We start from the raw sequence: 56223 nt of genomic DNA, 5'->3' as shown, positions 1-56223 counted from the left end.
CTTCGCTGGTTCGCAACACAAGTGATTTGTCTCAATTGAGGTGTGGCCCAAGAAGCTCACCTGTCAACTGGACGCGCAGCTTGAACCCGAGCCACAAGCCCGGCAGAGAGCACCCGATCAAATTTTTGCCGAAATTTCGAAAGGTGAATAAATGAATATGCCCAGCGCGGAATTCTCCACGTCGGATACGACTCCTCATCCCGAAGCTGACTCTATCGGCGCCACCGTGCTCATGAAGGCACTGGCCGACGAAGACGTCGAGTTCATCTGGGGCTATCCCGGCGGCTCGGTACTCTACATTTACGACGAGCTGTACAAGCAGGACAAGTTCCAGCACGTTCTGGTACGCCACGAGCAGGCCGCGGTCCACGCAGCCGACGCTTACGCGCGTTCCACCGGTAAGGTGGGTGTGTGCCTCGTGACGTCCGGTCCGGGCGTCACCAATGCGGTGACCGGCATCGCCACCGCCTACATGGATTCGATCCCGATGGTCGTGATCAGCGGCCAGGTGCCCACTGCCGCGATCGGCCAGGATGCGTTCCAGGAGTGCGACACGGTCGGTATCACGCGTCCCTGCGTGAAGCACAACTTTCTCGTGAAAGACGTGCGCGATCTCGCTGCCACCGTCAAGAAAGCTTTCTTTATTGCCCGTACCGGCCGTCCCGGCCCGGTGCTGATCGACATTCCGAAAGACGTGTCGAAGACGCCGTGCCAGTACGAACCGTTGAAGAGCGTGTCGCTGCGCTCGTACAACCCGGTCACGAAGGGCCACTCCGGGCAGATCCGCAAGGCCGTGTCGTTGTTGCTGGGCGCGAAGCGTCCGTACATCTACACCGGCGGCGGCATCATCCTCGCGGACGCAGCGCGTGAATTGAACCAGTTCGCCGACCTGCTCGGCTATCCGGTCACCAACACGCTGATGGGTCTGGGCGGTTACCGCGCGAGCGACAAGAAATTCCTCGGCATGCTCGGCATGCACGGCACGTACGAAGCCAACATGGCCATGCAGCACTGCGACGTGCTGATCGCCATCGGTGCGCGCTTCGACGACCGCGTGATCGGCGACCCGGCGCATTTCGCTTCGCGCCCGCGCAAAATCATCCATATCGACATCGATCCTTCTTCCATCTCCAAGCGCGTCAAGGTCGACATTCCGATCGTCGGCGACGTGAAGGAAGTGCTGAAGGAGCTGATCGAGCAGTTGCAAACGGCCGAGCATGGCCCCGACACCGCGGCGCTCGCCGACTGGTGGAAGGACATCGAAGCCTGGCGCGCCAAAGACTGCCTGAAGTTCGACCGCAAGAGCGACATCATCAAGCCGCAATACGTGGTGGAAAAAGCGTGGGAACTGACCGACGGCAATGCCTTCGTATGTTCCGACGTCGGCCAGCACCAGATGTGGGCGGCGCAGTTCTATCGCTTCAACAAGCCACGCCGCTGGATCAATTCCGGCGGTCTCGGCACGATGGGCTTCGGCCTGCCGGCGGCGATGGGCGTGAAGATGGCGCACCCGGACGACGACGTGCTCTGCATCACGGGCGAAGGCTCGATCCAGATGTGTATTCAGGAGCTCTCCACCTGCAAGCAGTACGAGACGCCGGTGAAGATCATCTCGCTGAACAACCGCTATCTGGGCATGGTGCGCCAGTGGCAGCAAATCGAATACAGCAAGCGCTATTCGCATTCGTACATGGATGCGCTGCCCGATTTCGTGAAGCTGGCCGAAGCGTACGGCCACGTCGGTATTCGTGTCGAACACACGGCCGACGTCGAACCGGCGCTGAAGGAAGCGCTGCGCCTGAAAGATCGCACGGTGTTTCTCGATTTCCAGACCGATCCGACCGAAAACGTCTGGCCGATGGTCCAGGCCGGCAAGGGCATCACCGAGATGCTCATGGGTTCGGAAGATCTATAACGACGGCTTGAGTGCCGGCTTCGCCACGCGCGCCGTCAAAAACGGCGAACGCGGGCGAAGCGGCACGAAGCCGCTCGCAGACATCGACAAAACATCTGGAAGAAGCGAATCATGAGACACATCATTTCAGTCCTGCTGGAAAACGAACCGGGCGCGTTATCACGCGTGGTGGGCTTGTTCTCGGCACGCGGCTACAACATTGAAACCTTGACGGTGGCTCCGACCGAAGACCGTTCGCTGTCGCGCATGACCATCGTCTCCATTGGCTCGGACGACGTGATCGAACAGATCACGAAGCATCTGAACCGCCTGATCGAGGTGGTGAAAGTGGTCGACCTTACCGAGGGCGCCCACATCGAGCGCGAGCTGATGTTGATCAAGGTGAGGGCGGTCGGCAAGGAACGTGAGGAAATGAAGCGGATGTCGGATATTTTCCGCGGCCGCATCATCGACGTCACCGAAAAGACCTACACGATCGAACTGACGGGCGCGAGCGAGAAGCTCGACGCTTTCATCGAAGGGATCGACTCCACGGCGATTCTCGAAACCGTCCGTACGGGTGGCTCGGGCATCGGTCGCGGCGAGCGCATTCTGAAGGTGTGACGCTCAACGCCAACCCGTCTCGATCAAGGCCGGGCGGAGCCTTAAAAATCCCGCCAGGCAGCACAACATTCGCAGTATTTGAATTTCACAGTTATCACCGAATTTAGTTAAGGAACCGACATGAAAGTTTTCTACGACAAGGACGCTGACCTCTCCCTCATCAAGGGTAAGCAAGTCACCATCATCGGCTATGGCTCGCAAGGCCATGCGCACGCGCTGAACCTGAAGGAAAGCGGCGTGAACATCACGGTCGGTCTGCGTAAGGGCGGCGCATCGTGGAGCAAGGCTGAAAACGCCGGCCTGCAAGTCAAGGAAGTGGCTGAAGCCGTGAAGGGCGCGGACGTCGTCATGATGCTGCTGCCGGACGAGCAGATCGCCGAAGTCTATGCAAAAGAAGTGCACGCCAACGCCAAGCAAGGCGCCGCGCTGGCCTTCGCGCACGGCTTCAACGTGCATTACGGTCAAGTGATTCCGCGTGCCGACCTCGACGTAATCATGATCGCACCGAAGGCCCCGGGCCACACGGTTCGCGGCACGTACTCGCAAGGTGGCGGCGTGCCGCACCTGATCGCGGTTGCGCAAGACAAGTCGGGCGCGGCACGTGACATCGCACTGTCGTACGCTGCGGCGAACGGCGGCGGCCGTGCCGGCATCATCGAAACCAACTTCCGCGAAGAAACGGAAACCGACCTGTTCGGCGAACAAGCCGTGCTGTGCGGCGGTACGGTCGACCTGATCAAGGCCGGCTTCGAAACGCTGGTGGAAGCGGGCTACGCGCCGGAAATGGCGTACTTCGAATGCCTGCACGAACTGAAGCTGATCGTCGACCTGATCTATGAAGGCGGCATCGCCAACATGAACTACTCGATCTCGAACAACGCCGAATACGGCGAGTACGTGACGGGTCCGCGCATCGTGACGGCTGAAACGAAGAAGGCGATGAAGGCTGTGCTGACCGACATTCAGACGGGCGAGTACGCGAAGAGCTTCATCATCGAAAACAAGGCCGGCGCACCGACGCTGCAGTCGCGCCGCCGTCTGACGGCGGAACACCAGATCGAAACGGTCGGTGCGAAGCTGCGTTCGATGATGCCGTGGATCGCCGCCAACAAGCTGGTCGACCAGTCGAAGAACTAAGCTAGTCAACGTTTTTGCCCGGCGCGGCGCCAAACCGCAAACGTAACGAAAGAGCCGGGCAGATCAAAAAGCCGTCCAAGGGTGCTGAACCCTGGGCGGCTTTTGCTATCCTACGGTTTTACAAAAACACAGAAGCCATTCATGAATTACCCTCATCCGATCATCGCGCGAGAAGGCTGGCCGTTCATCGCCATCGCGGCCGTCGTTGCACTACTGGTTCACTTCTTCGCGGGGTTCGGCATTTCATGGCTGTTCTGGCTGCTGCTGATCTTCGTCGTCCAGTTCTTCCGCGATCCCGCTCGTCCCATTCCCACTCAGGCGAATGCGGTGCTGTGTCCGGCGGACGGCCGTATCGTCGCAGTCGAAACCGCGCATGATCCGTATGCCAATCGTGAAGCGCTGAAGATCAGCGTGTTCATGAACGTGTTCAACGTCCACTCGCAACGCTCGCCGGTGGATGGCGCGATTTCCAAGGTCGAATATTTCCCGGGCGCGTATCTGAACGCCGCGGTGGACAAAGCGTCGACCGAAAACGAACGCAATGCGGTGGTGATCGAAATGGCCGGCGGTCAGACGGTTACGTCGGTACAGATCGCCGGTCTGATCGCGCGGCGCATTCTTTGCTACGTTCGGGCCGGTGAGCCGCTCACGCGTGGTCAGCGTTATGGATTCATCCGGTTCGGTTCGCGAGTCGACGTGTATCTGCCGGTGGGCAGCCGTCCGCGTGTGTCGATCGGCGAGAAGGTTTCGGCGTCGTCCACGATCCTCGCTGAACTGTAAAGCGGCACCAAGGAGGTTTTCCGAATGGCCGCATTCAAACCGCGTCGCCCCCGCAACAGCGGACCGCTGCCGCGTCCGTTTCGCCGTAACAAGCCGATGGTGGCCGAGGCGGCGGTCGACAGCCGGCGCGCGCAACGTCAGCAGTTCCTGAGAAAGCGCGGCATTTATCTGCTGCCCAACGCGTTCACCACCGCGGCGCTGTTCTGCGGTTTCTTCGCCGTCGTGCAGGCCATGAACGTGCGCTTCGAAGTCGCGGCCATCGCGATCTTCGTTGCGATGGTGCTCGACGGCATGGACGGCCGCGTTGCCCGCATGACGCATACGCAAAGCGCGTTCGGCGAGCAGTTCGACAGTCTGTCGGACATGGTGTCGTTCGGCGTTGCGCCGGCGCTCGTCATGTACGAATGGATTCTGAAAGACCTCGGCCGCTGGGGCTGGCTCGCGGCGTTCGTCTACTGTTCGGGCGCGGCGCTGCGTCTGGCGCGCTTCAATACGAATATCGGCGTGGTCGACAAGCGTTTCTTCCAAGGCATGCCAAGCCCGGCCGCCGCGGCGCTGATCGCCGGTTTCGTGTGGCTCGCCACCGACAACCGCGTGCCGCTCAAGCTGGTCTGGCTGCCGTGGGTCGCCTTCGTGCTGACCATCTACGCCGGCGTGACGATGGTCTCGAACGCGCCGTTCTATAGCGGCAAGGCGCTGGACGTGCGGCATCGCGTGCCGTTCGGCGTGATTCTGCTGGTGGTGCTGACATTCGTGCTGGTGTCGTCCGATCCACCGCTGATGCTGTTCGGCCTGTTCGTGCTGTATGGCCTGTCGGGCTATGTGTTCTGGGGATACCAGGCGGTTCGTGGCCGGGCCAATCCGGCGCGTTCGGTGGTGCGGGACAGATGAAATTCAAGCGCAAGCGGGCGTTTTTCAACCCGCGTGCGATATGACGGAACGGCGGCCGGAAGGCCGCCGTTTTTCGTTGTGCGCAAGCCCTTCAGCGCGGCCGCGCAGGCAGGTTCGGCGCCAATTGCACGGCAGGGGGAATGCCGTTATAGTCGATTGCTGAATACGGTCATCGCGCTTTTTCGCGCCACGTGCGTCGTCAGGCCGGCGCGTCATCAAGCGTGCTAGCGCGTGGCTCGCACATGGCTCGCGCCGATCGTCGCAGGCATGCTCAAGTAAGTCGCCGCGTGAGTCGTATTCGTCCGCCGCTCCGTTTGCCGCATCTGTGGCCGAACGTCGCCAGCGGTGGCGCAGACACCTCCGGACACCCCCATTCCAAGATCCGATCCCCACAATTGAACGCCTCCTCAGGAGACCCGACATGTCCGACAAACTGATCATATTCGACACCACGTTGCGCGACGGCGAACAATCGCCCGGTGCGTCGATGACGAAAGAGGAAAAAATCCGCATCGCGAAGCAACTCGAGCGCATGAAAGTGGACGTGATCGAAGCCGGCTTCGCGGCCAGCTCGAACGGTGACTTCGACGCGATTCAAACCATCGCCGGCATGATCAAGGACAGCACGGTCTGCTCGCTGGCCCGCGCGAACGACAAAGACATCCAGCGCGCCGCCGACGCGCTCAAGCCGGCCGATCATTTCCGCATCCACACGTTCATCGCCACGTCGCCGCTGCACATGGAGAAGAAGCTGCGCATGACGCCGGACCAGGTGTTCGAGCAGGCGAAACTGGCGGTGCGTTTCGCCCGCAAATTCACCGACGACGTCGAATTCTCGCCGGAAGACGGCAGCCGCTCGGACATGGACTTTCTCTGTCGTGTGCTCGAGGCGGTGATTGCCGAAGGCGCGACCACCATCAATATCGCGGATACGGTTGGCTATGGCGTGCCGGAGTTGTACGGTCAGTTGGTGAAAACGCTGCGCGAGCGCATTCCGAACTCGCATAAGGCGGTGTTCTCGGTGCATTGCCATAACGACCTCGGCATGGCGGTGGCGAACTCGCTGGCCGGCGTGCAGATTGGCGGCGCGCGTCAGGTGGAATGCACGATCAACGGTCTTGGCGAGCGCGCGGGCAACACGTCGCTCGAAGAAATCGTCATGGCGGTGAAGACCCGCAAGGATTATTTCGGCCTCGACGTGGGCCTCGACACGACGCAGATCGTGCCGGCGTCGAAGCTGGTGTCGCAAATCACCGGTTTCGTCGTGCAGCCGAACAAGGCGGTGGTCGGCGCGAACGCGTTCGCCCATGCGTCCGGGATTCACCAGGACGGCGTGCTGAAAGCGCGTGATACCTACGAAATCATGCGGGCCGAAGACGTGGGCTGGAGCGCGAACAAGATCGTGCTCGGCAAACTGTCGGGCCGCAATGCGTTCAAGCAGCGCCTGCAGGAACTGGGCATTGCGCTGGACAGCGAGGCGGAGCTGAACACCGCGTTCGCGCGCTTCAAGGAACTGGCCGATCGCAAGGCGGAAATTTTCGACGAAGACATTATCTCGATCGTCACTGAAGAATCGGCGGCCGCGCAGGAAAAGGAGCACTACAAGTTCCTGTCGCTGTCGCAGCATTCGGAAACCGGCGAGCAGCCGCACGCGAAGATCGTGTTCTCGGTGGAAGGCAAGGAAATCACCGGCGAAGCGCGCGGCAACGGCCCCGTCGACGCCACGCTCAATGCGATCGAAACCGAAGTGGGCAGCGGTTCGGAACTGCTGCTGTATTCGGTGAACGCGATCACCACGGGGACGCAGGCGCAGGGCGAAGTGACCGTGCGCCTGTCGAAGAGTGGGCGCATCGTCAACGGCGTCGGCACCGATCCTGATATCGTCGCGGCTTCCGCGAAGGCTTATATCTCGGCACTGAACAAGCTTCATTCGAATGTGGACAAGTTGAATCCGCAACGTTCGGAAGGCGTGTGACGAACGCGGCGCGCTGACCTGGCGCGCCTTGCAGCGGTTAAAAAAGCCCCGTGCCATTGAATGAATGGCGCGGGGCTTTTTCGTTTACTTTTTCGTTTACCAATCCGTGCGCTATTCCGCCGTCGCACGCCGCATCGACCAGCCGCGCGCGGCACGCGCCTGCGCCTGAACCTGATGCCGCACCTCGACCGCGATCCCCCGGCGCGGCGCATCGGCCACGAAGGTATCGAGCAGTTCACGCACGTCATGATCGACGAAATCGGCACGCGTGGCGTCGACGATCAACGTCGCGCCGTCGGGAATCTGCTGCAGGTAATGCTTGAGCGGCACCTTGCCGAGAAACGACACGTCCTTGCGAAACGACAGCAGATAGTGATCGCCATGCTGCGCCAGCACGAGCGGGCCGCGCAGGTTCGCGACCAGCGCGAGCAGCACGCTGCACAGAATGCCGAGCACGATGCCGATCAGCAGATCGGTCGCGAGCACGCCAACCAGCGTGACGATAAACGGTGCGAACGGTGCAAAACCCTGGCGGGCAATGGCAACGAATAACGACGGTTTGGCAAGCTTCACGCCCGTGAAAATCAGGATCGCCGCGAGACAGGCGAGCGGAATCAGATTGATGACGCTGGTGAGCGCAAACACGCTGACCAGCAGCAACACGCCGTGAATGATCGCCGACAGCCGGCTCTGCGCACCCGCATGCACGTTCGCCGAACTACGCACGATGACCGACGTGATCGGCAACCCGCCAATCGCGCCCGCGATCAGATTACCCACGCCTTGCGCCTTCAGTTCGCGATCCGGCGGCGCGGCGCGCCGGTGGGGATCGATCTGCTCGACGGCTTCGAGGCTCAGCAGCGTTTCAAGACTCGCGACGATCGCCAGCGTGATGGCCACGCGCCAGATGTCGGGATTGACGAGTTGCGCGAAGTGCGGCCCGAAGTCGGCCCATTGAAGCGCCACCCGCAGCGCCGCGAACGATTCCAGCGACGGCAGCGCGACCCGGTGTTCGGCCGGCGGCGCGAACGAGGGCACGAGCACGCCGAGCAGCAAAGTCGCGCCGATCCCCAGCAACACGACGGCGAGCGGCGCGGGTAGCAGACGCACGAGCTTGAAGCGTCGCATGGCGCGGGTTTCCCAGCCGACCAGAATCGCCAGCGACAACAGCGTGATGACACAGGCCGCGAGCGAAATCGAACCAAACGGCGTAGCGATCGCACCGGCGGCTTGCGCACCCGCCGCCGCCGAAGCCCCGCCTAGCCCCAGCGCAAGCGGGAACTGCTTGACGATCAGCAGCACGCCGATCGCGGCCAGCATGCCTTTGATCACCGGCGACGGCACATAGGCGGCAAATCGCCCGGCTTTCAGCATGCCGAAGCCGAACTGGATCGCGCCGGACAGCAGCACGGCCAGCAGGAAGGCGGAAAAGCTGCCGAGTTGCGCGATCCCGTCGACGACGATCACGACGAGGCCTGCCGCCGGACCGCTTACGCTCAGGCGCGAACCGCTCAGCACGGCAACCACCAGACCGCCGACGATGCCCGAGACGAGCCCCGCGAACGGTTCGACGCCCGATGCGTTCGCGATGCCCAGACAGAGCGGCAGCGCCACCAGAAAAACGACCGTGCCCGCAAGCAGGTCGCGCTGAAACGTGGAGAAGAAAGCGCGTGGATTCATGGTGTCCGTGCAGTGAGATGTAGGGCGCTGGCGCGCGGCTTGGGTGGGTGGCGAAGACCGGGCCGTTGTTGACTACCGGCTCGGCTGCGAAAGCTGCGGAGCGTGCCCGCCCGCATACAAGTGCATGCGGGCGATGCGGCGTCCGTCAGCGCGGCTTACCGCGCCGCTATGCTCTTCAGCGTTCTTTACCGCTAAGCCGCGCTATGCGCAGCGGTCGCGCACGTCATCGCGTCGTCGGCTTCGTAGCCGGACGTGAGCACTTTGATGCGGCCGTCTTCGAGCGCGAAGATCCAGCCGTGAACGAGCGGCGCCGAAGCGGCTTCCTGCACGACGGGATGCGCGCGTAAGCGGCGCACCTGGTCTAGCACGTTGAGTTCGGCGAGCCGGTCGATACGCTCACGCTCGGTCGCGCGGCCGTCGAGTTCGTCGCGATGCGCGCCCGCCAGCGCGCACAGCGGTGCGATCCGGCGGTTCACATGCGGCAGGCTCGGCTGCGGCGGCAGCAGCGCGGCGCGCACGCCGCCGCAGCCGTAGTGACCGCAGACGATTACGTGCCCGACCTTCAGCACCTTCACCGCGTATTCGAGGACGCTCGCGGAGTTGTCGTCGTCCGGCTGAAACAGGTTGGCGATGTTGCGATGGACGAACAGGTCGCCCGGCTCGCAATGCGTGATGGTTTCGGCGGGCACGCGGCTGTCCGAGCAGCCGATCCACAGCACGTGCGGGTTTTGCCCGCGCACCAGATCACGAAAAAATGCGGGGTTGCGCACGGCGGTTTCGTGCGCCCAGGCAACGTTGGCGACCAGCAGGCGTTTGGGGCGGTTCATCGATAGCGGCTCCGTAAGGGGGCGCATTGATCCGGCCGAGTCCCACGGTGGCTATGCTCGCCTGTCGGCTAGCCCGCCCGCCGGGATCTCACGTCAGCGGATATCGAATCAATGCTTACGAATGCCTTTCTATCAAAAAATAAATCGGCCGGGCGAGAAATAAAATTCGCCTGCATGCGAAATAAATAAAAAAAAGCCGCTTGGGGAGGCGGCTTTCGTAGATCCATTCGGGCCGGTTCGAGCGAATGTTTAGAACAGGCCGCGGCGATCGGGATCATGCAACGGATCAGGCGTTTTCTGCGTGGTCCGCAGAAGGCCCTGATCGTCGAAGTAAAAGCTGTACATCATGTACCAGACGTTGTCTTCCTGATAGCGATAGGTCCAGACTTCGCGCTTCATCAGCGGGAAGTACGCGGTTTCCTCGGGTCGGCCGAAGTTAACCAGCACGTCGCTCTTGGTCCATTTGCCGATTTCCGCCCGGTAGAACTCGTTGGGTTGCAGCACCTGGCGGACGTTGACGATCTTGCCGGACGCGTCGATGTCGGCAGCGGTGGTGGTTTCGCCCATTGGCTGGGTCGGCCACATCAGCCGTTTGCCGCCGTTCGGCAAGTCGTAGCTTTCGCGCGGCGGGCCGAGCCGCGTGACGATGGTCGATTCGTCGGCGCCCGGCTGGAATTGCTGCCAGGGTTGCGCGCAACCGGCGAGCGCCAGCGCGCTCAGGCAGACAAGCGCCGCGCGGCGCAGGCGCGAAGCTGCTTGAACGCTGGCGGGCGATGTGCCGGCGGTCGGCGCTCCGGTCGAAGCCGCCGTGACGGCGTGGCGGTTGAACATGAATTCCTCCGATGGCATTTGAGTCGCGGTTTTTATCATCGAGACCCGGTATTCTGACATGCGCCGCAGCGAAACAGCGGCGCTTCGTGCAAGGCCGGCCGGTCAGTACAGTAACGCTTGCGGCGGCTTGCTTATTCCGTCTCGAACGACCTATGATCCGCGCTTCGACGAATCAAGCGGGGCGATCACGATGGCGAAGTGGCAACGGGCGGCGGCAGCGGCGCTGGTAGCGCTCACGATGGCGGCGGGTCATGCCGGCGCGCAAACGGGCGGCAAACCGAACGGCGCCCCGATCCTGCTGGCGCTGATCGAAGGCATGTCCGGTCCGTTCGCAAACGCGGGCGCCGCGGTGGAGCGCAATCTGCGCTTCGGCGTCGAGCAGGTGAACGCGCAGGGCGGCGTGAAGCTTGCGGACGGTGCGCATCCGCTGGAACTGGTCGTGCTGGACAGCAAGGGCAGTGCCGAAGAGGCGCTCACGCAACTGCGCGCGGCCGCCGACCGCCATATCGGCTACATCATGCAAGGCAACAGTTCGGCGGTCGCCGCCGCGCTGATCGGCGCGATCGACAAGCAGAACAGCCGCGAACCGGCCAACCGCGAGCTGTTCCTCAACTATTCCGCCGACGACCCCGCGCTGACCAACGCCAGTTGCAGCTTCTGGCACTTTCGCTTCGACGCGCACGCGGGCATGCGCATGGATGCGCTGGCCGACGTGATCCAGCGCGACAGGACGGTAAAGAAGGTCTACCTGCTGAACCAGGACTACAGCTTCGGCCACGACGTCAGCAGCCTCGCGCGTTCCACGCTGGCGGCGAAACGCCCGGATATCGCGGTGGTCGGCGACGAGTTCCACCCGATCGGCCGCGTGAAGGATTTCGCGCCGTATATCGCGAAGATCCGCGCGAGCGGAGCCGATGCGGTGATTACGGGCAATTGGGGCAACGATCTGACGCTACTGGTCAAGGCGGCACGCGAGCAGGGCCTGGACACGAAGTTCTACACCTTCTACGGCAACAGCCTCGGCGCGCCGGCCGCGCTCGGCGACGCCGGCGTCAAGCACGTGATCGCCGTGGCCGACTGGCATCCGAATGCCGGCGGTGCCGCCTCCGACGCCTGGTACGCCGCGTTCCGGGCCCGTTTCCCGGCCGCCCAGGACGACTACCCGGTGCTGCGCATGCCGCTGATGATCGAAACCCTGGCCGCGGCGATGAACCGCGCCGGCAGCGCCGACCCGCTGGCCGTCGCTCGTGCGCTCGAGGGCATCAGGTTCGACAGCGGCTTCCACGCCTCGTGGATGCGCGCCGACGACCATGAACTGATCCAGCCGCTCTATGTGATGGAGATGGACAAGGCCGGCACGCCGGGCGTGCATTTCGATAACGAAGGCTCAGGCTACGGTTTCCGTACGGTGCTGGCGCTGCCGCCCGAGCGCACCGTGCCGACGACCACCTGCAAGATGAAGCGGCCATGAGGCGTGTCTCGCGCGAGCTTGCCGCGACGAGCCGCCCTCGAATCGCCCCGGCGCAGCAGGGTTCGCGGCCGCAATGCGCTGTGCTACAATACGCGTCCCGTTGTGAGGCATGGGCTATCAATGTTCAGGCTTCAGCTACGGGAGTAATCCACGGCACGGCCTTTCTTCCGTGACCGCCTGTCTAGTTCTCAAGGAAATCGACATGTCCGCAGTTGAAACAAGCACCAAGTCCGAAGTCGTTGCGCAATTCGCACGCGCAGCTAACGACACCGGCTCCCCTGAAGTTCAGGTCGCGCTGCTCACGACCCGCATTAACGAACTGACGCTCCACTTCAAGGCTCACACGAAAGATCACCACAGCCGCCGCGGTCTGCTGCGCATGGTGAGCCGTCGTCGTAAGCTGCTCGACTACCTGAAGGGTAAGGACGCGGACCGTTACCGCGCACTGATCGAGAAGCTGGGTCTGCGTAAGTAATCGGGCGCGCGGTTAGGCGCTCTTGGCAAGATGCCTGTGTCAGTTCCGCTGATGCAGGCATTTTGTTTTTGCACGGTGCGCTTCATGTGACGCGCGCTGCCTGTGGTCCGCAGTGGCGTGCCGGTTCATGCGGCGGCAACAGGAAGTCGTAGTAAAGCAGTAGCAAAAAGCGGTAGAACAAGCAGCACAAGAGAAAGACGGCCGGGCTTCAGGGCAGAGCTTTGTGTCATTCCAGCGGTTCGCGCACGTACTCGACGTAGGGCGTGGTTCTCTGGAATGGCATAACACTACTCTTCCCCTGTGGCGCCGGTCCTGGCGTTGCCGCGCCGCTTCTGGTCCGCGCGGCATTACGAAGAGGAAAAGCAATGACTATGTTCAATAAGATCGTCAAAGAATTTAAGTGGGGACAACATAACGTTCGCCTCGAAACGGGCGAAATCGCTCGTCAGGCGAGCGGTGCGGTGATCGTCGACGTCGAAGACACCGTCATCCTGGCCACCGTGGTCGGCGCCAAGACCGCCAAGCCGGGTCAGGATTTCTTCCCGCTGACCGTCGACTACCTCGAAAAGACCTACGCCGCCGGCAAGATCCCGGGTGGCTTCTTCCGCCGCGAAGGCCGTCCGTCGGAAGGCGAAACGCTGATTTCGCGCCTGATCGATCGACCGCTCCGTCCGCTGTTCCCGGAAGGCTTCTACAACGAAGTCCAGGTCGTGATTCACGTCCTGTCGCTGAACCCCGAAATTCCCGCCGACATTCCCGCGCTGATCGGCGCGTCGGCGGCGCTCGCCATTTCCGGTCTGCCGTTCAACGGCCCGGTCGGCGCAGCACGCGTGGCCTACATCAACAACGAATACGTGTTGAACCCGACGCGTCCGCAAATGAAGGAATCGGCGCTCGACCTGATCGTCGCCGGTACGGAACGCGCGGTGCTGATGGTGGAATCGGAAGCGCAGCAACTGAGCGAAGAAGTGATGCTCGGCGGTGTGGTGTTCGGTCATGACCAGATGCAGATCGCGATCGACGCGATCCATGAGCTGGTCCGCGAAGGCGGCAAGCCGGAATGGGACTGGAAGCCGGCAGCGAAGAACGAACCGCTGATCGCACGCGTGGCGGAACTGGCGCAAGCCGAACTGCTCGCCGCTTATCAGATCCGCGACAAGCAGGCACGCTCCACCAAGCTGAAGGAAGTCTACGCAGCGACGTCGGCGAAGCTGGAAGAAGACGCAGCGGCAAGCGGCACGGCAGCGGCCGACAAGGCGACCGTCGGCAACGTGCTGTTCGACATCGAAGCGAAGATTGTCCGTACGCAGATCCTGAACGGCGAGCCGCGTATCGACGGCCGCGACACGCGTACCGTGCGCCCGATCGAAATCCGTACCGGCGTGCTGCCGCGTACGCACGGGTCGGCACTGTTCACGCGCGGCGAAACGCAAGCGCTGGTGGTGGCAACGCTCGGCACCAAGGGCGACGAGCAGAACATCGACGCGCTCGAAGGCGAGTACCGCGAACGCTTCATGCTCCACTACAACATGCCGCCGTTCGCGACCGGCGAAACGGGTCGCGTCGGTTCGCCGAAGCGCCGTGAAATCGGTCACGGCCGTCTGGCCAAGCGCGCACTGGCAGCCTGCCTGCCGAGCGCCGACGAATTCGGCTATTCGATTCGCGTGGTGTCGGAAATCACCGAATCGAACGGTTCGTCGTCGATGGCTTCGGTGTGCGGCGGCTGCCTCGCACTGATGGACGCCGGCGTGCCGATGAAGGCGCACGTCGCCGGCATCGCGATGGGCCTGATCCTGGAAGGCAACAAGTTTGCCGTGCTGACCGACATCCTCGGCGACGAAGATCACCTCGGCGACATGGACTTCAAGGTGGCGGGTACGGAGCAGGGCGTGACCGCGCTGCAGATGGACATCAAGATCCAGGGCATCACGAAGGAAATCATGCAGGTCGCTCTCGCGCAAGCGAAGGAAGGCCGTATGCATATCCTCGGCAAGATGACCTCGGCGGTGTCGGGCGCGAACACGGTGCTGTCGGACTACGCCCCGCGCATGATCACCATCAAGATCAACCCGGAAAAGATCCGCGACGTGATCGGCAAGGGTGGTTCGGTGATCCGCGCGCTGACCGAAGAAACCGGCACGACGATCGATATTTCGGACGACGGCGTTGTCACCATCGCCAGCACGAGCAGCGAAGGGATGGCCGAAGCGAAGAAGCGTATCGAGAACATCACGCTTGAAGTCGAAGTGGGCCAGGTGTACGAAGGCACCGTGCTCAAGCTGCTCGATTTCGGCGCGATCGTGAACATCCTGCCGGGCAAGGACGGTCTGCTGCACATCTCCGAAATCGCTAACGAGCGTATCAAGGACATCAACGACTATCTGAAAGATGGCCAGCAAGTGAAGGTCAAGGTCATCCAGACGGACGAAAAGGGTCGCGTGCGTTTGTCGGCCAAGGCGTTGCTGAACGACGCGCCGCAAGGCGAGCCGACGCCGGAGTAATCCGGTAGCGGGGCAACGGCCGGCAGCGCGAATGCGCGCCGGCCGTTTTTCATGAAGGGTGCAGGGTGGATTGCGTTGCGAACGTATGCGAACGAGTACAAACGGGTACTCTGTTTGCTCGGAGCGCTTCGTCGCGAGTCAGGCGGTTCGCGTTCTGAGCGGTGTGCAATGAGTGTGCAACAGGTGTGCGGCGTGAGTGTGCAACGCAATCCAATCTTGGAGTTGACGCAGATGAAAGCGATCGAAATCACCGAATTCGGTGCGCCGGATGTCCTTAAGCTCGCCGAGCGGCCTGTGCCGCAGCCTAAAGCGGGCGAGGTGCTGATCAAGGTGGCGGCTTCCGGGGTCAACCGTCCGGATGTGTTTCAACGCAAGGGCGGCTATGCGCCGCCGCCGGGCGCGTCGGATCTGCCGGGGCTTGAGGTCGCGGGCGAGATCGTCGGCGGCACGATCGACGAGAAGAACAATCCGTTCGGTCTGAAGATCGGCGATCGCGTCTGCGCGCTGCTGGCCGGCGGCGGCTACGCCGAATATGCGGCCGCGCCGCTGCTGCAGTGCTTGCCGGTGCCGCAGGGGTTGTCGGATATCGAGGCGGCTTCGTTGCCGGAGACCTTCTTCACGGTATGGACCAATGTGTTCGACCGTGCGCAACTCGGCAAGGGCGAAGGCGCGCCGAATGAGACGCTGCTGGTGCAGGGCGGTTCGAGCGGGATCGGCGTGACGGCGATCCAGATTGCGCATGCGCTCGGTTTTCGCGTGTTCGCGACCGCCGGCTCGGACGAAAAGTGCCGTGCGTGCGAGGCGCTGGGTGCCGAGCGGGCGATCAACTACAAAACCGAGGATTTCGTCGAAGTCATCAAGTCGCTCACCAACGACCGCGGCGTCGACGTGGTGCTCGACATGGTGGCGGGCAGTTACGTGCCGCGTGAGCTGGCTGCGCTGGCCGAAGGCGGCCGGATCGTGCTGATCGCATTGCTGGGCGGCGCGAAAGCGGAGTTGAATCTGAACGAGGTACTGCGCCGTCGGCTGACCGTGACGGGTTCGACGCTGCGTCCGCGGCCGATCGAATTCAAGGCGAAGATCGCCGCGCAGTTGAAAGAGCACGTCTGGCCGCATCTTGAAGACGGGCGCATCAAGCCGGTGGTGCATCGCGTGTTTCCGGCGGGGCAGGCGGCCGAAGCGCACACGCTGATGGAGAGCAGTACTCACGTCGGCAAGATCGTGCTGAGCTGGGGTCAGGACGCTTGAGGCGAGCGGCTCGATACGGCCTTGACGCAGGCTGTTTGACCCGATCCACCCCACGCAGTAAAATTGCGCGTTTTGCGCACGCCGCATGAATCCGAAAGGCGGGCTGTAAGCGCAAACGAAGTCCGCCGCCAAGATAAGACGAGACGATGTCGAAACAACGAGCCAAGCTGGTAGTCGGTAACTGGAAAATGCACGGTCGCCTCGCTGAAAATGCGGCGCTGTTGCAGGCTGTGGCGCAAGGCGCGAGCGTATTGCCTGGTGAAGTGCGAGTCGGTGTCTGTGTGCCGACCCCGTATCTCGCACAGGCTCAGTCGTTACTGGCCGATAGCCGGATCGTGTGGGGCGTGCAGGACGTGTCCGCGTTCGCGCATGGCGCCTATACCGGCGAAGTGGCCGCGCCCATGGTGGTGGATTTCGGTGCCTCGCTCGCGATCGTCGGGCATTCGGAGCGCCGTGCCTATCATCGCGAAAGCGCCGAGCTGGTCGCGGTAAAAACGCAGCGCGTGCTGGAAGCGGGATTGACGCCGATCGTCTGTGTTGGCGAAACCCTCGAAGAGCGCGAGGCCGGTGCGACCGAGCAGGTAGTCGGCACGCAACTGGACGAAGTGCTGGCGAAGCTGTCGGTGCAAGACGCGGCGCGTATCGTTGTCGCGTATGAGCCGGTCTGGGCGATCGGCACCGGCAAGAGCGCGACGTCGGAGCAGGCGCAGGCAGTTCACGCGTTCCTGCGTTCGCGTCTGGCGGCTAAGGGCGCGGAAGTGGCGGATGTGCCGCTGTTGTACGGCGGCAGTGTGAAGCCGGAAAACGCGGAAGAATTGTTCCGTCAACCGGATATCGACGGCGGCCTGATTGGCGGCGCGTCGTTGAAAGACCGGGATTTTCTGGCGATCTGCAAGGCGGCTGCGGCTGTAGTGGGCGTCGCTGGCTAAGCAGGGCGCCTCGGCGAGGATGCCCCATTCCCGTGCCCCACACCTTGTGTGGTTCGGTTAATAAAGACTCAGGTGAGTGTGATGCTGTATTTGAAAACATTGATTATCGTCGTTCAGCTGTTGTCGGCACTCGGGGTTATCGGCCTCGTCTTGCTGCAACACGGCAAAGGCGCCGATATGGGCGCTGCTTTCGGTAGCGGTGCATCGGGCAGTCTGTTCGGCGCGACGGGCTCGGCGAACTTTTTGTCGCGTACAACCGCGGTGCTCGCAGCGGTCTTTTTTGTCACCACGTTGACGTTGACTTACCTCGGCGCGTATCGGGCGAAGCCTTCCGCAGGCGTGCTGGGCGCGGCAACGACGGCACCGGTTGCCGCTTCCTCGGCATCGGCGCCGGCAGGGGGCTCGGCTGTCTTGCCGGCATCGGCTGCGTCCACGCCGGCCACCGACGTGCCGAAATAAATTTTCGTTCAAACTGCATTTTGTGCGTTGAACAAACCGCTTAAGCCAGTTATAATTTGAGTCTTGAAGCGATTCGCGGGTTTTACAAGTTGTTTTCCCGGATTGCATGCAGTGCCGACGTGGTGAAATTGGTAGACACGCTATCTTGAGGGGGTAGTGGCGAAAGCTGTGCGAGTTCGAGTCTCGCCGTCGGCACCAAAATGTTATCTAAATGCTAGCCGCTTGCTTCGCTTCGGCTGGCATTTTTGTTTCTGGAGCACGGCTTGCGTTGGGCTTGCAGCTTGTGCGTTTCGGAAGTGATTTCGCGGCAGGAGTGCTATGCTCCTGTCGGCACTCAGAACCAACCGATTGAGGATAGTCTTGAACCTCGCAGCCTACTTCCCCGTCTTGCTGTTCCTCATTGTGGGCACCGGTTTAGGCGTAGCACTGGTCAGCATTGGTAAGATCCTCGGTCCCAATAAGCCCGACACCGAGAAAAACGCACCGTACGAGTGCGGCTTCGAAGCATTCGAAGATGCGCGCATGAAGTTCGACGTGCGCTATTACCTCGTGGCCATTCTCTTCATCATTTTCGACCTTGAAACCGCGTTCCTGTTCCCGTGGGGCGTCGCCCTGCGCGACATCGGCTGGCCCGGCTTCATGGCAATGATGATTTTCCTGCTCGAATTCCTGCTGGGCTTCGCCTATATCTGGAAGAAAGGCGGCCTCGACTGGGAATGATGGATTAATCGCCGGTTTGCGTGGGTGGCCAGGCTTGCCACCCCGTCTGGAGTGGAAAGCAAATGAGTATCGAAGGGGTCTTGAAGGAAGGGTTCGTCACCACCACGGCTGACAAACTGATCAACTGGACGCGCACCGGTTCGTTGTGGCCGATGACGTTCGGTCTTGCGTGTTGCGCGGTCGAGATGATGCATGCGGGCGCTGCCCGTTATGACCTTGACCGTTTCGGCGTGGTGTTTCGTCCGAGTCCGCGTCAGTCGGACGTGATGATCGTCGCCGGCACGCTGTGCAACAAGATGGCGCCGGCGCTGCGCAAGGTCTACGACCAGATGGCCGAGCCGCGCTGGGTGATCTCGATGGGCTCGTGCGCGAACGGCGGCGGCTATTACCACTACTCGTATTCGGTAGTGCGTGGCTGTGACCGGATCGTGCCGGTCGACGTCTATGTGCCGGGGTGTCCGCCCACAGCGGAGGCGCTGGTGTACGGCGTGATCCAGTTGCAGGCCAAGATTCGCCGCACCAACACAATCGCCCGTCAATAAGGCCAAGGCCTCTCCCACAATATGGCAAGCAAACTCGAGACCCTGAAAGCGAACCTCGAGGCGGCCTTCAGCGGCCTCCTGTTGAGCACGACCGAGGCAATCGGTGAGTTGACGATCGTCGTGAAGGCAAGCGACTACCTCAGCGTGGCAACCCGTCTGCGCGACGACCGCTCGCTCGGTTTCGAGCAATGCGTCGATCTGTGCGGCGTCGACTATCAGACCTACGCCGACGGTGCTTACGACGGTCCGCGTTTCGCGGCTGTTCTGCATTTGTTGTCGGTGCAGAACAACTGGCGTTTGCGTCTGCGCGTGTTCGCGCCGGACGACGAAGTGCCGATTCTCCCCTCGGTCGTCGACATCTGGAATTCGGTCAACTGGTACGAGCGCGAAGCTTTCGACCTGTACGGCATCGTCTTCGAAGGCCACCCGGATCTGCGCCGCATCCTGACCGACTACGGTTTCATTGGTCACCCGTTCCGTAAAGATTTCCCTGTCTCCGGCTACGTCGAAATGCGTTACGACCCGGAAGAGAAGCGCGTCGTCTATCAGCCTGTGACGATCGAGCCGCGGGAAATCACGCCGCGCGTGATCCGCGAAGATCGCTATGGCGGTCTGAAACACTAAGAGAACGCCATGGCAGAGATCAAAAACTACACGCTCAACTTCGGCCCTCAGCATCCGGCAGCGCACGGTGTGCTGCGCCTCGTGCTCGAGCTCGACGGCGAAGTCATCCAGCGCGCCGATCCGCATATCGGTCTGCTGCATCGCGCGACTGAGAAGCTCGCGGAAACCAAAACCTTCATCCAGTCCGTGCCGTACATGGACCGTCTCGACTACGTGTCGATGATGGTCAACGAGCACGGCTACGTGATGGCGATCGAAAAGCTGCTCGGCATCGACGTGCCGATCCGTGCGCAATATATCCGTGTGCTGTTCGACGAAGTCACGCGCGTGCTGAACCACCTGATGTGGATTGGCGCCCACGCACTCGACGTCGGCGCGATGGCGGTGTTTCTGTATGCGTTCCGCGAGCGTGAAGATCTGATGGACGTGTACGAAGCAGTGTCCGGCGCACGGATGCACGCGGCGTACTACCGTCCGGGCGGCGTGTATCGCGATTTGCCGGAAGCCATGCCGCAGTACAAGGCTTCGAAGATTCGCAATGCGAAGGCGTTGTCGAAGATGAACGAGAACCGCCAGGGCTCGCTGCTGGACTTCATCGACGATTTCTTTACGCGTTTCCCGAAGTGCGTCGACGAATACGAGACGCTCCTCACCGACAACCGGATCTGGAAGCAGCGTCTGGTCGGTATCGGCGTAGTGAGCCCGGAGCGTGCGCTGAATCTTGGCATGACCGGCGCGATGTTGCGCGGCTCGGGTATCGAGTGGGACTTGCGCAAGAAACAGCCGTACGAAGTCTACGACAAGCTCGATTTCGACATTCCCGTCGGCGTTAATGGCGACTGTTATGACCGATATCTGGTTCGCGTCGAAGAAATGCGCCAATCCACGCGGATTGTGAAACAGTGCATTGAGTGGCTGCGCAAGAATCCGGGTCCGGTGATGGTCGACAATCACAAGGTTGCGCCGCCTTCGCGTGTCGGCATGAAGTCGAACATGGAAGAACTGATTCACCACTTCAAGCTCTTCACGGAAGGCTTCCATGTGCCGGAAGGCGAGGCGTATGCCGCAGTCGAACATCCGAAGGGCGAGTTCGGTATCTACCTGATCTCGGACGGCGCGAACAAGCCGTATCGTCTTAAGATTCGCGCGCCGGGTTATGCGCACCTGTCCACGCTCGATGAAATGGCACGCGGTCACATGATCGCCGACGCCGTGACGATCATCGGTACGCAGGACATCGTGTTCGGCGAAGTGGATCGCTAGGACGTATTCATCGCCGCGCGTCTTCAGCCTGCACCGAAGCGCGCGTCAAGCAAAGGAACGCCGGGTCTGTCGCAGCATGAGTGAGCGACGGGTTTTCGTTCGGTAGGAATTGAAAGAGTCGTGTCTGAAAATGATCTCAGCTGAAGGCCTGAAAGAAATCGATCGTGCGATCGCGAAGTATCCCGCCGATCAGAAACAGTCCGCCGTGATGTCGGCGCTGGCTACTGCTCAGGAAGAGCATGGCTGGCTGTCGCCCGAACTCATGCAGTTCGTCGCGGACTATCTCGGCATGCCGGCAGTCGCCGTGCAGGAGGTCGCTACCTTCTACACGATGTACGAGACCTCGCCGGTCGGTAAATACAAGATCACGCTCTGCACGAACCTGCCGTGCCAGCTCGGCCCGGACGGCGGTGCGGACAGCGCGGCGGACTATCTGAAGCAGAAGCTCGGCATCGACTTCGGCGAAACCACGGCCGACGGCAAGTTCACCCTGAAAGAGGGTGAGTGCATGGGTTCGTGCGGCGACGCGCCGGTGATGCTGGTGAACAACCATCGCATGTGCAGCTTCATGAGCCGCGCGAAGATCGACCAGCTGCTCGAGGAACTTTCAAAATGACGTCTTTACACGATCGTCACATCAAACCGCTGATTCTCGCCGGCCTGAACGGCGATAACTGGCATCTCGAAGACTACGTGGCGCGCGGCGGTTACGCCCAGCTGCGCCGTATTCTCGAAGAAAAAATTCCGCCTGAGCAGGTGATCGCCGACGTCAAGGCGTCGGGTCTGCGCGGCCGTGGCGGTGCGGGCTTCCCGACCGGTCTGAAGTGGAGCTTCATGCCGCGTCAGTTTCCCGGCCAGAAATACCTTGTCTGCAATTCGGACGAAGGCGAACCGGGCACGTTCAAAGACCGCGACATTCTGCGCTTCAATCCGCATTCGCTGATCGAAGGCATGGCCATCGGCGCGTACGCGATGGGTATCACGGTCGGCTACAACTACATCCACGGCGAAATCTGGGAAACCTACAAGCGCTTTGAAGCAGCGTTGGAAGAGGCTCGCCGTGCCGGGTTCCTCGGCGAGAACATCATGGGTTCGGGCTTCTCGTTCGAACTGCATGCGCACCACGGTTACGGCGCCTATATCTGTGGCGAAGAAACCGCGCTGCTCGAGTCGCTGGAAGGCAAGAAAGGCCAACCGCGCTTCAAGCCGCCGTTCCCGGCGAGCTTCGGCGTGTACGGCAAGCCGACCACGATCAACAACACCGAGACGTTTGCCGCCGTGCCGTTCCTGCTCGCAGTCGGTCCGCAGAATTACCTCGAAATCGGCAAGCCGAATAACGGCGGCACGAAGATTTTCTCCGTGGCCGGCGACGTCGAACGTCCGGGCAATTATGAAATTCCGCTCGGCACGCCGTTCTCGACGTTGATGGAACTGGCCGGCGGCATGCGCGGCGGCAAGAAGATCAAGGCCGTGATTCCCGGCGGTTCGTCGGCACCGGTGATCCCGGGCGACATCATGATGCAGACCGACATGGACTACGACTCGATCGCCAAGCAAGGCTCGATGCTCGGTTCGGGCGCGGTCATCGTCATGGACGAGACGCGTTGCATGGTGCGCTCGCTGTTGCGTCTGTCGTACTTCTATTACGAAGAATCGTGCGGTCAATGCACGCCTTGCCGCGAAGGCACGGGCTGGCTCTACCGCGTGGTGCATCGTATCGAGCATGGGCTCGGCCGTCCGGAAGATCTGGATCTGCTGAACTCGGTCGCTGAAAACATCATGGGCCGCACGATTTGCGCGCTCGGCGATGCGGCGGCCATGCCGGTTCGCGGCATGCTCAAGCACTACTGGGACGAATTCGAATATCACGTCGCCCACAAGCATTGCCTCGTCGGCGGTCACGCCGGCGCGGCGGCGGCGTCGGAAACCGTAGCGGCTTAAGCAAGCAGACAAGCACGCAGAAGAACACGTCATCCGCGGGATTCATCGCCTGACACGGGCGGTGAACCGGGCGAACGATTGAGCGGTAACAGGTTAAGGAAGATTGACCATCATGGTTGAACTTGAAATAGACGGCAAGAAAGTAGAGGTGCCTGAAGGCAGCATGGTGATCCAGGCTGCGCATAAGGTGGACACGTACATTCCTCACTTCTGCTATCACAAGAAGCTGTCGATTGCGGCCAACTGCCGGATGTGTCTGGTCGATGTCGAAAAGATGCCGAAGGCCGTGCCCGCATGCGCCACGCCGGTGTCGGCCGGCATGATCGTGCGCACCAAGTCGGACAAGGCGGTGAAGGGCCAGCAAGCCGTGATGGAATTCCTGCTGATCAACCACCCGCTCGATTGCCCGATCTGCGACCAGGGTGGCGAATGTCAGTTGCAGGATCTGGCCGTGGGCTACGGCAAGTCGGCATCGCGCTATAGCGAGGAAAAGCGCGTGGTGTTCCACAAGAACGTCGGCCCGCTGATCTCGATGGAAGAAATGTCGCGTTGCATTCATTGCACGCGTTGCGTTCGTTTCGGCCAGGAAGTGGCCGGCGTGATGGAACTCGGCATGCTGGGCCGCGGCGAGCATTCGGAAATCACGTCGTTTGTCGGCAAGACGGTGGATTCCGAACTGTCGGGCAACATGATCGATCTCTGCCCGGTCGGCGCGCTGACCAGCAAGCCGTTCCGTTACAGCGCCCGCACGTGGGAACTGTCGCGCCGCAAGTCGGTGAGCCCGCACGATTCCGTCGGCGCGAACCTCGTGGTGCAAGTAAAGAACAACCGCGTGATGCGCGTTCTGCCGTTCGAAAACGAATCCATCAACGAATGCTGGATTTCGGACAAGGACCGCTTCTCGTACGAAGGCCTGAACAGCCCCGAGCGCTTGACGCAGCCTATGCTCAAGCAAGGCGGCAAGTGGGTCGAGACCGACTGGCAAAGCGCGCTTGACTATGTGGTCAAGGGTTTGAAGGGCATCAAGGGCGACCATGGCGCGGATGCGCTGGCCGCAATTGGCAGCGCGCACAGCACGGTCGAAGAACTGTTCCTGTTGAAGCAACTGGCGCAAGCGGTCGGCACGCCGAACGTCGACTTCCGTCTGCGTCAATCGGATTTCTCGGCACCGGTGAACGGTGCACCGTGGCTCGGCACGAGCATCGCCGAACTGTCGAATGTCGACGCCGCACTGGTGATCGGCTCGGATCTGCGCCGCGACCATCCGCTGTTCGCCGCGCGTCTGCGGCAAGCCGCGAAGAACGGCGCGAAGCTCACGCTCGTGCAGGCCACGAACGACGACGCGCTGATTCCGCAAGCGCAACGTGTGGTCGCCGCGCCGTCGGCATGGCTCGACGCGTTGGCGGGTATCGCCGGCGCGGTGTCGGAAGCGAAGGGTGTGGCGTTGCCGGAAGCTTTCGCCGGCATGCAGCCGACCGACGCCAACAAGCAGGTCGCGAAGTCGCTCAGCACCGGCGAAAGCCGCCTGGTGTTGCTGGGCAACGCGGCGGTGCGTCATCCGGATTTCGCGGTCATTCACGCCGCGGCGCAATGGATCGCGGAAGCGACCGGCGCAACGCTGGGCTTCCTCACGGAAACGGCCAACACGGTCGGCGCGCATCTGGTGAACGCGCTGCCGGGTCAGGGCGGTCTGAACGCTCACGAAGTGTTTGAGCAACCGCGCAAGGGTTATCTGCTGCTGAACGTCGAACCCGAGTTCGACGCGGCCAATCCGGCGCAGGCTTTGGCCGCGCTGAACCAGGCTGAAATGGTTGTCGTGATGTCGCCGTTCCAGACGGGCGCTGAATACGCCGACGTGCTGCTGCCGATCGCGCCGTTCACGGAAACGTCCGGTACGTTCGTCAACGCAGAAGGCACCGTGCAGTCGTTCAACGGTGTCGTGCGTCCGCTCGGCGATACGCGTCCGGCATGGAAGGTGTTGCGCGTGCTGGGCAGCTTGCTGGGCGTGCCGGGTTTCGAATTCGATACGTCGGAAGAAGTTCGCACGGCAGCGCTCGGCGACGGTGCATTGACGTCGCGTCTGTCGAACCAGACCAGTGTCACGGTCGCGCGCGGCAAGGCGGTCAAGGCAACGGAAGGTCGGTTCGAGCGCATCGCGAACGTGCCGATCTATCACGCCGACGCACTGGTGCGTCGTGCTGAATCGCTGCATCTGACGGCGGCGTCGCGTGCGGCGAACTCGGTCGGTTTGCCGGCCGCGCTGTTCGACAAACTGGGTTTGAAGGAAGGTGACGCAGTGCGCGTGCGCCAGGGCGAGCAATCGGTGCAGTTGCCGGCCGTGCGCGACGCGAATCTTGCGGAGACGGTCGTCCGCGTATCGGCGGCTACGCCTGCCGGTGCGGCGCTGGGCAGCCTGTTCGGTGAACTGCTGGTGGAGAAGGCGTAAATGAGCTTGTTCGATACGATCAACTCGGGCGGCACCCAGCTTCTCGGTGTGGCATGGCCCACGGTGTGGGCACTGGTGCGCATCCTGGTGGTGGCCGTCGTGATCCTGCTGTGCGTGGCTTACCTGATTCTCTGGGAGCGTAAGCTGATCGGCTGGATGCACGTGCGTCTCGGCCCGAACCGCGTCGGCCCCGCCGGTCTGCTGCAGCCGATCGCCGACGTGCTGAAGCTGTTGCTGAAAGAAGTGATTCAGCCGGCGCAAGCGAGCCGCTGGATCTACCTGATCGCGCCGATCATGGTGGTGGTGCCGGCTTTCGCGGTCTGGGCGGTGATTCCGTTCCAGGCGGGCGCGGTGCTCGGCGACATCAACGCGGGTCTGCTGTACGCCATGGCGATTTCGTCGATCGGCGTGTACGGCGTGATTCTGGCCGGTTGGGCGTCGAATTCGAAATACGCGTTCCTCGGCGCGATGCGCGCCGCGGCGCAAATGGTCTCGTACGAAATCTCGATGGGCTTCGCGCTCGTCGTCGTGCTGATGACCGCCGGTACGCTGAACCTGTCGGGCATCGTCAATTCGCAGGAACACGGCTTCTTTGCTTCGCACGGCCTGAACTTCCTGTCGTGGAACTGGCTGCCGCTGCTGCCGATGTTCGTCGTGTACTTCATCTCGGGCATCGCCGAAACGAACCGTCACCCGTTCGACGTGGTGGAAGGGGAGTCGGAAATCGTCGCGGGCCACATGATTGATTACTCGGGGATGGCGTTCGCGCTGTTCTTCCTCGGCGAGTACATCAACATGATCGTGATCTCGGCGTTGGCTGCCACATTGTTCCTTGGGGGCTGGAGCGCTCCGTTCGGGTTCCTGTCGTTTATCCCGGGCATCTTCTGGCTCGTCCTCAAGGTTTTCCTGCTGTTGTCGGTGTTCATCTGGGCGCGCGCCACATTCCCGCGCTATCGCTATGACCAGATCATGCGTCTGGGCTGGAAGGTCTTTATTCCGGTCTGCGTGGTGTGGCTGGTGGTGGTCGGCTTCTGGATCATGTCGCCGTTGAATATCTGGAAATAAAGGGCGGATGAACCTATGACCGCAATCCAAAATTTTTTCAAGACCTTCTTCCTGACGGAACTGCTGAAGGGCCTCGCACTGACCGGACGTTATACGTTCCAGCGCAAGGTGACCGTGCAGTTCCCGGAAGAGAAGACCCCGATCTCGCCGCGTTTCCGTGGGCTGCATGCGCTGCGCCGCTATGAAAACGGCGAAGAGCGCTGCATCGCCTGCAAGCTGTGCGAAGCGGTGTGCCCGGCGCTCGCCATCACGATTGAATCGGAAACGCGTGCGGACAATACGCGTCGCACGACGCGTTACGACATCGACCTGACCAAGTGCATCTTCTGCGGTTTCTGCGAAGAGAGCTGCCCGGTCGATTCGATCGTCGAAACGCACATTCTCGAGTATCACGGCGAAAAGCGTGGCGATCTGTATTTCACGAAAGACATGCTGCTGGCCGTTGGCGATCGTTACGAAACAGAGATCGCCGCGAACAAGGCAGCCGACGCACCGTATCGTTGAAGCGCTTCATTTGCAGTTTTCAGTTGAAGCAGTCAATGCGGCAGTAAATGCATGAGCAAAACGGCCTGTTGTCGGGCCGTGCGCCGCGGTTTGAACGCCGCGGCACGGCGCACCTGTGTGGTTGTTCTGGCGGAATCCCCGCTCGACCAACCCCGCGTGCCAAAGAACAATGCCTGACGATGGCCTAACGATGAACCGGTAATCATGGAATTCACGACCGTACTGTTCTACATCTTCGCGCTGCTCCTGGTGGTTTCAGGGCTGAAGGTGATCACCTCGCGCAACCCGGTGTCGTCCGCACTGTTTCTGGTGCTGGCGTTCTTCAACGCAGCCGCGATCTGGATGCTGCTGCAGGCCGAGTTCCTTGCGATCCTGCTGGTGCTGGTCTACGTCGGCGCGGTGATGGTGCTGTTCCTGTTCGTCGTGATGATGCTGGACATCAATATCGACGTGCTGCGTAAAGACTTCAAACGCTTCGTGCCGATGGCCACGCTGGTGGGTGCCATCATCGTGATCGAAACCGCGCTGATCCTGTGGCACGGCTACGGCGCGACCGCCACCGCGCTGCGCGACACCACGGCCGCCGCGAACGGTATGGGCGACTGGTCGAACACCCGCCTGATCGGCAAGGTGATCTACACGGATTACATCTTCGCGTTCGAAGTGGCCGGCCTCGTGCTGCTGGTCGCGATCATCGCGGCGATCGCGCTGACCACGAACCACAAGAAAGACAGCAAACGCCAGAACGTTAGCGAGCAGGTCAAGGTGCGTGCTCAGGACCGTGTGCGTATCGTGAAGATGAAGTCGGAGAAGACCGCGGCAACCGTCGCGGCGGAAGAAGCCGCCGCGGCAGCAGCGGCGGCGGCAGCAACAGCGGCCGACTCGGCAGCGGCTAAAAACAGCTGAGCGGACAGGAGATAGAAATCATGTTGACCCTTGCCCATTACCTTGTCCTCGGCGCGATCCTGTTTGCGATCAGCATCGTCGGCATTTTCCTGAACCGCCGCAACGTGATCATCATCCTGATGGCGATCGAACTGATGCTGCTGGCGGTGAACACCAATTTCGTCGCGTTCTCGCATTACCTCGGCGACGTGCATGGCCAGATCTTCGTTTTCTTCGTGCTGACGGTAGCGGCGGCGGAAGCGGCGATCGGCCTCGCAATTCTGGTGACCCTGTTCCGTAGCCTCGACACGATCAATGTCGAGGATCTCGATCAGCTCAAAGGTTAATTTCAGGAAAAGCGGTTATGTCCACGATACTCAATGAAAACCTGCTGCTGGCGATCCCGCTGGCACCGCTGGCCGGTTCCCTGATCGCAGGGCTGTTCGGAAAAGCGGTAGGACGAGCCGGTGCGCATTCGGTCACGATCCTCGGCGTCGCGATCTCGTTCATCCTGTCGGCCGTGGTGTTCTTCCAGGTCATGGACGGCGCGAGCTTCAACGCGACCGTCTACCAATGGATGACGATCGGTAAAACGAATTTCGAAGTCGGCTTCCTGGTCGACTCGCTGACGGCCATGATGATGTGCGTGGTGACCTTCGTGTCGCTGATGGTGCACATCTACACGATCGGCTACATGGCCGACGACGACGGCTACCAGCGCTTCTTCTCGTACATCTCGCTGTTCACGTTCTCGATGTTGATGCTCGTGATGAGCAACAACTTCCTGCAGCTGTTCTTCGGCTGGGAAGCGGTGGGCTTGGTGTCGTACCTGCTGATCGGTTTCTACTTCACGCGTCCTACGGCGATCTACGCGAACATGAAGGCGTTCATCGTGAACCGTATCGGCGACTTCGGCTTTCTGCTGGGTATCGGTCTGCTGTTCGCGTTCGCCGGTTCGATGAACTACGGCGACGTCTTCGCGAAGCGCACCGAACTGGCCGCCTTGAGCTTCCCGGGTACGGATTGGGGGCTGCTGACGGTGGCCTGCATCTGCCTGTTCATCGGCGCGATGGGTAAGTCGGCGCAATTCCCGCTGCACGTGTGGCTGCCGGATTCGATGGAAGGCCCGACGCCGATTTCCGCGCTGATTCACGCGGCAACCATGGTGACGGCCGGTATCTTCATGGTGACGCGCATGTCGCCGCTGTTCGAACTGTCGGATACGGCGCTGTCGTTCGTCATGGTGATCGGCGCGATTACCGCGTTGTTCATGGGTTTCCTCGGCATCATCCAGAACGACATCAAGCGTGTGGTGGCGTATTCCACGCTGTCGCAGCTCGGTTACATGACGGTCGCACTCGGCGCGTCGGCCTACTCGGTCGCCGTGTTCCACCTGATGACGCACGCGTTCTTCAAGGCGCTGCTGTTCCTCGGCGCGGGTTCGGTGATCATCGGCATGCACCACGATCAGGACATCCGCAACATGGGCGGCCTGCGCAAGTACATGCCGATCACGTGGATCACGTCGCTGGTCGGTTCGCTGGCGCTGATCGGCACGCCGTTCTTCTCCGGCTTCTACTCGAAAGACTCGATCATCGACGCGGTGAAGCTGTCGAATCTGCCGGGCTCGGGTTTCGCGTACTTCGCGGTGGTGGCGAGCGTGTTCGTCACGGCGCTGTACTCGTTCCGTATGTACTTCCTGGTGTTCCACGGCAAGGAGCGCTTCCGCGGTCCGAAGCATCCGGAATCGCCGATGGCTATCGAAGCCGCTGCGCACGCGCATGACGCTCATGCTCACGACGCGCACGGTCACGGCCATGACGCGCACGGTCACGACGACCACGCTCACGAGCCGCACGAAACGCCGTGGGTGGTGTGGCTGCCGTTGGTGCTGCTGGCGATTCCGTCGGTGGTGATCGGCGCGATCGGTGTCGGTCCGATGCTGTTCGGCGACTTCTTCCAGCACGGCGTGGCGTTCGACAAGGTGATCTTTATCGGCGCGAACCATCCGGCGGTGTCCGAGATGGCCGAAGAATTCCACGGCTGGGCGTCGATGGGTCTGCACTCGGTTTCGGGTCTGCCGGTCTGGCTGGCGCTCGCGGGTGTCGTGGTGGCGTGGTTCCTGTACATCGTCCGCCCGGATCTGCCGGCTGTCATCAAGCGCGCGTTCGGCCCGATCTACACGCTGCTCGATAACAAGTACTACATGGACAAGATCAACGAAGTCGTGTTCGCGCGGGGCGCCGTGGCCATCGGCCGGGGTCTCTGGAAGGAAGGCGACGTCGTGGTGATCGACGGTATCGTCAACGGCAGCGCACGCTTTATCGGCTGGTTCGCCAGCGTGATCCGCTTCCTCCAATCCGGCTATATCTACCACTACGCGTTTGCCATGATTATCGGCATGTTGGGGCTCCTGACCCTGTTTGTAACGCTCGGCGGCAAATAAGGCGAGGGACACTAATGCACGCTTATCCGATTCTCAGTATCGCAATCTGGTTACCGATCCTCGTTGGCCTGCTGGTTCTGGCTATCGGTTCCGACAAAAACCCGGCGCCCGCGCGCTGGGTTGCGCTGATCGGCTCGGTCGTCAGCTTTATCGTGACGATCCCGCTCATCACGGGTTTTGATTCGAGCACCGCCGATCTGCAGTTCGTCGAAAAGGCCAACTGGATCGAGCGTTTCAACATTTCGTATCACCTGGGTGTCGACGGCATCTCGATGTGGTTCGTCGTGTTGACGGCATTGATTACGGTGATCGTCGTGATCGCCGCGTGGGAAGTGATCACGAAGAACGTCGCGCAGTACCTGGCCGCGTTCCTGATCCTGTCGGGCATCATGGTCGGCGTGTTCAGCTCGGCTGACGGCATGCTGTTCTACGTGTTCTTCGAAGCGACGCTGATTCCGATGTACATCATCATCGGCGTGTGGGGTGGGGCGAACCGCGTGTACGCGGCGTTCAAGTTCTTCCTGTACACGCTGATGGGCTCGCTGCTGATGCTGGTGGCGCTGATTTACCTGTACGTCCAGACCGGCACGTTCGACCTGGCCACGTGGCAGCACGCGCAGATCGGCATGACGCCCCAGGTATTGCTATTCATCGCGTTCTTCATGGCGTTCGCCGTGAAGGTGCCGATGTGGCCGGTCCACACGTGGTTGCCTGACGCCCACGTGGAAGCGCCGACCGGCGGCTCCGTCGTGCTGGCCGCGATCATGCTGAAGCTCGGCGCGTACGGTTTCCTGCGCTTCTCTCTGCCCATCGCACCGGACGCCAGCCATTTCCTCGCACCGGTCGTGATCACGCTGTCGCTGATCGCGGTGATCTACATCGGCCTCGTGGCGATGGTGCAGGCTGACATGAAGAAACTGGTCGCGTATTCGTCGATCGCGCACATGGGTTTCGTGACGCTCGGCTTCTTCATCTTCAACCAGCTCGGCGTGGAAGGCGCGATCGTGCAGATGATCTCGCACGGTTTCGTGTCGGGCGCGATGTTCCTGTGTATCGGTGTGCTGTACGACCGTATGCACTCGCGTCAGATCGCCGATTACGGCGGTGTCGTCAACGTCATGCCGAAGTTCGCCGCGTTCGTGATGCTGTTCTCGATGGCTAACTGTGGCTTGCCGGGCACCTCCGGTTTCGTCGGCGAGTTCATGGTGATTCTGGCCTCCGTCCAGTACAACTTCTGGATCGCGGGCGGCGCGGCAGTCACGCTGATTCTCGGCGCGGGCTACACGCTGTGGATGTACAAGCGTGTGTACTTCGGCGCGATCACCAACGATCACGTGAAGAGCCTCGTCGACATCAACCGTCGCGAATTTTTCATGCTGGCAGTGCTTGCCGCACTGACGCTGTTCATGGGCCTGTATCCGAAGCCCTTTACCGATGTGATGCACGTATCCGTGGAAAACCTCCTCTCCCACGTTGCGCAGTCAAAGCTGCCGTTGCCTCAGTAACGCCGAGCGGAGGAATTTAAAGACCATGCAAAACGCCCCTATGACTGCTCTGTTGCCCGACGCGCTGGTGATGCTCGCCGTTGTCGTCGCGTGGCTCAACGACACGTTCGTCGGCCAGGCCGGTCGCCGTACCACGTACTTCATTGCGTTCTTCTCGACGCTCGTCGCCGGCATCTGGTTTGCGATGAATGCGTTCAACCCGCAAGTGCGCTACTACTTCGGCCATATGTACGTGGTGGACTCGTTCGCCAACGTGATGAAAGCGGTGGTGACGCTCGGCTATGCCGTGTCGATCGTCTATTCGCGCCGTTACCTCGAAGATCGCGGCCTGTTTCGTGGCGAGTTCTTCCTGTTGGGCATGTTCTCGTTGCTCGGCCAGCTCGTGATGATTTCCGGCAACAACTTTCTGACGCTGTATCTCGGTCTGGAACTGATGTCGCTGTCGCTGTACGGCGCGATCGCGTTGCGCCGTGACGCGGCACCGTCGAACGAAGCAGCGATGAAGTACTACGTGCTCGGCGCGTTGGCTTCCGGTTTTCTGCTGTACGGCATCTCGATGCTGTACGGCGCGACCGGTTCGCTCGACCTGAACGAAGTGTTCAAGGCGATCGGCACGAGCCACTACGATCCGAGCGTGCTGCTGTTCGGCGTGATCTTTATCGTGGCAGGCGTGGCGTTCAAGATGGGCGCGGTGCCGTTCCACATGTGGGTGCCTGACGTTTATCAGGGCGCACCGACGGCGATGACGCTGATGGTCGGCGGCGGTCCGAAGGTTGCCGCGTTTGCGTGGGGCCTGCGCTTCCTCGTGATGGGCCTGTTGCCGCTGGCGGTGGAATGGCAGCAGATGCTGGTGATTCTGGCGGCGCTGTCCCTGATCGTCGGCAACATCACGGGTATCGTGCAGCGCAACGTCAAGCGGATGCTCGCGTATTCGGCGATCTCGAACATGGGCTTCGTGCTGCTCGGTCTGCTGGCCGGTGTGGTCGACCACAAGACCACCGGCGCCGCCAACGCGTACGGCTCGGCAATGTTCTACAGCATCGTCTACCTGATCACCACGCTGGGCACGTTCGGCGTCATCATGCTGCTGGCGCGCCGCGATTTCGAAGCGGATACGCTGGAAGACTTCAAGGGCCTGAATCAGCGCAGCCCGGTGTTCGCGTTCGTGATGATGGTCATGATGTTCTCGCTGGCCGGGATTCCGCCCGCAGTCGGCTTCTACGCGAAGCTCGCGGTGCTGCAGGCCACCATGAACGCCGGTCTGACCTGGCTGACGGTGCTGGCCGTGATGACGTCGTTGTTCGGCGCGTTCTACTACCTGCGTATCGTTAAGCTGATGTATTTCGACGACCCGGTAGACACTGCACCGATTCATGCCGATTCCAGCACGCGTGCTCTGCTCGCGCTGAACGGGCTGGTGGTGTTGCTGCTCGGCATCGTGCCGGACCCGCTGTTGAAAGCCTGCCTGCAGGCTATCCAGCACACGTTGCTGCTCTGATGTCGGCTGCGGGTTGGTTTATCGTGTTGTTGGCGCTGGTTGGCGCCAACCTGCCGTTCCTGAATCAGCGCCTCTTCGCCGCCGTGCCGTTGAAAGCGGCGAAGAAGAGCGCCTGGATCCGGATTGCCGAACTTATCGTGCTGTACTTCGTGGTCGGCGCGCTGGGTTTTCTGCTTGAGGCGCGCGCGGGTAACCGCTTTGAACAGGGTTGGCAGTTCTACGCGATCACGTTCGCCTTGTTCGTCGTGTTCGCCTTCCCCGGCTTTACCTTCCAGTATCTCGTCAAACGCCGCTGACGGCGTCTCGCCGTCGCGCACCATGCTGTCCCGAGGTCCGCATATGGCTGAACTTCCCAATCACGACGCCGCGCTCACCGAGACTTGTGTCGAGAGCAAAACGATCCATCAAGGGCCGTTTCTGACGTTGAAATGCGATACCGTTCGCTTGCCGGACGGCAAGCAGGCCACGCGTGAATATGTTCAGCATCCTGGCGCCGTCATGGTGATTCCGCTATTCGACGACGGCCGTGTGCTGCTGGAAAGCCAGTATCGCTATCCGATGGGCAAGGTCATGGTCGAATATCCGGCCGGGAAGCTCGACGCGAATGAAGGCGCGCTCGCTTGCGCAAAACGCGAGTTGCAGGAAGAAACCGGCTACACCGCGCGTGAATTTGTTTACCTGACGCGCATTCACCCGATCATTTCGTACTCGACAGAGTTCATCGACATCTACCTCGCGCGCGGTTTGAGCGCGGGCGAGCGCAAGCTCGATGAAGGCGAGTTCCTCGAACTGTTCACCGCAAGCGTTGCCGACGTGTCGGAGTGGGTAAGAACCGGCAAGATCACCGACGTGAAAACGGTGATCGGCACGTTCTGGCTGGAGAGGGTGTTGTCCGGAGCCTGGTCGATCACCGCGCAGCCGCAGTAACGCAATCAGCCCGGCGCGCGTGGACAAGCGCGCAGCGGTAGGGAATCTGCAAAAGCCCCTGCTGGTCTATGACCAGCAGGGGCTTTTTTAACGCCGGACGAGAAGGGGCGTCTGGCCGTTGTCTGAAAAAATGCCGCTCTTTCCTATGCTATCCGACAGTCTCGCCCTGCAACGCTCATCGCTCTAGTATTGACCTTCTCCAAAACGCGTTCATCGCCCAGATTGATTCGGATGACGAACAGATTGAGAGAAGGGAGTTTGAGCGAATGATGTGAAGTTGTCACTTGACAACCTCGCTTTAAGTGACTAAATTGGAGGGTATAGATGAACCGAGGAACCCACTCCAAGAAGGAGATCGAGGCCGCGCTGGTGTATGCGGAAACGAACGGCTGGCGTGTTCAGAGCGGTGGTAAAGGGCACGCGTGGGGAAAAATGTACTGTCCTTACAAAGACGCCGAGTGTCGCTGTGGAGAGTTTTGTATATCGAGTGTCTGGAGCACGCCGAGGAACCCCGGCAACCACGCCAGACATCTCAGGCGCATTGTCGACAATTGCACGGCGCAGCGGTAGCGCATGGCGCTGCAAAACGAACGTTCAGGCCGAATGAAGGTAGGAGTAACGTATGGAATATGTTTTCATCTTGAAGTATCGGCTCGCTGCTGAAGACAGCGATCTCGACGCAATCGTCGAGCGTCTGGGTGAGGCGGGTTGCGACGACGCCACGGTCGGCGTGGGGCAACCGGGCCGCATGGCGTTGTTCTTTTCCCGCGAAGGCGCCTCCGCGTTCGCCGCGCTCGTCAGCGCACTCGAAGACGTCAAGCGCGCAGTGCCGTCTGCACGTCTCGTCGAGGCAGGCCCAGATTTCGTCGGCCTGACCGACGTCGCCGAGGTCGCCGGCGTGTCGCGACAGAACATGCGCAAGCTGATGCTGAGTCACGCAATCGACTTTCCGCCGCCAGTCCATGAAGGCAGTGCGTCGGTCTGGCATCTGTCGGACATCCTGGCGTGGCTGACAGCGCGCGGCGGCTATGACATTAGGGCGAACGTGTTTGACGTTGCGAAGTCGGCCAAGCAGATCAACCTCGCCAACGGCGCGCGCGAACTCGAGCCGCGGCTTAGTCGTCAACTCGAATGCCTGGTGGCGTAGCGCTGCGTCGGGGTGGGTGTGTGAAAGTGCTGATCGAACGTAACCCAAAGGCTGACTCAACGCTCGTGCGCCATGCCGTTTTGCAGGCAGGTGCGCTTCGGCATCGCTTTGCACAAAGCGTTAAAATCGCCCACCGCGTTTGATTTGCCTTGAGCAACAGGCGTCGGCGTGTCGTTCGAAAGAGTTTTTCGAACGATCGTTCACAAATTTATGTTTTGCGCTAAACTGGCACGCAAGCCCTGATTCCACATGAAGGTCCTCGATTTACAGTGTCCGCATGGCCATCGGTTCGAAGGCTGGTTCGCTTCGGCTGAAGACTTCGAGTCGCAGCAGTCCCGCAAGCTGGTCGAATGTCCAATTTGCGGTGCGAACGAAGTAAGCCGTTTGCCGTCGGCCCCCCGTCTGAATCTATCGGGTGCGACGGAGGCAAAGGCGCCAGCGGTCGCAGATAATATGCAAGCGCGTGTCATGCGTGCGTTGCGCGAGGTACTGGAAAAGACTGAGAACGTGGGCGACCGCTTCGCCGAGGAAGCACGGCGCATTCACTACAACGAAGCGCCTGCTCGCAATATTCGTGGTGTCACGACACCCGAAGACGCGAAAGCCTTGGTCGAAGAAGGCATCGAAGTGATGCCGCTGCCGGTCCCGGCTGCCTTGAAGGAACCGCTGCAATAGCGCAGTGGTTCACTGGCGGCGGGAGGTTGCGGCCAGGAGACACTACGCATGAATCTGGACTATTCCTCCGCTGATAACGCGTTCCGCGCGGACATCCGCAGCTGGCTCGAAGCGAATCTGCCTCGCGCGCTCAGCGACAAAGTTCTCAATCACAAACGTCTTTCCCGCGAGGATTTCGCGGATTGGCACAAGCTGCTCGGCACGCGCGGCTGGTCGGTGGTCGCGTGGCCAAAAGAGTATGGCGGTCCGGGTTGGGACGCGACTCAGCGGCATATCTGGGACGAAGAGTGTGCGCGCATCGGTGCACCGTCCGTGCTGCCCTTTGGCGTTTCGATGGTGGCGCCCGTGCTGATGAAATACGGCAACGAAGCGCAGAAGCGTCACTATTTGCCGCGCATTCTCGACGGTTCGGACTGGTGGTGCCAAGGCTATTCCGAGCCGGGTTCCGGTTCGGATCTGGCATCGTTGCGCACGCGTGCCGAACGCGTCGGCGATCATTACCTGGTCAACGGCCAGAAAACCTGGACCACGCTCGGTCAGTACGCGGACATGATGTTCTGCCTCGTGCGCACCGACAGCGGCGCGAAGAAGCAGGAGGGCATTTCGTTCCTGCTGATCGACATGAAGACCCCGGGCATCACGGTGCGGCCCATCATCACGCTTGACGAAGATCACGAAGTCAACGAAGTCTTTTTCGAAGACGTGAAAGTGCCGGTCGAGAATCTGGTCGGAGACGAGAACCGCGGCTGGACTTACGCAAAATATCTGCTCGGCCATGAGCGCACAGGTATTGCGCGCGTCGGGCAATCCAAGCGCGAACTGGTCTTTCTGAAACGTCTCGCGCTAGACCAGAAAAAGAATGGCAAGCCGTTGCTACAAGACCCGGTCTTCGCCGCCAAAGTGGCGAGCCTCGAGATCGAGTTGATGGCGCTCGAAGTCACCGTGCAACGCGTCGTTGCCAATGAAGCCGGCGGACGCGGACCGGGGCCCGAGGCGTCGATGCTGAAGATCAAAGGCACTGAGGTCCAGCAGGCGTTGACCGAACTGATGTTCGAAGCCGTCGGGCCACTTGCCGCGCCGTTCGACGTACCGTTCCTCGAAGGCGAACGCGAACATAGTCTGGCCGGCAACGACGACGCCGCGCCGCTAGCCGCGTACTACTTCAACTTCCGCAAGACGTCGATTTACGGCGGCTCGAACGAAATTCAAAAGAACATCATCGCGCAGATGATTCTCGGACTTTGAGGAGCGGCGCATGGACTTCAATTTCAACGACGAACAACAGCAATTCGCCGACGCATTGCGCCGTTATCTGGACAAGAGCTACGGGTTCGAGGCGCGCCAGGCGATTGTCCGCTCGGAAGCGGGCACGTCGGATACGCATTGGGCCGCATTCACCGAATTGGGCCTGACTGCGTTGCCGGTGCCGGAAGCACAAGGCGGTTTCAACGGCGGCCCGATCGACATGCTGGTGGTGATGCAGGAACTCGGCCGCGCGTTGGTCGTCGAGCCGTATTGGGCGACGGCGGTCGGCATCGAAGCATTGCGTCTTGCCGGCAGCGGGCAGGGCGAAGATGCGTCGTTGCTGGAGCGCGCGGCGCAGGGCGAGATCAAACTGTCCGTGGCATTTCACGAGCCCCACGCGCGCTACGATCTGTTCGACGTTGCCACGACCGCGAGTGGCGCCGGCGAGCAGCCGACCTTGACCGGCACGAAGTCGGTCGTGCTGCACGGTGCGCAAGCGCATTACTGGATCGTACCGGCCCGGCTGAATGGCGAAATCGCGCTGTTCGTCGTGGGGCGCGACGCAGCGGGCGTGAAGCTGACCGACTACCGTACGATCGACGGTCAACGCGCCGCGACGCTCGAATTCAACGGTACGCCCGCGCGCCGTCTCGAAGGTCAGCACGCCGGCGCGGCCGCGCTCGAACACATCGCGGACTACGGCACGGTTTTGCTGTGCGCCGAGGCGATCGGCGCGCTAGACGCGCTGAATCTCGCCACTGTCGACTACACCAAAACACGCCAGCAGTTCGGCCAGCCGATCGCGCGCTTTCAGGCCTTGCAGCACCGCATGGTCGAGATGCTGATTCACGCCGAGCAGGCACGTTCGGTCACCTATCTGGCCGCCATGCGCTACACCAGCGAAGACCCCGAGGAGCGTCGCCGGGCCGTCTCGGCCGCGAAGGCACGGGTTGGACAGGCCGCGCGTTTCGTCGGTCAGCAGGCGGTTCAGTTGCATGGCGGCATGGGCGTGACGAACGAAGTCGCGGCGGCGCATCTGTTCAAACGCCTTGCGATCATCGAAACCACGCTGGGCGATGTCGATCATCATCTCGCGCGGTTCGCCGCGCTGCCCGGCTTCATGACCGCCGAAGCCTGATTGGCCGGTCGATTCGGAAAACAAGGAGCGCGACAATGGGTTTCAGTTTCGAAGACATGGTGGTCGGCACGAGCGTTGAAGTCGGCAGGCACACGTTCACGCGAGAAGAGATTGTGGACTTCGCGCAAAAGTTCGATCCGCAACCGTTTCACCTGGACGAAGCCGCCGCTGCCCAGTCGCCGTTCCGCGGCCTGGTCGCGAGCGGTTGGCACACCTGTTCGGTGATGATGGGCATGCTCGTGCGCAACACGCTCGCCGGATCCACGTCGATGGGCTCGCCCGGCATCGACGATATTCGCTGGGTGAAGCCGGTGCGCGTAGGCGACACGATCACGATGAAGAACATCGTGCTCGACAAGCGCGTGTCGGAGAGCAAGCCGGATCGCGGCATCGTGTCGACGCAGTGGGAAGGCATCAACCAGCACGGCGAAACGGTGATCACGGTACGCTCGAAGGGATTGTTCGGACTGCGCAATCCGGGAGCGGCATCATGACGCTCGGTGCGACGCCTGCCGCGACATTCGGCGATGCCGCGGCGCTGCGTGAACTGATCGGCGCCGAGCCGCTAGTCAGCGAATGGTTGAGCGTCGATCAGGCGAGCGTCGATCGCTTCGCGCAAGCCACCGGCGATCACCAGTGGATTCACGTCGATCCGGAGCGGGCGCGGCGCGAGTCGCCGTTCGGCGGCCCGGTCGCACATGGTTTCCTGACCTTATCGTTGATCCCGGCGCTGCTCGGAAAGACAGTAGCGCTGCAGCAGCGAATGGGGGTGAACTACGGATTGAATCGCGTGCGGTTCACGTCGCCGGTGCCGGTCGGCTCGTCATTGCGGGCGAAATTCGCGGTCGACTCCGTCAGCGAGGTCGACAATGCCGGCGTGCAAGTGGTGTGGAACGTGACGCTGGAACGGCAGGGCAGTGAGCGACCGGTCTGCGTCGCGGAGTTCATCACGCGGCATTACTTCTAAGGCGAGCAAGGCCGGCGTGATCTGCTGGCATCGGCGTAGATGCAGAAGCCTGAATCCAGACACGAGCGCGAAGAAAAAAACGCGGGCGGCATTCATGCCGACCCGCGTTTTTTATGCCTCTACAGCGGCAACCGCACTTACATCACAACCACCGCAAACCTATCGCTTCGCATACTGCGTCGCGCCGAACAGCATTTCCTTCGCTTTCTCGTCCATGACCGGCTGGCGCACTGAAGCCAGCACGTCCACACCGCGCACCACGGCCGGACGTGCGGCAATTTCCTCATGCCAGCGCTTCACATGGGGAAACGCATCCAGATCGACGCCCTGGTTTTTCCACGAGCGCGTCCACGGAAACGCCGCGATGTCGGCGATCGTGTAGTCGTTGCCGGCAAGATACTGCGTCTTGCCGAGTTGTGTGTCCATCACACCGTACAGACGCCGCGTCTCGTTCGTGTAGCGATTGATCGCGTACTCGATCGGCTCCGGCGCGTAGATGCGGAAGTGGTGCGTTTGCCCGAGCATCGGACCGAGACCGCCCATCTGGAACATGAGCCACTGCAGTGTGTCATAGTGCGCAGCCGGATCGGTCGGCAGGAACTTGCCGGTCTTCTCGGCGAGATAGATCAGGATCGCGCCCGACTCGAACAACGCGAACGGTTGACCCTCGGCGCCTTTCGGACCCTCGGAGTCGACGATCGCGGGGATTTTGTTGTTCGGGCTGATGGCGAGGAATTCGGGCTTGAACTGATCGCCCGTGCCGATGTTCACGGCGTGCGCGGCGTAGTCGAGGCCCGTCTCCTCGAGCATGATGTGGACCTTGTGACCGTTCGGGGTTGCCCAGCTATAGACGTCTATCATCGTGGCTCCGTTGTTTCGTGAAAGCGGCGCCACGTAGGGCGCCGCTATTGACGAAAATTAGAGCATAGATCGCACGATGCTGCTGGCGGCCTCGCGGACCGTCACGAGGCCCGCCGCCGTGCTTATCTCATCAGATCACAACCTCAAGCCGCTTCAAACACGCGTAACCGGCATTTCCACACGAGCCGCCGCGCCGGCATCCAGATGCCGCGCCAGTTCGAGTTTGGCGATCGCGTTGCGATGCACTTCGTCGGGACCATCGGCGAAACGCAGCGTTCGCGCGGATGCATACGCATAGGCCAGCGGGAAATCGTCGCTGACGCCGCCGCCGCCATGGGCCTGAATGGCCCAGTCGATCACCTGGCACGCCATGTTCGGTGCGACCACCTTGATCATTGCAATCTCGCCGCGCGCGCCCTTGTTGCCGACCGTGTCCATCATGTACGCCGTCTTCAGCGTGAGCAGGCGCGCCTGTTCGATCATGCAGCGCGCCTCGGCCATGCGCTCCTGGGTGACGCCCTGAGCGGCCACCGGTTTGCCGAACGCCACGCGCTGCATGGAACGTTTCGCCATCAGTTCCAGCGCACGTTCGGCGAGGCCGATCAAACGCATGCAGTGGTGAATCCGTCCTGGTCCGAGGCGGCCCTGCGCAATCTCGAAACCGCGGCCTTCGCCGAGCAGCATATTGGTCACCGGTACGCGCACGTTGTCCAGCGTGATTTCCATGTGGCCGTGCGGCGCGTCGTCGTAACCGAACACGGTCAGCGGACGGTGCACGGTGATGCCCGTCGCCTCGGCGGGCACCAGGATCATCGACTGCTGCTCGTGGCGCGGCGCGTCCGGATCGGTCTTGCCCATGACGATATAGACCTTGCAGCGCGGATCGCCCGCGCCCGACGACCACCACTTGTGGCCGTTGATCACGTAGTAATCGCCGTCGCGCACGATGCTGGTCTGGATGTTGGTCGCATCCGACGACGCCACCTCCGGCTCCGTCATCAGAAACGCCGACCGTATCTGCCCTTGCAGCAGCGGCTCGAGCCATTCGCGCTTGTTGTCCTCGCTGCCGTAACGTTCGATCGTTTCCATGTTGCCGGTGTCGGGCGCGTTGCAGTTGAACACTTCCGGCGCCCAGGGCACGCGGCCCATGATTTCGCACAGCGGCGCGTATTCGAGATTCGTCAGGCCGGCGCCGCGTACGGATTCAGGCAGGAACAGATTCCACAAGCCCGCGTCGCGTGCCTTCATCTTGAGTTGTTCGATCAGTTCGGTGGGCAACCACGCGTTGCCGTTGTGGCGATTGCGTGCGATTTCCGCGTAGAACGCCTGTTCGTTCGGATAGATGTGCGCGTCGAAGAAGGCGAGCAGTTTCTCGCGCAATGCCTGAACCTTCGGGGTGTAATCGAAATTCATGTAGGACCTCGCGAATAAAACGGATAACGGACGATTAGGCTCGATGCGTTCAACGCACCTTCTGCGCGTAGCGCCAGGCGAGTTCCGCCATGGGTTTCGCACGGCTGCCGGCATCGAGCGCCTGAGCGCTGGCCGCGGTGCCGTCAACTACCCGCTTCATGATTCCTTGCAGAATCGCGGCGATGCGGAACATGTTGTAGGCCAGATAGAAGTTCCAGTCGCCGTGAATCTCGAAGCCGGTGCGCTCGCAATAACGCTTGACGTAGTCGGCCTCGTCGGGAATGCCGAGAGCCGCCCAATCGAGTCCCGCGATACCGCGGAATTGCGTCGGGTCGACATGCCACGCCATGCAGTGATAGGCAAAGTCGGCGAGCGGATCGCCGAGCGTCGACAGTTCCCAGTCGAGCACCGCGAGTACTTTCGGTTCGCTCGGGTGGAAGATCAGATTGTCGAGCCGGTAGTCGCCATGCACGATCGAGGCGCGCTCGCCCGTTTCCGCCGGCATGTGCTGCGGCAGCCAGTCGATCAGCCGATGCATCGCATCGATCGGCTCAGTTTCTGACGCAAGGTACTGCTTGCTCCAGCGGCCGATCTGGCGGGCGAAATAATTGCCCGGTTTGCCGTAGTCGGCGAGACCGGCGCTCGTGACGTCGACGCTGTGCAAAGCCGCGATCACGCGATTCATTTCGTCGTAAATCGCCGCGCGCCCGTCGTTCGTCATGCCGGGCAAGGACTGATCCCACAGCACGCGGCCCTCGACGAACTCCATCACGTAAAAGGCGCGGCCGATCACGCTTTCGTCGTCGCACAGGGCGAGCATGCGGGCGACCGGTACGTCGCTGCCGGCCAGCGCGTGCATCACACGGTACTCACGTTCCACGGCATGCGCGGACGGCAGCAGCTTCGCGGCCGGCCCGGGCTTGGCGCGCATCACGTAAGAGCGCGACGGCGTGACGAGTTTGAAGGTGGGATTGGACTGTCCGCCGGCGAACTGCTCCAGCGTGAGCGGCCCGGCAAATCCGTCGACATGCTGGATCAGCCATGCCGCGAGCGCGTCGCTGTCGAAGCGTTGCCGGTCGTTGACCGGGCGCGTGCCTTCGAAAGCCGAATAATCCGGTTTGTGTTCTGGTTCACCGCTCTGCGTGGCTTGCACCATGTGTCTCCTCCAGTTCGGGTTCAGCTACGCTTGTATTGAATGAATTGTGCGTAGAGCATTTCCATCGTCGTATTGCGGACGTCGCGATGCAGCGGCGACGGCGGTGAATAATTGATCGCGCGCAGCACCCAGTCGCGCGGAGCGGCGCCGACATCGAGCGCGTTGATGCAGCCGGTGGCTTGCGCGAGATGCCCGAAGAACGTGCGACCTCCCGCCGTGATGGCGTGCGACAGGATCGCGCGATTCACGCCGCCGTGCAGAACCAGCAGCACGGTGTCCCACGAGGTGTCGGCGCGCAAGGCGTCGATGGCAGGCAACACGCGATCAAACAAGGCGCCAATCGTCTCGCCGTCGAGAAAGCGCGTGCTTTCCGGCACGATGCCGTCGAACGCGCCGAGAAACGCGGCTTCGATATCCTGCGGCGGAATGTTGCCGAGCTTGCCGCCGCGAATTTCCTGCCACGCCGGTTCGACTTCGAGTTCGATCGGCTGCTGCGTTTGCGCCAGCACGCGCTGCGCGGTTTCGACGGTGCGCGGCAAGCCGCTCACGATCACGCGGTCGAAACGAACCTGCTGTTCGGCGAACACGCGGCCCGCCGCGCTGGCCTGCTCGCGGCCGTTGGCATTCAGCGGCACGGTTTCGGGATCGATCGCGCGGCCGGAATCGTCGAAGTAGGTGACGTCGCCGTGCCGCATCAGGAAGATGCGGCGGCGTTTGGGCAATTGATAGTCGGGCATGGTCGCTGCGCTCATTTGTAAATCGGCGCGCGCTTTTCGAGGAACGCGGAGATGCCTTCCAGACCATCGCGGTGATGCAGCGACGCGACGAAGCTGTCGCGCTCCGCGACCAGATGCTCGGCCAGCGGTTGCGCGCCTGCCGCGCCGATCAAACCCTTGATACGCGCGATCGAGTTGGGCGAAATCTTGCCGAGTTCGTCGGCCCACGCCACGGCGGCGTCGCGCACGGCGCCCGTTTTGGCCAGCTTGTTGACGACACCGAGTTCGTGCAAACGCGCGGCGCCGATCGGTTTGCCTTCGATCAGCACTTCAGTGGCCAGTTGACGCGGCAGCGCCTGGGCGAGGAACCATGAGCCGCCGCCGTCGGGCGTCAGGCCGACGCGTGCGTAGGACATGACGAATTTGGCGTCGTCGGCGGCGACGATCAGGTCGCACGCAAGCGCGAGCGAGAAGCCTGCACCGGCCGCCGCGCCGTCGACGGCGGCGATCACCGGTTTCGACGAGAGCCGCAATGCCGAAATCCATTCGCCCAGCAGATCGATGCTTTCGGCTTGCACGGACGGATCTTTTGCGCGGTTTTCCAGCAGGCGGTTCAGATTGCCGCCCGCGCAGAAAAAGTTGTCGGCGCCGGTAATCACCACGGCGCGGATCGACGGATCGCGTTCCGCCGAATCGAGCGCTTCGATGCCGGCTGCGTACATGTCCGGATGCAGCGCGTTGCGCGCGCCGGGGTTCGACAGCGTGAGGACCAGCGTCGATTCGCTTTCGGTCGGGCGCGAGGTCAGCAGTTCGGCGCTCATTGTTGGGTCTCCGGTTGCGTTTGCGTGTCTGCGGCGTCGCGTTGCGTCAGCGACAGGCCCAGTTGCGCGCGCCGCGCCAGCCACGGCGACGGACGATAACGCGGGTCGCCGAGCACGCTGAACATGTTGCGCAAGATGGTGAGGATCGTGCTCGAACCGAGCGCATCTCCCAGTGCGAGCGGGCCGCGCGGATAACCGAGGCCGAGCGTCACCGCGAGATCGATATCGTCGGGCGTGGCGATCTGCTTCTGCGCGATATCGCAGCCGATGTTGACGATCGTTGCCACGACGCGCTGCGCGACGAAGCCGGTCGAGTCGCGGATCACGGTGACTGGCACGCCGTCGGCGGCGAATAGAGCGTGGGCGGCGTCGCGCGCGGCGCGCGTGGTGGCGGGCGTTGTCATCAGCGTGCGGCGTTGCGCTGCCAGCAGCGGGAAGAGGGCGTCGATCGCGACGACGCGACGGGCGTCGAGGGCTTCGTCGACTGCGGCTGTGGTCGCGTCGTGACCGAACGGCGTGACCACGATCAACGAGTCGGCGGCGGGTGTCGCGCCTTCGTCGAGTGTCACGCCGGCCTGGCCGATCAGTTGAACGACGGCTTCACGCGCTTGCGGATAACGCTGGCTGACCCACACGCTGGCCGGCAAGGCCGAGGGCGCGGGCGCTTCGGCGGGCACCTGCTGCTTGCCGTCTTCGTAACGATAAAAACCTTCGCCGGTCTTGCGGCCGAGCAGTCCGCCCGCGAGTCTCGTGGCTGTGATCGGCGACGGCGTGAAGCGCGCCTCTTCATAGAACTGATGGTAGATCGACTCCATTACCGGATGCGACACGTCCAGCGCGGTCAGGTCGAGCAACTCGAACGGCCCGAGCCGGAAACCCGCCTGCTCGCGCATGATGCGGTCGATTTTGGCAAAGCTCGCGACACCTTCGCCCGCCACGCGCAAGCCTTCGGTATTCATACCGCGACCCGCGTGATTGACGATGAAGCCCGGCATGTCTTTCGCGCGCACCGGCGTGTGCCCCATGCGTCGGGCGAGATCCATCAACGCGTCGCCGGCGGCGGGGGCGCCGCGCAGACCGTCGATCACTTCGACGACCTTCATGAGCGGGACGGGATTGAAGAAGTGGTAGCCGACCACGCGGGACGGATCGGCACACGTGGCGGCAATCGCGGTGATCGACAGCGACGACGTATTCGACGCCAGCACGCAACGGCCGCTGACCACCGTCTCGAGTTCGCGGAATAACGCCTGTTTCACGTCGAGTTTCTCGACGATCGCCTCGACGACGAGGTCGCAGCCGGCGAGGTCGCCGATGGTTTGCGCGCCGCTCACGTTCGCCAGCGCGGCGAGCGAGCGGGCCTGATCGAGCTTGCCTTTGGCCGTTAATTTGGCGAAAGTCTCGGCGAGGTAATCGCGCGCGGCGCCGATCGCGGCAGGGTTGGTGTCGTACAGACGCACCGTGAGGCCGGCCAGCGCGGCAATCTGTGCGATGCCGCGCCCCATTGCTCCGGTTCCGACAATGCCGATAGTCTCGATACTGAAATTGCGAGAGGTCATTGTGATGCTCGACTCCATGGTTATTTTAGAATAGCACGATCGTGCAATTTACTGGATGATTGTTCGAAGGTCGCGGCTTTGACATGGATACCGATGCGTCGATGCACGGTCGCACCAACTCAAAGAAAGGAGACACCCGATGATCAAGCTGTGCGGTTTCGCGCTCTCTAACTATTACAACAAAGTGAAGTTCGTGCTCCTCGAACACGGCATTCCGTTCGAGGAAGTGTTCGTGAAGCCGAGCCAGGACGAAGCCGTGCTGGCACATTCGCCGCTCGGCAAGGTGCCATATCTGCAGACCGAAGATGGCGACCTGTGCGAGTCGCAATGCATTGTGGAATATCTGGCCGCGCGCTTTCCCGACAAGGCGATTTTCTCCGCCGATCCATGGGGAGCGGCGAAGGAGCGCGAACTGATCACGTTCGTCGACGTGCATCTCGAGTTGACCGCGCGCAATCTCTACAAGGAAGCGTTCTTTGGCGGCACTGTGACGGACGCGACCAAAGGGCGTGTCGAGAAACTGCTGGCGTATCACATTACCGGCTTCAAACGGATCGCGAAGTTCGGGCCGTATCTGAACGGCGAGCGTTTCAGCGTGGCCGACGCGGCGGGGTTCGTGAGCTTGCCGCTGGTGGGCATGGCGACGCAAACCATTTACGGCCGCGATTTGCTGCTCGATGCCGGCGTCGATTGGAAAAGCTATGTGAAGGCGATCAGTTCCCGGCCGGCTGCGCAACGCATCACCGACGACCGCAAGGCCTATGTCGCGGCGTCGCGCCCGGCTTGATGCGGTGTACGGCTGATTCAAACCCGCTGCGGTGCAGTGCCGCCTGAGCGTGTGACGGCGTGCCGTGCACGCCGTTCTGGCCGCGGCGCGCGATAGCGGGGAACGTGGTGTCGTTCGCGGCATCGCGCGGGGCGTCCTAGAGCCGCGCCAGCCGTTCGAGCGCGGTGGCGAGGGTGCTCTCCTGCTTGGCGAAGCAGAAGCGCACCACGCCCGATTCATGCGCCTCGTGATAGAACGCCGAGACCGGAATGGCCGCGACGCCGATCTCGCCGGTCAGCCATTGGGCGAACTCGGCTTCGGGCAAATCGCTGATGGCCGAATAGTCGACGCACTGGAAGTAGGTGCCCGTACACGGCAGCAGCTTGAAGCGCGAGTTCGCGAGACCCGCACGGAAGAAGTCGCGCTTCTGCTGATAAAACGCGGGTAGGTCGAGATACGGCGCCGGGTCTTTCATGTACTCGGCGAGACCGATCTGCATCGGCGTATTGACCGTGAATACGTTGAACTGATGCACTTTGCGGAACTCGGCCATGAGCGCGGCCGGCGCGGCCACGTAGCCGACTTTCCAGCCCGTCACGTGATAGGTCTTGCCGAAACTCGACACCACGAAACTGCGCTGCGCCAGCTCGGGGTAACGGGCCATGCTTTCGTGCGGCGCGCCGTCGAACACCATGTGTTCGTACACTTCGTCGGAGAGGATCAGCACGTTGGTGCCGCGCACGATCTCTTCGAGCTTGCGCATGTCTTGCTCGCGCCAGACCGTGCCGGTCGGATTGTGCGGCGTGTTGATCAGCAGCAGGCGCGTTTTCGGCGTGATCGCGGCGGCGAGTTTGTCGAACGGAATCGCGTAGTCGGGGGCTTCCAGCGTGACGAACACCGGCTTGCCGCCGGCCAGTTCGATGGACGGCACGTAGCTGTCGTAATTCGGTTCGATCACCACGACTTCGTCGCCCGGGTGGACCGTGCACAGAATCGCGGTCAGCAACGCCTGCGTGGCGCCCGCGGTCACGGTGATCTCCGTGTTGGCGTCGTAGCGGCGGCCATACAGTGTAGCGAGCTTGTCCGAAATCGCCTGACGCAGCGGCGCCGCACCGGCCATGGGCGGGTACTGATTATGGCCGTCGCGCATGGCGTTCGAGACCGCGTCGACAATGCGCGGATCGCAGCCGAAATCGGGAAAGCCCTGACCCAGATTCACCGCGCCTTTTTCGGCGGCGAGCGCGCTCATCACGGTGAAAATCGTCGTGCCGACGTTCGGCAGGCGGGACGGAAACGAAGGACTCGTGGGCGTGTCGTGCGGTGCATTCATGGCGCTGTCCGGAGCGTGATGGAGTGAGTGAGCGGTTGAGCCGAAACAGCAATCGCGTCGACGAACGGCGCGGGCTGCGCGATCTGGAAGCCGAAATCGCGCGCGATCCGTTTCGCGAGCTTCAACACCGCGCGGTCTTTCGAGACCAGCCAGTCGGCCTGCGCGGCATGGGCGAGTTCGAGAAACTTCTGGTCGTCGCGGTCTTTGCATTTGGGCAAAGGCCTGGCGTCTTCAGCCGGCGCGGCGGTTTCGACCCACTGCGAAAGCTGCGCGACGATCGCAAGCGCGGCGGCTTTATCCACGTTTCGATGCACGAATTGCGGATAGTCGAGCACGTAGGCGAGTTCGCCGAGGCAGCGCGCGTCGATCAGCGCGACCAGCGTGCCGCTTTCGAGCGCGGCGCGAATCGGCCGCGTATGCGGGTCGTCGAACACGAGAATATCGATCCACACATTGGAATCGAGGACGACGCGCAAAGCGCCGTGTGAGGCATGGGAACCGGGCATTCGTTACAATCTGGCTTTCGTCTTTGACCGCCAGGCACGGCGTGCCTGCAAGCCTCTATGATAATCGTTCTGTCGCCGGCGAAATCGCTCGACTACGAAACCCCACCGCACGTCAAAAAACACACCATCCCCGATTTTGTCGACGAAGCGGCCGAATTGATCGGCGGATTGCGTCGTTTGTCGCCGCAGCAGATCGCTTCGTTGATGGACATCTCGGATCAGCTCGCGCATCTGAACTTCCAGCGTTACGCGGAGTGGTCGCCGAAGTTCGATACGCGCAACGCCAAGCAGGCGGTGCTCGCGTTCAATGGCGACGTGTACGAGGGCTTCAACGCGAAGACCTTGTCGTCGGCCGATCTGGACTATGCGCAGAGCCACGTGCGGGTGCTGTCGGGCCTCTACGGCCTATTGCGTCCGCTCGATCTGCTGCAACCGTACCGGCTCGAAATGGGCACGCGCTTCGCCAATCCGCGCGGTAAGGATCTGTACGCATTCTGGGGCGAGCGGATCACGCAGGCCCTGAATGCGCAGTTCAAGAAAAACGCCGCAGCATCCCAGGTGCTGGTGAATTGCGCCTCGGGCGAATATTTCAAGTCGGTCAAACCGAAGCTGCTCGACGCGCCGGTCGTCACGCCCGTGTTCGAGGACTGGAAAGGCGGCCGCTACAAGATCATCAGCTTCCATGCAAAGCGCGCGCGCGGCCTGATGGCGCGCTATGCGGTGGAAAACCGTCTCGACAGGCCTGAACAACTCAAGGCGTTCGACTCCGAAGGTTATGCGTTCGACGCCGCGGCATCGAACGATTCCACTTACGTATTCCGCCGCCGCGTCGCTGAATAAGCGTTGAAGCGTTTCGCGGTGCAACCAGTAGGGAAGAACACCATGACGTTATCCATCACGAGTCACTTCGACGCCGGCGCGATCGAAGTCCTGTCTTGCGAAGACGCGGGCAACATCCGTCTGCGCGTGCGGCCGGACAGCCACGCCGAATTCGCGCAGTGGTTTTATTTCCGTGTGTCCGGCGCGGCGGGCGAGCGCTGCGTGATGACGTTCGAGAATGCCGCCGCGTGCGCGTTCGCCGAAGGTTGGCGCGACTATCAGGCGGTTGCGAGCTATGACCGGGTGAACTGGTTTCGCGTACCGACCTCGTACGACGGCCGCGTGCTGACGATCGATCACACGCCGGATTTCGACCGCATCTATTACGCGTATTTCGAGCCGTATAGCGAGGAGCGCCATTCGGAGTTTCTCGGCGCGGTGCAGCAGTTGCCGCAGGCCGCGCTGACCGAATTGGGCACGACCGTCGAAGGCCGGCCCATGTCGCTGCTCACGCTCGGCACGCCGGAAACCGGCGACACGCCGAAGAAGAAAATCTGGCTGATCGCACGCCAGCATCCGGGCGAGACGATGGCCGAATGGTTTATCGAAGGTCTGGTGAAGCGGCTCGCGGGCTGGGGCGATTGGGCGGGCGATCCGGTCGCGCGCAAGCTCTACGATCACGCGGTGTTTTATATCGTGCCGAACATGAATCCGGACGGCAGCGTGCACGGCAATCTGCGCACCAACGCGGCCGGTGCGAACCTGAATCGCGAATGGATGGAGCCGGACGCCGCGCGCAGCCCTGAAGTGCTGGTGGTGCGAGACGCGATTCACGCCGTGGGTTGCGACCTGTTCTTCGACATTCACGGCGACGAGGCGCTGCCCTATGTGTTCGTGGCCGGCTCCGAAATGCTGCCGGGATTTACCGAACGGCAGGGCGAGGAGCAGAAGGCGTTCATCGAAGCGTTCAAGCAGGCGAGCCCGGACTTCCAGGACAAGTATGGCTATGCCGCGAGCAAGTATCGCGAGGACGCGTTGAAGCTGGCGTCGAAGTACATCGGCAATGAATTCGGCTGCCTGTCGCTAACGCTGGAAATGCCGTTCAAGGACAACGCCAATCTGCCCGACGAGCGCGTCGGCTGGAACGGCGATCGTAGCGCGTCGCTAGGCGCGGCCATGCTGCAGGCGATTTTGCGGCACGTGGAGACGTTTGCTTAAGGCGGCTGCTGTATAGAAAAAGAGGCACGCACGGTGTGACGTGCGTGCCTCTTTTTTTGCGGCTGAGGTTTGGGCGGGCGAGGGCTTGTGGCTTGTGACCCATCGCGAATGGCGTATGGTCGTTCGCCTTGGCTCGCCGGGTCTGCGCCGGTGTTCGTCTATCTGCTACTGCGTCTTCTTCTTCGTCGTGGTCTTTTTCGCGCTCGATTTGCTCGAAGACTTGCTCGACGTCGTTTTCGACTTCGACGACTTGCCTGAACTGGCCTTGGACGACTTCGTCGTCGCTTTCTTCGTGCTCTTGCCGCTAGCGGAGTGCTTGCCCTTGACGCTCTTATGCTTGCCCGCCACAGCGCGCGACCCCGTAGGCTCGCCGCTGCGCGCGCGGGCCGGCGGCACCGGGTCGTTCCAGCTGAACGCCAGCATCTGGGCGCCGACATAGCCGCAGCGGAATTTCAGATCGGCTGGATCTCCGCCACCGCCTTGCGGAATGCCGAGCCCTTCGACGATGACGATGTTTTCGACCTTGACGCGTTGCTTGCCCTCGTCGAACGAATCGTTCCAGGGCGTGACCGACGCATGCGCGCTGTCGAAAGAGCTGGGAGGAAACTCGACGTGATCGAAAGCGGTCGAGGTGCCGGCGACAAAATTGCCATGAGCGGCGCAGTCCGCGACGAGCGGGTCCGCATGCATGTCATTGACAAATTTGTTGACGAGATCGTTGTGCTGTTCGAGTTGATCGGCGAATGCGGGGGCGCCACAGATGAGCGAGAGACTCGCTGCAAGTGTCGCCAACCGGCCGACCAGCCGCAGCAATCGGCGCGGGACGTTGGTGCGATCCATCAAGTTCGTTAGACGCTAATGTGACATGAGGCACGTAAGATGCCTCGCGATAGGGTGGAGTTCAATCCTGGCACAAATATTTTGTTCTGTCGTGGTGTGCGCGATCGAGGCGGCTCGAGACGATCGTCTGGCGGATCGCCGCGAATGCGCATGCCATGCAGAGTCTGAGTCAGGTGCGTGGTCCGCCCAGTCGGTATCTCCGGACGTCGTAAGTGGTGACCCAGGCGGGGCGGTAGACCGCGATCAGCGCGGTCGACATGCCCGTGAACCAGGCTTCGCCGGTGGCGAGTAGCAGCACGCTGAACGCGTAGCCGGCAGGCATCACGGTCATCGAGCCATCGGCCAGCGTGATGTGAATGCCGAGCGCGGCGGCGGCGGTGAGCGACACGGCGATAGCCGGCGAGATGAAGCCCTGGCCGAAGATAAACATGAAGAGGTTGCGCGGCAGCCAGGCAATGCTGGCGCGCTGGACCAGCGTCGAAATGCCGACCGGCAATGCGCCGTACACGAGGAACGTCAGCGCGATACCTTGCCACGGAGCGTCGAAGACGACGGCCGCAAGACCAGTGACCACCGCCATGGCGATCAGTGCCAGTGCCCAGTCGAAGAGCGTGACGACGAGCGTGGCGCCGAGCAGATGCATCACCGTGCCGTCGTCGAGCCACGCATTACTTGCCCACAGCACGGACACTGCGACGATGATCGCAAGCCAGACATGCTGCAAGGTGCCGTCCTGAAGTCGTTTGAAAGGATTTTTCCACAGCGCGAGCGCGACCACTATCGCAGTGGCGATCCAGCCACCGACAGCGACCCAGAACGGAAGCGGTGTGTAGAGGAAACCCATGTATCTCATATTACTCGTTGGACGAGAAAAGGTGTGAGCGGATTCCATGCCAGCGGGCATGGATGCCGTCACGACGTGCGCGCTTAGCCTCTGGCATGTTCATTTGGAGCCGCTATGCCGCTCCTAGCGGAGGCGGTTCCAATGACGGTCCGGCGGGCGGGGCGTCGCCATAGGGCGGGCTCGGTTCGGCTGCCATGTCCAGTGGAACCGTCGTGTCGTTGACCGGCAACGGATAGTGAAAGCCCCTGCGCAGTCGGCGCCGCAATGGCACGACGTTGCTTTGTCCCATGATCGGACGCGTGGTGCCGTCACCGCCGTTGCGCAGCACTTGCAAATGATTCGATAGCCAGCCGTTGTAGAGCGCGACCGCCGCGGCACGATTGGGTGCGCCGAGTTGCTGGAATATGCTGGTCAGGTGAATCTTGACGGTGCCTTCGCTGATGCCGAGGGTGCGCGCAATCATCTTATTGGTGCTGCCCATGTGGACGCAGCGCATGATCTGCTCCTGGCGCGGCGACAGCACGCTGGACAGTTTGCCGCGCCGCGGCGGCGGCGTTTTTTCGTCGAATGGGCGGATGGCGATGTCCGGCGGTAGCGGAGGATTGAGCGCCAACGCGCCGGGCGGCACGTAGTGACCGCCCAGCAGCACCATTTCGAATGCGCGCACGATCAGGCAAGGATCGGTTTCGCGTGAGACCACACCGAGCACGCCTTCGTCCATGAGCGCTCGCACATGGATAGGGGATATCTGGTCCGTGAGCACGGCGATGCGCAGGTCCGGGTAATGGCTGAGCAGATGGCGGGTATCCGCCACCGACATCCAGTCCTGCCAGTCGATCACGAGCAGGTCGGGCCACTGACGCTTGAGCGTGCGTTCAACTTGACGCCAGTCTTGTGCTTCGTTGAAGCGTGCCAGCCGATCGATTTGCCGCAGTATTACTTTGAGCCCATCACGGCGTTCCGCGTCTGAGTTGAGTATCGAGAATCGCATGCATGTCTCCAGATGAATCGGGCGAGGTGGCGCGATGCGCGCACCCGGCAAACGCGTCGGGTGCAGTGCGATGCGTTGCCGTTCCTATGATGACAAATTCCCTTCAACTTGACGGCCTGTCCAAAAGGCATAGGAGGAATGACGTAAGAAAGCCTGGGCGTAAAAAAACCCCGCGAGCGGCGGGGCTTTTTTCTCTCGACGGCGATGCGGTCTTGCGGTTGCCGCGCCGATGCTCAATGGTGTTCAGTGGAAATGCGGTTGGGCGGGTTCGGCGTCTTCCGGCATCTCGGCGTGGACGATTTCGCCGAGCGGATCGGCGTAGAGCGGTACGCCGCAGTCGTCGCAATATTCAGGCTCGAAGCGACCCGCATGACGGCGCACGTCGGTCACGCCGGTATCTTTGAGCAACGCGACGATTTCTTCGAGCGGATCGTCCGATGCGGCGACTTCCTGCGGTTCCTCGTCGATACCGGGTTCGCTGTTCTCGCGGCCGTACAGCGGCCAGACGACGCCGTAGATCACGTCGTTACTGCCCCGGCGCGTGAAACCGACGCGGTATTCGTCGATGCGGCGTTCGCCGAAACCGGCGACGACCGCGCGCAATTCTTGCGGCGCGGCGCCGATCGTATCGAACAGGTAGCGCACGGCGGTGCGCACCGTGTGAGGACGCACGCGTTCGTCGGCGTCGCGGCAGGCCGAATAATAGGCATCCGGCAACAGGCATTCGAACTCGCAGCCCGGCAGCACCAGCGACAGATTGGCGCCGCCTTGCGTGGTCCATTGTTCGAGGCACTGACCGCGCTCGATCCGGCTGCCATGCTCTTCTTCCTGCCAGCGGAAGGTCGGCTCGCCCACTGGTGCCGCCACCACTGCCAGCAGGAAACGCGGGTCGGCCAGAATCGGCGAGGTTTCCGGCAACTCGCCGAAATTGAGTTTGGCGTTGCCGCCGGCCATTGCTGCCTGCGTAAGTTGCTGGGCGATGCGCCACGTTTCGACGTGATGGCGCGGCAACTGATCGATGCTGTACATGAACGGCGCCATGGCCACGCGCGTATTGGCCGCTAGCACATGAGCCTGCAGATGCGCGCGCAGGGCGTCGGCCGCGTCGGTTTTGAGCGGGCCCGACGGAATCATGTAGCGGGTCCAGGCGAGCACGGGTGCCGCGATCAGCAGCGCTTCATAAGACACGCCCTCATGCTCGACGATGAACGACTCGCTGTGAGTTTCCGCCATGTCGGCGAGCGCGCCGTAAGCATCGGGATGATTCTGCTGCAGATGATCGAGCGCTGCGTCCAGCGTGGTCTGGTTGGCGTTGCGGACGATCTTGGTCAGCAGCGCGTCGAGTTTCGCTTCCCAGAAGCGGTCTTCGGTTCGGCTGCCCGACGCGAAAAGCGCGAGCGAGAGACCGACAAGCTTGTCGGCATCGGGGGGGAGACGTTTGGCGATTCGCGAGCGCATAAATCCGGAAGTTGGGGTGCACAGAACCTTATATTCTAGTCTTTTCTCCGCCGCCATATTATTTGGCTAGTTACGCAGCGCGGATTAAGGTAATTCTGCGTGGGGATTTCTGTCTTTCCCACATGGCGCGAGGCCACGTTGCCCGCCGACCCTGGTCGGTTGATATAAGGCGCCCCCGGAGGCTTGACTCGCTTCTATACTGACCGCTTTCAGCGATCGTCTGACAAGTGTGTGTCCACTCGCCGCCGTGGCTTGGCGCAACAGGAGATTCATTGTGAAATCGGACCAACTGATCGAACGTCTTGCCGCGGTATTCGCACTGATCATTCTGGTGGGCGGGTCGCTGCTGGTACTTGCGCCTTTTACGACTGCGCTGCTGTGGGGCGCCATCCTCAGCTATAGCTCGTGGGGCTTGTATCGGCGGTTGACCGCGGCGGTGGGCGGCCGGCGCAAGTGGGCCGCCACGTTGATCGTGATCATCATTCTGATCGTGGTGCTTGGGCCGTTCGTCTATGCGGGCTTTGCGTTCGGCGCGCATGTCCATGAAATCGTCGCGCTGGTGCAGAGGCTCTTCGAGGCTGGGTTGCCGGATCTGCCGCCGTGGGTGGCAGGTATTCCCCTGGTTGGTTCGAGCATCGAGACCTTCTGGGAACATCTAACCAGCGGGAATTCAGAGCTGATCGCGCAGTTGCATTCGTTTGCTGCACCCGCCGGCAAGTGGATTCTTGCAGCAGCGCTTGCGGTTACGCACGGTTTGGGGCTGTTGGCGTTGAGTATCGTGCTCGCTTTCTTCTTCTATACCGGCGGAGAGGGCGCTGCTGCCTGGTTGAATGCGGGCATGCGGCGGATCGCGGGCGAGCGCGCCGATTACTTGCTGGCATTGGCCGGCAGCACCGTGAAGGGCGTGGTCTACGGGATTCTCGGCACGGCGCTCGTGCAAGGGATTCTGGCTGGATTCGGCTGCTGGATCTCTGGCGTGCCGGCGCCGGCGCTGCTTGGGCTGGCGACCTTCTTCCTATCCGTGATACCAGGCGGCCCGGTGGTCGTGTGGTTGCCCGCGGCGATCTGGTTGTACCACGGTGGCGCGACTGGCTGGGCTATCTTTCTGGTTGTGTGGGGCGTGCTGGTTGTCGGTATGTCCGACAACGTCATCAAGCCGATCCTGATCGGCAAAAATAGCGATATGCCGCTGATTCTGGTGATGCTGGGCATCCTGGGCGGTGCGTTTGCGTTCGGTTTTCTCGGTGTTTTCATCGGACCGACGTTGCTTGCGGTTGCCTATACCGTGCTACATGACTGGACGATCGGCGTGCCGGGTGCACGCGCGCTTGCGCCGGATCTAAAAGTGCCGGTTGTTGACGAGCCGGGGCGGGTAGAGAAGGCGCCTTGAATAAATTCGAAATAACGCTTGCAAGGCCCTGCGCGGGTCGCTAGAATCTCGCTCTTTCGTGCTTCGGACACCGGGGCACGGGAGGCGGGAGAGCCAGCAATGGCAAGGGTTTCAGCGAAGTGAACGGGTTCGGAAAGTTAGAAAAACCTGTTGACGACGCAGCGAAAGTTCTTCATAATCTCGTTTCTCTGCTGCAGATGCAGCGACGCAGAACGAAGCAGTGCCGGTAGTTGTGATGTTGACGACGCGGGTGCGGCTCCGGTAGTGAATGCGTA

The 56223-nt window shown here is 61.8% G+C and carries 54 protein-coding genes and 1 tRNA gene; 40 read left to right on the top strand and 15 right to left on the bottom strand.

The genetic code is table 11. The annotated features are described in order from the left end of the window. The first annotated feature begins 151 nt into the window (after positions 1 to 151). From B0G83_RS33390 to B0G83_RS33365, 6 genes are all read left to right on the top strand, one after another. Positions 152 to 1915, top strand: a complete 1764-nt coding sequence (locus tag B0G83_RS33390) for an acetolactate synthase 3 catalytic subunit (protein ID WP_035551806.1) — start codon at positions 152 to 154, stop codon at positions 1913 to 1915. Positions 1916 to 2026: 111 nt separating this feature from the next. Continuing rightward, a complete protein-coding gene (gene ilvN, locus B0G83_RS33385) occupies positions 2027 to 2518 on the top strand; it encodes an acetolactate synthase small subunit (RefSeq protein WP_035551805.1) in 492 nt (163 codons plus the stop codon). Positions 2519 to 2638: 120 nt separating this feature from the next. Further along, positions 2639 to 3655, top strand: a complete 1017-nt coding sequence (gene ilvC / locus B0G83_RS33380; protein WP_074763518.1) for a ketol-acid reductoisomerase — start codon at positions 2639 to 2641, stop codon at positions 3653 to 3655. A 141-nt stretch (positions 3656 to 3796) separates the two neighbouring features. Continuing rightward, a complete protein-coding gene (locus B0G83_RS33375) occupies positions 3797 to 4435 on the top strand; it encodes a phosphatidylserine decarboxylase (protein WP_035551798.1) in 639 nt (212 codons plus the stop codon). Positions 4436 to 4459: 24 nt separating this feature from the next. Further along, positions 4460 to 5326, top strand: a complete 867-nt coding sequence (gene pssA, locus B0G83_RS33370) for a CDP-diacylglycerol--serine O-phosphatidyltransferase (RefSeq protein ID WP_105511594.1) — start codon at positions 4460 to 4462, stop codon at positions 5324 to 5326. A 421-nt stretch (positions 5327 to 5747) separates the two neighbouring features. Beyond that, positions 5748 to 7301, top strand: coding sequence for a 2-isopropylmalate synthase (locus B0G83_RS33365; protein WP_105511593.1), 1554 nt, complete (start codon positions 5748 to 5750; stop codon positions 7299 to 7301). Between the two features lie 111 nt (positions 7302 to 7412). Here the strand turns inward: B0G83_RS33365 and B0G83_RS33360 are convergent, their stop codons facing one another. The 3 genes from B0G83_RS33360 to B0G83_RS33350 form a co-directional block, all read right to left on the bottom strand. Continuing rightward, positions 7413 to 8981 carry a SulP family inorganic anion transporter gene (locus tag B0G83_RS33360; protein WP_105511592.1) on the bottom strand — a complete coding sequence of 523 codons (1569 nt, stop codon included), beginning with the start codon at positions 8979 to 8981 and terminating at the stop codon, positions 7413 to 7415. A 191-nt stretch (positions 8982 to 9172) separates the two neighbouring features. Next, positions 9173 to 9808, bottom strand: a complete 636-nt coding sequence (locus tag B0G83_RS33355; RefSeq protein WP_105511591.1) for a carbonic anhydrase — start codon at positions 9806 to 9808, stop codon at positions 9173 to 9175. A 249-nt stretch (positions 9809 to 10057) separates the two neighbouring features. Then, positions 10058 to 10639 (bottom strand): hypothetical protein, encoded by a 582-nt coding sequence (locus B0G83_RS33350; protein ID WP_105511648.1) that lies wholly within the window; start codon positions 10637 to 10639, stop codon positions 10058 to 10060. Positions 10640 to 10829: 190 nt separating this feature from the next. Between B0G83_RS33350 and B0G83_RS33345 the strand changes: the two genes are divergently transcribed. The 30 genes from B0G83_RS33345 to B0G83_RS33200 all read left to right on the top strand — a co-directional run bounded on the left by B0G83_RS33345 (position 10830) and on the right by B0G83_RS33200 (position 39260). Then, positions 10830 to 12110, top strand: a complete 1281-nt coding sequence (locus B0G83_RS33345; RefSeq protein ID WP_105511590.1) for a branched-chain amino acid ABC transporter substrate-binding protein — start codon at positions 10830 to 10832, stop codon at positions 12108 to 12110. 202 nt (positions 12111 to 12312) lie between these two features. Continuing rightward, the gene (rpsO, locus tag B0G83_RS33340; RefSeq protein ID WP_105511589.1) at positions 12313 to 12585 is read left to right on the top strand and encodes a 30S ribosomal protein S15; all 273 of its coding nucleotides are present in this window, start codon (positions 12313 to 12315) and stop codon (positions 12583 to 12585) included. Between the two features lie 365 nt (positions 12586 to 12950). After that, positions 12951 to 15086 (top strand): polyribonucleotide nucleotidyltransferase, encoded by a 2136-nt coding sequence (gene pnp / locus B0G83_RS33335; protein ID WP_181157152.1) that lies wholly within the window; start codon positions 12951 to 12953, stop codon positions 15084 to 15086. Between the two features lie 231 nt (positions 15087 to 15317). After that, a complete protein-coding gene (locus B0G83_RS33330; protein ID WP_105511647.1) occupies positions 15318 to 16334 on the top strand; it encodes an NAD(P)H-quinone oxidoreductase in 1017 nt (338 codons plus the stop codon). A gap of 146 nt (positions 16335 to 16480) precedes the next feature. Further along, complete coding sequence (gene tpiA, locus B0G83_RS33325) at positions 16481 to 17263, top strand: triose-phosphate isomerase (protein ID WP_105511587.1); 783 nt, start codon at positions 16481 to 16483, stop codon at positions 17261 to 17263. An 81-nt stretch (positions 17264 to 17344) separates the two neighbouring features. Next, positions 17345 to 17722 (top strand): preprotein translocase subunit SecG, encoded by a 378-nt coding sequence (gene secG / locus B0G83_RS33320; protein WP_105511586.1) that lies wholly within the window; start codon positions 17345 to 17347, stop codon positions 17720 to 17722. A 113-nt stretch (positions 17723 to 17835) separates the two neighbouring features. Further along, positions 17836 to 17920 (top strand) — tRNA-Leu (locus tag B0G83_RS33315). A 162-nt stretch (positions 17921 to 18082) separates the two neighbouring features. Then, the gene (locus tag B0G83_RS33310) at positions 18083 to 18442 is read left to right on the top strand and encodes an NADH-quinone oxidoreductase subunit A (RefSeq protein WP_007175615.1); all 360 of its coding nucleotides are present in this window, start codon (positions 18083 to 18085) and stop codon (positions 18440 to 18442) included. Between the two features lie 62 nt (positions 18443 to 18504). After that, complete coding sequence (locus tag B0G83_RS33305) at positions 18505 to 18984, top strand: NADH-quinone oxidoreductase subunit B family protein (protein WP_006052903.1); 480 nt, start codon at positions 18505 to 18507, stop codon at positions 18982 to 18984. A gap of 21 nt (positions 18985 to 19005) precedes the next feature. Further along, positions 19006 to 19608 carry an NADH-quinone oxidoreductase subunit C gene (locus B0G83_RS33300; protein ID WP_105511585.1) on the top strand — a complete coding sequence of 201 codons (603 nt, stop codon included), beginning with the start codon at positions 19006 to 19008 and terminating at the stop codon, positions 19606 to 19608. A 9-nt stretch (positions 19609 to 19617) separates the two neighbouring features. Beyond that, the gene (locus B0G83_RS33295; protein ID WP_105511584.1) at positions 19618 to 20871 is read left to right on the top strand and encodes an NADH-quinone oxidoreductase subunit D; all 1254 of its coding nucleotides are present in this window, start codon (positions 19618 to 19620) and stop codon (positions 20869 to 20871) included. Between the two features lie 130 nt (positions 20872 to 21001). Next, entirely contained in the window at positions 21002 to 21487 is a 486-nt protein-coding gene (gene nuoE, locus B0G83_RS33290) for an NADH-quinone oxidoreductase subunit NuoE (RefSeq protein WP_105511583.1), read from the top strand. After that, positions 21484 to 22812: an NADH-quinone oxidoreductase subunit NuoF gene (gene nuoF, locus B0G83_RS33285; protein ID WP_105511582.1), complete on the top strand. Its 1329-nt coding sequence runs from the start codon at positions 21484 to 21486 to the stop codon at positions 22810 to 22812. Before nuoE ends, nuoF begins: the two co-directional genes overlap by 4 nt. Positions 22813 to 22924: 112 nt before the next feature. Next, on the top strand, positions 22925 to 25258 hold the full coding sequence (nuoG, locus tag B0G83_RS33280) for an NADH-quinone oxidoreductase subunit NuoG (protein ID WP_105511581.1): 2334 nt from the start codon (positions 22925 to 22927) through the stop codon (positions 25256 to 25258). Continuing rightward, positions 25259 to 26323: an NADH-quinone oxidoreductase subunit NuoH gene (gene nuoH / locus B0G83_RS33275; protein WP_105511580.1), complete on the top strand. Its 1065-nt coding sequence runs from the start codon at positions 25259 to 25261 to the stop codon at positions 26321 to 26323. A gap of 15 nt (positions 26324 to 26338) precedes the next feature. Beyond that, the gene (gene nuoI, locus B0G83_RS33270) at positions 26339 to 26827 is read left to right on the top strand and encodes an NADH-quinone oxidoreductase subunit NuoI (protein ID WP_007175608.1); all 489 of its coding nucleotides are present in this window, start codon (positions 26339 to 26341) and stop codon (positions 26825 to 26827) included. Positions 26828 to 27031: 204 nt separating this feature from the next. Next, positions 27032 to 27733: an NADH-quinone oxidoreductase subunit J gene (locus B0G83_RS33265; protein ID WP_105511579.1), complete on the top strand. Its 702-nt coding sequence runs from the start codon at positions 27032 to 27034 to the stop codon at positions 27731 to 27733. 20 nt (positions 27734 to 27753) lie between these two features. Next, complete coding sequence (gene nuoK, locus B0G83_RS33260; RefSeq protein ID WP_006052894.1) at positions 27754 to 28059, top strand: NADH-quinone oxidoreductase subunit NuoK; 306 nt, start codon at positions 27754 to 27756, stop codon at positions 28057 to 28059. Positions 28060 to 28076: 17 nt separating this feature from the next. Next, positions 28077 to 30158 (top strand): NADH-quinone oxidoreductase subunit L, encoded by a 2082-nt coding sequence (gene nuoL / locus B0G83_RS33255; protein ID WP_105511578.1) that lies wholly within the window; start codon positions 28077 to 28079, stop codon positions 30156 to 30158. A gap of 14 nt (positions 30159 to 30172) precedes the next feature. Continuing rightward, entirely contained in the window at positions 30173 to 31663 is a 1491-nt protein-coding gene (locus B0G83_RS33250; RefSeq protein ID WP_105511577.1) for an NADH-quinone oxidoreductase subunit M, read from the top strand. A gap of 25 nt (positions 31664 to 31688) precedes the next feature. Then, a complete protein-coding gene (nuoN, locus tag B0G83_RS33245) occupies positions 31689 to 33161 on the top strand; it encodes an NADH-quinone oxidoreductase subunit NuoN (protein WP_105511576.1) in 1473 nt (490 codons plus the stop codon). Further along, entirely contained in the window at positions 33161 to 33457 is a 297-nt protein-coding gene (locus B0G83_RS33240; RefSeq protein WP_007175603.1) for a DUF2818 family protein, read from the top strand. Before nuoN ends, B0G83_RS33240 begins: the two co-directional genes overlap by 1 nt. Before the next feature lie 43 nt (positions 33458 to 33500). Beyond that, positions 33501 to 34088, top strand: a complete 588-nt coding sequence (locus B0G83_RS33235; RefSeq protein WP_105511575.1) for an NUDIX domain-containing protein — start codon at positions 33501 to 33503, stop codon at positions 34086 to 34088. A 324-nt stretch (positions 34089 to 34412) separates the two neighbouring features. Beyond that, a complete protein-coding gene (locus tag B0G83_RS39295) occupies positions 34413 to 34658 on the top strand; it encodes a hypothetical protein (RefSeq protein ID WP_105511574.1) in 246 nt (81 codons plus the stop codon). Between the two features lie 52 nt (positions 34659 to 34710). Further along, entirely contained in the window at positions 34711 to 35235 is a 525-nt protein-coding gene (locus tag B0G83_RS33225) for an AlpA family transcriptional regulator (RefSeq protein WP_105511573.1), read from the top strand. A 249-nt stretch (positions 35236 to 35484) separates the two neighbouring features. Further along, complete coding sequence (locus B0G83_RS33220) at positions 35485 to 35910, top strand: DUF1178 family protein (protein ID WP_105511572.1); 426 nt, start codon at positions 35485 to 35487, stop codon at positions 35908 to 35910. 48 nt (positions 35911 to 35958) lie between these two features. Beyond that, on the top strand, positions 35959 to 37155 hold the full coding sequence (locus tag B0G83_RS33215; RefSeq protein ID WP_105511571.1) for an acyl-CoA dehydrogenase family protein: 1197 nt from the start codon (positions 35959 to 35961) through the stop codon (positions 37153 to 37155). A gap of 10 nt (positions 37156 to 37165) precedes the next feature. After that, positions 37166 to 38293 (top strand): acyl-CoA dehydrogenase family protein, encoded by a 1128-nt coding sequence (locus B0G83_RS33210; RefSeq protein WP_105511570.1) that lies wholly within the window; start codon positions 37166 to 37168, stop codon positions 38291 to 38293. Positions 38294 to 38328: 35 nt separating this feature from the next. Continuing rightward, positions 38329 to 38787, top strand: a complete 459-nt coding sequence (locus B0G83_RS33205) for a MaoC family dehydratase (protein WP_105511569.1) — start codon at positions 38329 to 38331, stop codon at positions 38785 to 38787. Further along, positions 38784 to 39260, top strand: a complete 477-nt coding sequence (locus B0G83_RS33200) for a MaoC family dehydratase (protein ID WP_105511568.1) — start codon at positions 38784 to 38786, stop codon at positions 39258 to 39260. Before B0G83_RS33205 ends, B0G83_RS33200 begins: the two co-directional genes overlap by 4 nt. A gap of 159 nt (positions 39261 to 39419) precedes the next feature. Here the strand turns inward: B0G83_RS33200 and B0G83_RS33195 are convergent, their stop codons facing one another. The 6 genes from B0G83_RS33195 to B0G83_RS33170 form a co-directional block, all read right to left on the bottom strand. Next, positions 39420 to 40121, bottom strand: a complete 702-nt coding sequence (locus B0G83_RS33195; RefSeq protein ID WP_105511567.1) for a glutathione binding-like protein — start codon at positions 40119 to 40121, stop codon at positions 39420 to 39422. A gap of 153 nt (positions 40122 to 40274) precedes the next feature. After that, positions 40275 to 41534, bottom strand: a complete 1260-nt coding sequence (locus B0G83_RS33190; protein WP_105511566.1) for an acyl-CoA dehydrogenase family protein — start codon at positions 41532 to 41534, stop codon at positions 40275 to 40277. A gap of 49 nt (positions 41535 to 41583) precedes the next feature. Beyond that, on the bottom strand, positions 41584 to 42690 hold the full coding sequence (locus tag B0G83_RS33185; protein ID WP_105511565.1) for a phosphotransferase: 1107 nt from the start codon (positions 42688 to 42690) through the stop codon (positions 41584 to 41586). A gap of 20 nt (positions 42691 to 42710) precedes the next feature. Then, entirely contained in the window at positions 42711 to 43427 is a 717-nt protein-coding gene (locus tag B0G83_RS33180; protein WP_105511646.1) for a histidine phosphatase family protein, read from the bottom strand. 11 nt (positions 43428 to 43438) lie between these two features. Next, positions 43439 to 44227 (bottom strand): oxepin-CoA hydrolase, alternative type, encoded by a 789-nt coding sequence (locus B0G83_RS33175; RefSeq protein WP_105511564.1) that lies wholly within the window; start codon positions 44225 to 44227, stop codon positions 43439 to 43441. Beyond that, positions 44224 to 45786: a 3-hydroxyacyl-CoA dehydrogenase gene (locus B0G83_RS33170; RefSeq protein WP_105511645.1), complete on the bottom strand. Its 1563-nt coding sequence runs from the start codon at positions 45784 to 45786 to the stop codon at positions 44224 to 44226. The genes B0G83_RS33175 and B0G83_RS33170 overlap by 4 nt, the downstream gene beginning before the upstream one ends. Positions 45787 to 45925: 139 nt before the next feature. Between B0G83_RS33170 and B0G83_RS33165 the strand changes: the two genes are divergently transcribed. Next, complete coding sequence (locus tag B0G83_RS33165; RefSeq protein WP_105511563.1) at positions 45926 to 46573, top strand: glutathione S-transferase; 648 nt, start codon at positions 45926 to 45928, stop codon at positions 46571 to 46573. Between the two features lie 136 nt (positions 46574 to 46709). Here B0G83_RS33165 and B0G83_RS33160 read toward each other — a convergent pair whose 3' ends face one another. Together B0G83_RS33160 and B0G83_RS33155 are read right to left on the bottom strand one after the other, a co-directional pair. Continuing rightward, the gene (locus B0G83_RS33160; RefSeq protein WP_105511562.1) at positions 46710 to 47882 is read right to left on the bottom strand and encodes a pyridoxal phosphate-dependent aminotransferase; all 1173 of its coding nucleotides are present in this window, start codon (positions 47880 to 47882) and stop codon (positions 46710 to 46712) included. Beyond that, positions 47879 to 48388, bottom strand: coding sequence for a putative toxin-antitoxin system toxin component, PIN family (locus B0G83_RS33155; RefSeq protein WP_105511561.1), 510 nt, complete (start codon positions 48386 to 48388; stop codon positions 47879 to 47881). Before B0G83_RS33155 ends, B0G83_RS33160 begins: the two co-directional genes overlap by 4 nt. A 57-nt stretch (positions 48389 to 48445) precedes the next feature. Here B0G83_RS33155 and yaaA point away from each other — a divergent pair, with 57 nt between their 5' ends. Both yaaA and B0G83_RS33145 read left to right on the top strand, forming a co-directional pair. After that, complete coding sequence (gene yaaA / locus B0G83_RS33150) at positions 48446 to 49228, top strand: peroxide stress protein YaaA (RefSeq protein WP_105511560.1); 783 nt, start codon at positions 48446 to 48448, stop codon at positions 49226 to 49228. A gap of 42 nt (positions 49229 to 49270) precedes the next feature. Further along, on the top strand, positions 49271 to 50425 hold the full coding sequence (locus B0G83_RS33145; RefSeq protein ID WP_105511559.1) for a M14-type cytosolic carboxypeptidase: 1155 nt from the start codon (positions 49271 to 49273) through the stop codon (positions 50423 to 50425). 165 nt (positions 50426 to 50590) lie between these two features. Here the strand turns inward: B0G83_RS33145 and B0G83_RS33140 are convergent, their stop codons facing one another. The 4 genes from B0G83_RS33140 to B0G83_RS33125 form a co-directional block, all read right to left on the bottom strand. Beyond that, entirely contained in the window at positions 50591 to 51265 is a 675-nt protein-coding gene (locus B0G83_RS33140; RefSeq protein ID WP_105511558.1) for a BspC domain-containing protein, read from the bottom strand. A gap of 169 nt (positions 51266 to 51434) precedes the next feature. Beyond that, positions 51435 to 52109, bottom strand: coding sequence for an energy-coupling factor ABC transporter permease (locus tag B0G83_RS33135; RefSeq protein ID WP_105511557.1), 675 nt, complete (start codon positions 52107 to 52109; stop codon positions 51435 to 51437). Between the two features lie 112 nt (positions 52110 to 52221). Continuing rightward, complete coding sequence (locus B0G83_RS33130; RefSeq protein WP_105511556.1) at positions 52222 to 53100, bottom strand: response regulator transcription factor; 879 nt, start codon at positions 53098 to 53100, stop codon at positions 52222 to 52224. 243 nt (positions 53101 to 53343) lie between these two features. Continuing rightward, a complete protein-coding gene (locus tag B0G83_RS33125) occupies positions 53344 to 54558 on the bottom strand; it encodes a DUF2863 family protein (protein WP_105511555.1) in 1215 nt (404 codons plus the stop codon). Positions 54559 to 54832: 274 nt separating this feature from the next. On the opposite strand from B0G83_RS33125, the gene B0G83_RS33120 reads away from it, so the two are divergent. Then, positions 54833 to 55948, top strand: coding sequence for an AI-2E family transporter (locus B0G83_RS33120; protein ID WP_181157151.1), 1116 nt, complete (start codon positions 54833 to 54835; stop codon positions 55946 to 55948). The last annotated feature ends 275 nt before the right edge of the window (positions 55949 to 56223 follow it).

This window comes from Paraburkholderia sp. BL21I4N1 (genome assembly GCF_002973525.1).
Classification (GTDB): Bacteria; Pseudomonadota; Gammaproteobacteria; order Burkholderiales; family Burkholderiaceae; genus Paraburkholderia.
The sequence above is the reverse complement of the archived record's forward strand: the minus strand, read 5'-3'. Positions and strand labels throughout refer to the sequence as shown.

Coding starts and splice junctions, on each gene's coding strand:
- B0G83_RS33390 (WP_035551806.1), top strand. CDS start 152: ATGAATATGCCCAGCGCGGAATTCTCCACGTCGGATACGACTCCTCAT.
- ilvN (WP_035551805.1), top strand. CDS start 2,027: ATGAGACACATCATTTCAGTCCTGCTGGAAAACGAACCGGGCGCGTTA.
- ilvC (WP_074763518.1), top strand. CDS start 2,639: ATGAAAGTTTTCTACGACAAGGACGCTGACCTCTCCCTCATCAAGGGT.
- B0G83_RS33375 (WP_035551798.1), top strand. CDS start 3,797: ATGAATTACCCTCATCCGATCATCGCGCGAGAAGGCTGGCCGTTCATC.
- pssA (WP_105511594.1), top strand. CDS start 4,460: ATGGCCGCATTCAAACCGCGTCGCCCCCGCAACAGCGGACCGCTGCCG.
- B0G83_RS33365 (WP_105511593.1), top strand. CDS start 5,748: ATGTCCGACAAACTGATCATATTCGACACCACGTTGCGCGACGGCGAA.
- B0G83_RS33360 (WP_105511592.1), bottom strand. CDS start 8,981: ATGAATCCACGCGCTTTCTTCTCCACGTTTCAGCGCGACCTGCTTGCG.
- B0G83_RS33355 (WP_105511591.1), bottom strand. CDS start 9,808: ATGAACCGCCCCAAACGCCTGCTGGTCGCCAACGTTGCCTGGGCGCAC.
- B0G83_RS33350 (WP_105511648.1), bottom strand. CDS start 10,639: ATGTTCAACCGCCACGCCGTCACGGCGGCTTCGACCGGAGCGCCGACC.
- B0G83_RS33345 (WP_105511590.1), top strand. CDS start 10,830: ATGGCGAAGTGGCAACGGGCGGCGGCAGCGGCGCTGGTAGCGCTCACG.
- rpsO (WP_105511589.1), top strand. CDS start 12,313: ATGTCCGCAGTTGAAACAAGCACCAAGTCCGAAGTCGTTGCGCAATTC.
- pnp (WP_181157152.1), top strand. CDS start 12,951: ATGACTATGTTCAATAAGATCGTCAAAGAATTTAAGTGGGGACAACAT.
- B0G83_RS33330 (WP_105511647.1), top strand. CDS start 15,318: ATGAAAGCGATCGAAATCACCGAATTCGGTGCGCCGGATGTCCTTAAG.
- tpiA (WP_105511587.1), top strand. CDS start 16,481: ATGTCGAAACAACGAGCCAAGCTGGTAGTCGGTAACTGGAAAATGCAC.
- secG (WP_105511586.1), top strand. CDS start 17,345: ATGCTGTATTTGAAAACATTGATTATCGTCGTTCAGCTGTTGTCGGCA.
- B0G83_RS33305 (WP_006052903.1), top strand. CDS start 18,505: ATGAGTATCGAAGGGGTCTTGAAGGAAGGGTTCGTCACCACCACGGCT.
- B0G83_RS33300 (WP_105511585.1), top strand. CDS start 19,006: ATGGCAAGCAAACTCGAGACCCTGAAAGCGAACCTCGAGGCGGCCTTC.
- B0G83_RS33295 (WP_105511584.1), top strand. CDS start 19,618: ATGGCAGAGATCAAAAACTACACGCTCAACTTCGGCCCTCAGCATCCG.
- nuoE (WP_105511583.1), top strand. CDS start 21,002: ATGATCTCAGCTGAAGGCCTGAAAGAAATCGATCGTGCGATCGCGAAG.
- nuoF (WP_105511582.1), top strand. CDS start 21,484: ATGACGTCTTTACACGATCGTCACATCAAACCGCTGATTCTCGCCGGC.
- nuoG (WP_105511581.1), top strand. CDS start 22,925: ATGGTTGAACTTGAAATAGACGGCAAGAAAGTAGAGGTGCCTGAAGGC.
- nuoH (WP_105511580.1), top strand. CDS start 25,259: ATGAGCTTGTTCGATACGATCAACTCGGGCGGCACCCAGCTTCTCGGT.
- nuoI (WP_007175608.1), top strand. CDS start 26,339: ATGACCGCAATCCAAAATTTTTTCAAGACCTTCTTCCTGACGGAACTG.
- B0G83_RS33265 (WP_105511579.1), top strand. CDS start 27,032: ATGGAATTCACGACCGTACTGTTCTACATCTTCGCGCTGCTCCTGGTG.
- nuoK (WP_006052894.1), top strand. CDS start 27,754: ATGTTGACCCTTGCCCATTACCTTGTCCTCGGCGCGATCCTGTTTGCG.
- nuoL (WP_105511578.1), top strand. CDS start 28,077: ATGTCCACGATACTCAATGAAAACCTGCTGCTGGCGATCCCGCTGGCA.
- B0G83_RS33250 (WP_105511577.1), top strand. CDS start 30,173: ATGCACGCTTATCCGATTCTCAGTATCGCAATCTGGTTACCGATCCTC.
- nuoN (WP_105511576.1), top strand. CDS start 31,689: ATGCAAAACGCCCCTATGACTGCTCTGTTGCCCGACGCGCTGGTGATG.
- B0G83_RS33240 (WP_007175603.1), top strand. CDS start 33,161: ATGTCGGCTGCGGGTTGGTTTATCGTGTTGTTGGCGCTGGTTGGCGCC.
- B0G83_RS33235 (WP_105511575.1), top strand. CDS start 33,501: ATGGCTGAACTTCCCAATCACGACGCCGCGCTCACCGAGACTTGTGTC.
- B0G83_RS39295 (WP_105511574.1), top strand. CDS start 34,413: ATGAACCGAGGAACCCACTCCAAGAAGGAGATCGAGGCCGCGCTGGTG.
- B0G83_RS33225 (WP_105511573.1), top strand. CDS start 34,711: ATGGAATATGTTTTCATCTTGAAGTATCGGCTCGCTGCTGAAGACAGC.
- B0G83_RS33220 (WP_105511572.1), top strand. CDS start 35,485: ATGAAGGTCCTCGATTTACAGTGTCCGCATGGCCATCGGTTCGAAGGC.
- B0G83_RS33215 (WP_105511571.1), top strand. CDS start 35,959: ATGAATCTGGACTATTCCTCCGCTGATAACGCGTTCCGCGCGGACATC.
- B0G83_RS33210 (WP_105511570.1), top strand. CDS start 37,166: ATGGACTTCAATTTCAACGACGAACAACAGCAATTCGCCGACGCATTG.
- B0G83_RS33205 (WP_105511569.1), top strand. CDS start 38,329: ATGGGTTTCAGTTTCGAAGACATGGTGGTCGGCACGAGCGTTGAAGTC.
- B0G83_RS33200 (WP_105511568.1), top strand. CDS start 38,784: ATGACGCTCGGTGCGACGCCTGCCGCGACATTCGGCGATGCCGCGGCG.
- B0G83_RS33195 (WP_105511567.1), bottom strand. CDS start 40,121: ATGATAGACGTCTATAGCTGGGCAACCCCGAACGGTCACAAGGTCCAC.
- B0G83_RS33190 (WP_105511566.1), bottom strand. CDS start 41,534: ATGAATTTCGATTACACCCCGAAGGTTCAGGCATTGCGCGAGAAACTG.
- B0G83_RS33185 (WP_105511565.1), bottom strand. CDS start 42,690: ATGGTGCAAGCCACGCAGAGCGGTGAACCAGAACACAAACCGGATTAT.
- B0G83_RS33180 (WP_105511646.1), bottom strand. CDS start 43,427: ATGCCCGACTATCAATTGCCCAAACGCCGCCGCATCTTCCTGATGCGG.
- B0G83_RS33175 (WP_105511564.1), bottom strand. CDS start 44,227: ATGAGCGCCGAACTGCTGACCTCGCGCCCGACCGAAAGCGAATCGACG.
- B0G83_RS33170 (WP_105511645.1), bottom strand. CDS start 45,786: ATGACCTCTCGCAATTTCAGTATCGAGACTATCGGCATTGTCGGAACC.
- B0G83_RS33165 (WP_105511563.1), top strand. CDS start 45,926: ATGATCAAGCTGTGCGGTTTCGCGCTCTCTAACTATTACAACAAAGTG.
- B0G83_RS33160 (WP_105511562.1), bottom strand. CDS start 47,882: ATGAATGCACCGCACGACACGCCCACGAGTCCTTCGTTTCCGTCCCGC.
- B0G83_RS33155 (WP_105511561.1), bottom strand. CDS start 48,388: ATGCCCGGTTCCCATGCCTCACACGGCGCTTTGCGCGTCGTCCTCGAT.
- yaaA (WP_105511560.1), top strand. CDS start 48,446: ATGATAATCGTTCTGTCGCCGGCGAAATCGCTCGACTACGAAACCCCA.
- B0G83_RS33145 (WP_105511559.1), top strand. CDS start 49,271: ATGACGTTATCCATCACGAGTCACTTCGACGCCGGCGCGATCGAAGTC.
- B0G83_RS33140 (WP_105511558.1), bottom strand. CDS start 51,265: ATGGATCGCACCAACGTCCCGCGCCGATTGCTGCGGCTGGTCGGCCGG.
- B0G83_RS33135 (WP_105511557.1), bottom strand. CDS start 52,109: ATGGGTTTCCTCTACACACCGCTTCCGTTCTGGGTCGCTGTCGGTGGC.
- B0G83_RS33130 (WP_105511556.1), bottom strand. CDS start 53,100: ATGCGATTCTCGATACTCAACTCAGACGCGGAACGCCGTGATGGGCTC.
- B0G83_RS33125 (WP_105511555.1), bottom strand. CDS start 54,558: ATGCGCTCGCGAATCGCCAAACGTCTCCCCCCCGATGCCGACAAGCTT.